General features: G+C 60.2%; 55 protein-coding genes and 1 pseudogene (2 of these 56 running past the window's edge). 27 read left to right on the top strand and 29 right to left on the bottom strand.

The genetic code is table 11. From position 1 onward, the window contains the following. From AC1DPR_RS15335 to AC1DPR_RS15305, 7 genes and pseudogenes are all read left to right on the top strand, one after another. Positions 1-1,064 carry the 3' portion of an acyltransferase family protein gene (locus AC1DPR_RS15335; RefSeq protein WP_210258301.1) on the top strand. It extends 16 nt beyond the left edge of the window, so 1,064 of the gene's 1,080 nt are visible here — the last part of the coding sequence; its start codon lies beyond the left edge, outside the window; its stop codon occupies positions 1,062-1,064. 3 nt (positions 1,065-1,067) lie between these two features. Further along, positions 1,068-1,862: an endo-1,3-1,4-beta-glycanase ExoK gene (exoK, locus tag AC1DPR_RS15330; protein WP_477816614.1), complete on the top strand. Its 795-nt coding sequence runs from the start codon at positions 1,068-1,070 to the stop codon at positions 1,860-1,862. Positions 1,863-1,900: 38 nt separating this feature from the next. Next, positions 1,901-3,049: pseudogene (locus AC1DPR_RS15325) on the top strand (glycosyltransferase family protein); the annotation flags it as partial. A 60-nt stretch (positions 3,050-3,109) separates the two neighbouring features. Further along, entirely contained in the window at positions 3,110-4,108 is a 999-nt protein-coding gene (locus AC1DPR_RS15320; protein ID WP_026371804.1) for a glycosyltransferase family 2 protein, read from the top strand. Further along, on the top strand, positions 4,105-5,031 hold the full coding sequence (locus AC1DPR_RS15315; protein ID WP_113471283.1) for a glycosyltransferase: 927 nt from the start codon (positions 4,105-4,107) through the stop codon (positions 5,029-5,031). The genes AC1DPR_RS15320 and AC1DPR_RS15315 overlap by 4 nt, the downstream gene beginning before the upstream one ends. Beyond that, the gene (locus AC1DPR_RS15310) at positions 5,028-6,035 is read left to right on the top strand and encodes a glycosyltransferase family 2 protein (RefSeq protein WP_113471282.1); all 1,008 of its coding nucleotides are present in this window, start codon (positions 5,028-5,030) and stop codon (positions 6,033-6,035) included. Before AC1DPR_RS15315 ends, AC1DPR_RS15310 begins: the two co-directional genes overlap by 4 nt. Before the next feature lie 4 nt (positions 6,036-6,039). Then, positions 6,040-8,391, top strand: coding sequence for a polysaccharide biosynthesis tyrosine autokinase (locus AC1DPR_RS15305; RefSeq protein ID WP_113471281.1), 2,352 nt, complete (start codon positions 6,040-6,042; stop codon positions 8,389-8,391). Here AC1DPR_RS15305 and AC1DPR_RS15300 read toward each other — a convergent pair whose 3' ends face one another. Then, entirely contained in the window at positions 8,392-9,129 is a 738-nt protein-coding gene (locus tag AC1DPR_RS15300) for a metallophosphoesterase (protein ID WP_018857328.1), read from the bottom strand. 158 nt (positions 9,130-9,287) lie between these two features. On the opposite strand from AC1DPR_RS15300, the gene AC1DPR_RS15295 reads away from it, so the two are divergent. Beyond that, complete coding sequence (locus tag AC1DPR_RS15295) at positions 9,288-10,388, top strand: monooxygenase (RefSeq protein WP_018857327.1); 1,101 nt, start codon at positions 9,288-9,290, stop codon at positions 10,386-10,388. A 6-nt stretch (positions 10,389-10,394) separates the two neighbouring features. Here the strand turns inward: AC1DPR_RS15295 and AC1DPR_RS15290 are convergent, their stop codons facing one another. The 4 genes from AC1DPR_RS15290 to AC1DPR_RS15275 all read right to left on the bottom strand — a co-directional run bounded on the left by AC1DPR_RS15290 (position 10,395) and on the right by AC1DPR_RS15275 (position 15,115). Then, positions 10,395-10,859, bottom strand: coding sequence for an RrF2 family transcriptional regulator (locus tag AC1DPR_RS15290; protein WP_018117230.1), 465 nt, complete (start codon positions 10,857-10,859; stop codon positions 10,395-10,397). Positions 10,860-10,943: 84 nt separating this feature from the next. Further along, entirely contained in the window at positions 10,944-12,185 is a 1,242-nt protein-coding gene (locus AC1DPR_RS15285) for an adenylate/guanylate cyclase domain-containing protein (protein WP_018117229.1), read from the bottom strand. 30 nt (positions 12,186-12,215) lie between these two features. After that, positions 12,216-13,835 (bottom strand): MDR family MFS transporter, encoded by a 1,620-nt coding sequence (locus AC1DPR_RS15280; RefSeq protein ID WP_018857326.1) that lies wholly within the window; start codon positions 13,833-13,835, stop codon positions 12,216-12,218. Between the two features lie 113 nt (positions 13,836-13,948). After that, on the bottom strand, positions 13,949-15,115 hold the full coding sequence (locus tag AC1DPR_RS15275; protein ID WP_477816613.1) for an HlyD family secretion protein: 1,167 nt from the start codon (positions 15,113-15,115) through the stop codon (positions 13,949-13,951). Positions 15,116-15,251: 136 nt separating this feature from the next. Between AC1DPR_RS15275 and AC1DPR_RS15270 the strand changes: the two genes are divergently transcribed. Beyond that, positions 15,252-16,154 (top strand): LysR family transcriptional regulator, encoded by a 903-nt coding sequence (locus AC1DPR_RS15270; RefSeq protein ID WP_025660030.1) that lies wholly within the window; start codon positions 15,252-15,254, stop codon positions 16,152-16,154. Between the two features lie 9 nt (positions 16,155-16,163). On the opposite strand, the gene AC1DPR_RS15265 is transcribed toward AC1DPR_RS15270, so the two are convergent. From AC1DPR_RS15265 to AC1DPR_RS15255, 3 genes are all read right to left on the bottom strand, one after another. Continuing rightward, complete coding sequence (locus AC1DPR_RS15265) at positions 16,164-16,421, bottom strand: hypothetical protein (RefSeq protein WP_245267954.1); 258 nt, start codon at positions 16,419-16,421, stop codon at positions 16,164-16,166. Between the two features lie 52 nt (positions 16,422-16,473). After that, positions 16,474-16,683: a hypothetical protein gene (locus AC1DPR_RS15260; protein ID WP_018857322.1), complete on the bottom strand. Its 210-nt coding sequence runs from the start codon at positions 16,681-16,683 to the stop codon at positions 16,474-16,476. A 73-nt stretch (positions 16,684-16,756) separates the two neighbouring features. After that, entirely contained in the window at positions 16,757-18,808 is a 2,052-nt protein-coding gene (locus AC1DPR_RS15255) for an NAD(+) synthase (RefSeq protein WP_018857321.1), read from the bottom strand. A 275-nt stretch (positions 18,809-19,083) separates the two neighbouring features. Here AC1DPR_RS15255 and AC1DPR_RS15250 point away from each other — a divergent pair, with 275 nt between their 5' ends. Then, entirely contained in the window at positions 19,084-20,181 is a 1,098-nt protein-coding gene (locus AC1DPR_RS15250) for a Rossmann-fold NAD(P)-binding domain-containing protein (RefSeq protein WP_477816612.1), read from the top strand. 362 nt (positions 20,182-20,543) lie between these two features. Further along, a complete protein-coding gene (locus tag AC1DPR_RS15245; protein ID WP_018857319.1) occupies positions 20,544-21,584 on the top strand; it encodes a porin in 1,041 nt (346 codons plus the stop codon). A gap of 165 nt (positions 21,585-21,749) precedes the next feature. Here AC1DPR_RS15245 and AC1DPR_RS15240 read toward each other — a convergent pair whose 3' ends face one another. Then, on the bottom strand, positions 21,750-22,244 hold the full coding sequence (locus AC1DPR_RS15240) for an RrF2 family transcriptional regulator (protein WP_018117220.1): 495 nt from the start codon (positions 22,242-22,244) through the stop codon (positions 21,750-21,752). Positions 22,245-22,528: 284 nt separating this feature from the next. Here AC1DPR_RS15240 and AC1DPR_RS15235 point away from each other — a divergent pair, with 284 nt between their 5' ends. Further along, entirely contained in the window at positions 22,529-23,155 is a 627-nt protein-coding gene (locus AC1DPR_RS15235) for a hypothetical protein (protein WP_018857318.1), read from the top strand. A gap of 52 nt (positions 23,156-23,207) precedes the next feature. Here the strand turns inward: AC1DPR_RS15235 and AC1DPR_RS15230 are convergent, their stop codons facing one another. Next, positions 23,208-24,236 (bottom strand): CorA family divalent cation transporter, encoded by a 1,029-nt coding sequence (locus AC1DPR_RS15230; RefSeq protein WP_025660036.1) that lies wholly within the window; start codon positions 24,234-24,236, stop codon positions 23,208-23,210. A gap of 242 nt (positions 24,237-24,478) precedes the next feature. Between AC1DPR_RS15230 and AC1DPR_RS15225 the strand changes: the two genes are divergently transcribed. From AC1DPR_RS15225 to AC1DPR_RS15215, 3 genes are all read left to right on the top strand, one after another. Continuing rightward, positions 24,479-25,384 (top strand): universal stress protein, encoded by a 906-nt coding sequence (locus AC1DPR_RS15225; protein ID WP_018857316.1) that lies wholly within the window; start codon positions 24,479-24,481, stop codon positions 25,382-25,384. Between the two features lie 104 nt (positions 25,385-25,488). Next, the gene (locus AC1DPR_RS15220) at positions 25,489-26,994 is read left to right on the top strand and encodes an acetyl-CoA hydrolase/transferase family protein (protein WP_113471280.1); all 1,506 of its coding nucleotides are present in this window, start codon (positions 25,489-25,491) and stop codon (positions 26,992-26,994) included. A gap of 332 nt (positions 26,995-27,326) precedes the next feature. Beyond that, positions 27,327-28,118 carry an SDR family NAD(P)-dependent oxidoreductase gene (locus tag AC1DPR_RS15215; RefSeq protein WP_018857314.1) on the top strand — a complete coding sequence of 264 codons (792 nt, stop codon included), beginning with the start codon at positions 27,327-27,329 and terminating at the stop codon, positions 28,116-28,118. 193 nt (positions 28,119-28,311) lie between these two features. On the opposite strand, the gene AC1DPR_RS15210 is transcribed toward AC1DPR_RS15215, so the two are convergent. The 3 genes from AC1DPR_RS15210 to AC1DPR_RS15200 all read right to left on the bottom strand — a co-directional run bounded on the left by AC1DPR_RS15210 (position 28,312) and on the right by AC1DPR_RS15200 (position 31,557). Beyond that, complete coding sequence (locus tag AC1DPR_RS15210) at positions 28,312-29,646, bottom strand: solute carrier family 23 protein (RefSeq protein ID WP_018857312.1); 1,335 nt, start codon at positions 29,644-29,646, stop codon at positions 28,312-28,314. Positions 29,647-29,970: 324 nt separating this feature from the next. Next, positions 29,971-30,939, bottom strand: coding sequence for a DMT family transporter (locus AC1DPR_RS15205; RefSeq protein WP_113471279.1), 969 nt, complete (start codon positions 30,937-30,939; stop codon positions 29,971-29,973). 354 nt (positions 30,940-31,293) lie between these two features. Further along, positions 31,294-31,557, bottom strand: a complete 264-nt coding sequence (locus AC1DPR_RS15200) for a hypothetical protein (RefSeq protein WP_409564072.1) — start codon at positions 31,555-31,557, stop codon at positions 31,294-31,296. A 474-nt stretch (positions 31,558-32,031) separates the two neighbouring features. Between AC1DPR_RS15200 and AC1DPR_RS15195 the strand changes: the two genes are divergently transcribed. Both AC1DPR_RS15195 and AC1DPR_RS15190 read left to right on the top strand, forming a co-directional pair. Beyond that, positions 32,032-32,769, top strand: coding sequence for a response regulator (locus tag AC1DPR_RS15195; RefSeq protein WP_018117210.1), 738 nt, complete (start codon positions 32,032-32,034; stop codon positions 32,767-32,769). Next, a complete protein-coding gene (locus AC1DPR_RS15190) occupies positions 32,769-34,103 on the top strand; it encodes a sensor histidine kinase (protein WP_113471278.1) in 1,335 nt (444 codons plus the stop codon). Before AC1DPR_RS15195 ends, AC1DPR_RS15190 begins: the two co-directional genes overlap by 1 nt. Positions 34,104-34,210: 107 nt before the next feature. On the opposite strand, the gene AC1DPR_RS15185 is transcribed toward AC1DPR_RS15190, so the two are convergent. From AC1DPR_RS15185 to AC1DPR_RS15160, 6 genes are all read right to left on the bottom strand, one after another. Then, complete coding sequence (locus AC1DPR_RS15185) at positions 34,211-34,627, bottom strand: organic hydroperoxide resistance protein (protein ID WP_018117208.1); 417 nt, start codon at positions 34,625-34,627, stop codon at positions 34,211-34,213. Positions 34,628-34,963: 336 nt separating this feature from the next. Beyond that, positions 34,964-36,016, bottom strand: a complete 1,053-nt coding sequence (locus AC1DPR_RS15180; RefSeq protein WP_018857309.1) for an alpha/beta fold hydrolase — start codon at positions 36,014-36,016, stop codon at positions 34,964-34,966. A gap of 364 nt (positions 36,017-36,380) precedes the next feature. After that, complete coding sequence (gene maiA, locus AC1DPR_RS15175; RefSeq protein ID WP_018857308.1) at positions 36,381-37,013, bottom strand: maleylacetoacetate isomerase; 633 nt, start codon at positions 37,011-37,013, stop codon at positions 36,381-36,383. An 11-nt stretch (positions 37,014-37,024) separates the two neighbouring features. Further along, positions 37,025-37,234, bottom strand: a complete 210-nt coding sequence (locus AC1DPR_RS15170; protein ID WP_018857307.1) for a hypothetical protein — start codon at positions 37,232-37,234, stop codon at positions 37,025-37,027. A 217-nt stretch (positions 37,235-37,451) separates the two neighbouring features. Continuing rightward, positions 37,452-38,192 carry a peptide-methionine (S)-S-oxide reductase MsrA gene (gene msrA / locus AC1DPR_RS15165; RefSeq protein ID WP_113471277.1) on the bottom strand — a complete coding sequence of 247 codons (741 nt, stop codon included), beginning with the start codon at positions 38,190-38,192 and terminating at the stop codon, positions 37,452-37,454. Positions 38,193-38,204: 12 nt separating this feature from the next. Further along, positions 38,205-39,971, bottom strand: coding sequence for a cytochrome c biogenesis protein DipZ (locus AC1DPR_RS15160; RefSeq protein WP_169682249.1), 1,767 nt, complete (start codon positions 39,969-39,971; stop codon positions 38,205-38,207). Between the two features lie 336 nt (positions 39,972-40,307). On the opposite strand from AC1DPR_RS15160, the gene AC1DPR_RS15155 reads away from it, so the two are divergent. The 3 genes from AC1DPR_RS15155 to AC1DPR_RS15145 all read left to right on the top strand — a co-directional run bounded on the left by AC1DPR_RS15155 (position 40,308) and on the right by AC1DPR_RS15145 (position 42,414). Continuing rightward, positions 40,308-41,240: a LysR family transcriptional regulator gene (locus AC1DPR_RS15155; protein ID WP_018117202.1), complete on the top strand. Its 933-nt coding sequence runs from the start codon at positions 40,308-40,310 to the stop codon at positions 41,238-41,240. A gap of 140 nt (positions 41,241-41,380) precedes the next feature. Then, the gene (locus AC1DPR_RS15150; protein WP_025660047.1) at positions 41,381-42,094 is read left to right on the top strand and encodes an SDR family NAD(P)-dependent oxidoreductase; all 714 of its coding nucleotides are present in this window, start codon (positions 41,381-41,383) and stop codon (positions 42,092-42,094) included. Positions 42,095-42,174: 80 nt separating this feature from the next. Beyond that, a complete protein-coding gene (locus AC1DPR_RS15145; protein ID WP_018117200.1) occupies positions 42,175-42,414 on the top strand; it encodes a tautomerase family protein in 240 nt (79 codons plus the stop codon). 94 nt (positions 42,415-42,508) lie between these two features. Here the strand turns inward: AC1DPR_RS15145 and fabI are convergent, their stop codons facing one another. From fabI to AC1DPR_RS15110, 7 genes are all read right to left on the bottom strand, one after another. Continuing rightward, the gene (fabI, locus tag AC1DPR_RS15140; protein WP_113471275.1) at positions 42,509-43,291 is read right to left on the bottom strand and encodes an enoyl-ACP reductase FabI; all 783 of its coding nucleotides are present in this window, start codon (positions 43,289-43,291) and stop codon (positions 42,509-42,511) included. Positions 43,292-43,329: 38 nt separating this feature from the next. After that, positions 43,330-44,502 (bottom strand): acetate/propionate family kinase, encoded by a 1,173-nt coding sequence (locus AC1DPR_RS15135; protein ID WP_113161538.1) that lies wholly within the window; start codon positions 44,500-44,502, stop codon positions 43,330-43,332. A 4-nt stretch (positions 44,503-44,506) separates the two neighbouring features. Next, on the bottom strand, positions 44,507-45,475 hold the full coding sequence (locus AC1DPR_RS15130) for a phosphate acetyltransferase (RefSeq protein WP_246734432.1): 969 nt from the start codon (positions 45,473-45,475) through the stop codon (positions 44,507-44,509). 31 nt (positions 45,476-45,506) lie between these two features. Continuing rightward, positions 45,507-47,756 carry a DUF3141 domain-containing protein gene (locus tag AC1DPR_RS15125; RefSeq protein WP_113471273.1) on the bottom strand — a complete coding sequence of 750 codons (2,250 nt, stop codon included), beginning with the start codon at positions 47,754-47,756 and terminating at the stop codon, positions 45,507-45,509. A gap of 380 nt (positions 47,757-48,136) precedes the next feature. Then, on the bottom strand, positions 48,137-48,469 hold the full coding sequence (locus tag AC1DPR_RS15120; protein ID WP_477816611.1) for a hypothetical protein: 333 nt from the start codon (positions 48,467-48,469) through the stop codon (positions 48,137-48,139). Positions 48,470-48,636: 167 nt separating this feature from the next. Then, a complete protein-coding gene (gene msrB, locus AC1DPR_RS15115; protein ID WP_113471271.1) occupies positions 48,637-49,134 on the bottom strand; it encodes a peptide-methionine (R)-S-oxide reductase MsrB in 498 nt (165 codons plus the stop codon). A gap of 107 nt (positions 49,135-49,241) precedes the next feature. Further along, positions 49,242-49,637 (bottom strand): organic hydroperoxide resistance protein, encoded by a 396-nt coding sequence (locus tag AC1DPR_RS15110; protein WP_018117194.1) that lies wholly within the window; start codon positions 49,635-49,637, stop codon positions 49,242-49,244. 152 nt (positions 49,638-49,789) lie between these two features. On the opposite strand from AC1DPR_RS15110, the gene AC1DPR_RS15105 reads away from it, so the two are divergent. Together AC1DPR_RS15105 and AC1DPR_RS15100 are read left to right on the top strand one after the other, a co-directional pair. Continuing rightward, positions 49,790-50,296: a MarR family transcriptional regulator gene (locus AC1DPR_RS15105; protein ID WP_113471269.1), complete on the top strand. Its 507-nt coding sequence runs from the start codon at positions 49,790-49,792 to the stop codon at positions 50,294-50,296. A gap of 202 nt (positions 50,297-50,498) precedes the next feature. Next, positions 50,499-50,972, top strand: coding sequence for a VOC family protein (locus tag AC1DPR_RS15100; RefSeq protein WP_018857296.1), 474 nt, complete (start codon positions 50,499-50,501; stop codon positions 50,970-50,972). A gap of 130 nt (positions 50,973-51,102) precedes the next feature. Here the strand turns inward: AC1DPR_RS15100 and AC1DPR_RS15095 are convergent, their stop codons facing one another. Further along, complete coding sequence (locus tag AC1DPR_RS15095; RefSeq protein ID WP_477816610.1) at positions 51,103-52,182, bottom strand: DUF3095 family protein; 1,080 nt, start codon at positions 52,180-52,182, stop codon at positions 51,103-51,105. Positions 52,183-52,961: 779 nt separating this feature from the next. Here AC1DPR_RS15095 and AC1DPR_RS15090 point away from each other — a divergent pair. The 4 genes from AC1DPR_RS15090 (at position 52,962) to AC1DPR_RS15075 (ending at position 54,032) form a co-directional block, all read left to right on the top strand. Continuing rightward, entirely contained in the window at positions 52,962-53,111 is a 150-nt protein-coding gene (locus tag AC1DPR_RS15090; RefSeq protein ID WP_167354905.1) for a hypothetical protein, read from the top strand. Between the two features lie 33 nt (positions 53,112-53,144). Next, positions 53,145-53,381 carry a 30S ribosomal protein S21 gene (rpsU, locus tag AC1DPR_RS15085; protein WP_477816609.1) on the top strand — a complete coding sequence of 79 codons (237 nt, stop codon included), beginning with the start codon at positions 53,145-53,147 and terminating at the stop codon, positions 53,379-53,381. A gap of 59 nt (positions 53,382-53,440) precedes the next feature. After that, complete coding sequence (locus AC1DPR_RS15080) at positions 53,441-53,635, top strand: hypothetical protein (protein ID WP_477816608.1); 195 nt, start codon at positions 53,441-53,443, stop codon at positions 53,633-53,635. Between the two features lie 139 nt (positions 53,636-53,774). Then, complete coding sequence (locus AC1DPR_RS15075; protein ID WP_018117187.1) at positions 53,775-54,032, top strand: DUF982 domain-containing protein; 258 nt, start codon at positions 53,775-53,777, stop codon at positions 54,030-54,032. Between the two features lie 134 nt (positions 54,033-54,166). Here AC1DPR_RS15075 and AC1DPR_RS15070 read toward each other — a convergent pair whose 3' ends face one another. Beyond that, the gene (locus tag AC1DPR_RS15070; protein WP_113471268.1) at positions 54,167-54,466 is read right to left on the bottom strand and encodes a DUF2934 domain-containing protein; all 300 of its coding nucleotides are present in this window, start codon (positions 54,464-54,466) and stop codon (positions 54,167-54,169) included. A 188-nt stretch (positions 54,467-54,654) separates the two neighbouring features. Here AC1DPR_RS15070 and AC1DPR_RS15065 point away from each other — a divergent pair, with 188 nt between their 5' ends. Then, entirely contained in the window at positions 54,655-54,915 is a 261-nt protein-coding gene (locus tag AC1DPR_RS15065) for a YMGG-like glycine zipper-containing protein (protein WP_018857290.1), read from the top strand. A gap of 28 nt (positions 54,916-54,943) precedes the next feature. Here AC1DPR_RS15065 and AC1DPR_RS15060 read toward each other — a convergent pair whose 3' ends face one another. Next, positions 54,944-55,378 carry the 3' portion of a 3-keto-5-aminohexanoate cleavage protein gene (locus AC1DPR_RS15060; RefSeq protein WP_477816607.1) on the bottom strand. 288 nt of this gene lie beyond the right edge of the window, so the window shows 435 of its 723 coding nt (coding positions 289-723); its start codon lies off the right edge, out of view — the gene reads right to left on this strand; it ends in the stop codon at positions 54,944-54,946.

Here is a 55,378-nt window from a genome sequence, read left to right as displayed (position 1 = left end):
TTTCGGGCATTGTGTTTGTTCACATACCGTTCGATGCCGCCAGCAGTCCCTACGACGGGACCTACGGCGCATTTGACTGGATTCGGGTTTTCCTGACGGAGGCGCTCTTTCGCGTCGGCGTTCCCTGCCTGAGCGCGATCTCGGGCTATCTGCTGTTTCGCGGCGGACAGGAAAACTTCAGCTACAGGAAAACCGTGCGCACGAAAGTGCAGACGGTGTTCCTGCCATTCCTGCTCTGGAACTGCGCGTTCATTGCAGCGATCATTCTGGCGACCAGTGTCGGCATCGGTGACGGCTATCTGCCTGATCCGCTGAACGCGTCCGGCCGCGATCTCATGACGCAAGTGCTGGCAGTGGAGAATTTTCCTGACAATGTGCCGCTCTACTTCCTCCGCGATCTCTTCGTCTGCATCCTGCTTTCACCGATCCTCGCGTGGCTGATCAGCCGTGCGCCGATTTTGACGTTGACCGCCTTGCTGGTGATCGCGCTGATTCCGGAGCTGTCGATCTACATCGTTCTCAAGCGCTCGATCCTCTTCAGCTTCAGTCTCGGCATCTTCATTGCCCTGCAGCAGTTCGACTTGAAGGCTCTCGATCGCTTTGCGCCGGTTGGCGTCTTTCTCTTGCTCGCCGCCTCGGCGCTCCTCGCAACGGCGATCTTCTTCACGGGCCCGTCCTTGCCGGACTGGGTGCAATTGTTTCGCAACGCGCTAGCAATCGTCGGCGCTCTTGGCTTCTGGCTGCTATCGGCGCCGCTGATCAAGACGCAACTCGGCCAACGGCTCGCGAAAACGGGAAGCCTGAGCTTCTGGATCTTCTGCGCCCACTATCCGCTACTCGTCTTTTTCTGGATCCTATGGGGCAAGTCGGACCTGAGCTTCTACCCGCTCTTCTTCGTTCTGTCTTTCGCGCTGCTGTTTCCGTTTCTCACGTTCTCGAACGGGCTCTGCCGGAAGAATTTTCCGCGGCTCTACGCAATCCTGACGGGTGGCAGAACCAAACGGTCCGCAAAACCGACGTCGCCGCACGACGTCTCCCCCGAACTTGCTACACAGCAAAGGTGACACATGACGACCCAAATCGCCCATGCGCGAAAACTTTGCCTCGGCCTGATCGCCATTACGGCAGCCTGCGCTTCAGCGCTGCCGGCTTCAGCACAGCAGGCATCCGGAAAGTCCTTCGTCGACGATTTCGAAAAGATCAACCATGGCTTCTGGTACGTTTCTGACGGCTGGAACAACGGCGCCCACCAGAATTGCACCTGGTCGAAGAACAACGCGAAGGCCGAGGACGGCGCCCTTCAGCTTTCGTTCGCCGACGGAAAATCGAACGACCGCAACTACTTGTGTGGTGAGATCCAGACGACCAAGCGTTACAGCTACGGCACCTACGAAGCCCGCATCAAGGCTGGAACAGGCTCGGGGCTGAACTCCRCTTTCTTCACCTATATCGGTCCAGCCGACAAGCAGAAGCACGATGAGATCGACTTCGAAGTGCTGGGCAAGAACACCGGCGAGGTGCAGGTGAACCAGTATGTGCAGGCCAAGGGTGGCAACGAGAAACTCGTTCCGGTTGGCAACAAAGCCGATGAGGGCTTCAATGACTATGCCTTTATCTGGGAAAAGGATCGACTGCGTTACTACCTGAACGGCAAGCTTGTTCAGGACGTTACTGATCCGTCGAAGATACCGTCCAACCCGCAGAAGATCTTCTTCAGCCTATGGGGTTCCGACACACTTTCGAACTGGATGGGGCGCTTCAACTACACGAAGCCAACCACTCTCAGCGTTGACCGCGTGGCCTTCACCGCGCTCGGCGACAAGTGCCAGTTCCCTGAATCGATCGCATGCACGCTCAACTGACCAGCGCGGGCCAAGCCCATACAGCAAAAGGAACGTCGATGCTCAAAGTGCTCTACCTCGTGCACGACCTGGCAGATCCGGCCGTCAGACGGCGGGTGCTGATGCTGCGCGAGGGCGGCGCCGAGGTCGTGCTTGCCGGTTTCCGCCGCGGCGAGAACCGGCTTGCGGAAGTGCATGGCGTCACGCCGATCGAGCTTGGACGCACGGCCGATGCCAAATTTGCGCAGCGCATGAGCGCCGTCGCAAAGGCGATGACCGGCCTCAAGGCTCTGTTGAAGAACGTAGAGAAGCCCGATCTCATCATCGGCCGCAATCTGGAGGCACTGGCCGTCGCGCACAAAGCCAACACGCTTTTCGGTGGCAGCGTTCCCGTTGTCTACGAATGCCTGGATATCCATCGCCTTCTGCTGCGCGACGACGTGGTCGGCAAGGCGATCCGCCGCGCAGAGGCGCATTTCGGCAGGAATGCCAAGCTCATTCTGACCAGCTCTCCGGCTTTCATCGAGAACTATTTCAATCCTCGCTCCGGCGTCAAAGCCGAGATGCTTCTGATCGAGAACAAGGTCATCGCCCTTGACGAAGCCGCTATCGAGCCGGCATTTGGCCGTCCCCTGAAGCAACCGGGCGAGCCGTGGAAGATCGGCTGGTTCGGTGCGCTTCGCTGCCGCAAGTCGCTCGGCCTTCTTGCCGAATTCTCGCGCCGCATGGAAGGCAAGGTCGAGATCGTTCTGCGTGGTCGCCCCGCCTACTCGGAGTTCGAGGATTTCGATGCCTTCGTGCGCGACGAGCCCTATCTTCGTTTCGAAGGCCCCTATCGCAATCCCGAGGATTTGCGGGCGATCTACGACGACGTCCATTTCTCCTGGGCGATCGATTTCTTCGAGGACGGCCTCAATTCGAGCTGGCTCCTGCCGAACCGGCTCTATGAGGGATGCCTGTATGGCGCCGTGCCGATTGCCCTCGAAGGCACGGAGACCGCGCGCTTCCTCCAGTCACGCGACATCGGCCTAGAGCTTTCCGAAGCCAACGTTTCGCAGCTCGCAGAGTTGTTCGAAACCATGACAGGCGAGCGGCACCGCGCATTGAGCGAGGCCGTCGCCGCCAAGGATCGCAAGATCTGGCTTGCCGACCGCAGCGATTGCGCGGCCCTCGTCGCAAGCCTTTCCCGCCTTGTCCCGGCAACCGCAGAGAGGGGCGGTGCCGGCGCAATCATTCCAACAAGCGTGTCTCCAGAAGGGTGGACAACCATGAAGCCTGATGTCGGTGCCAGCGTCTCCAGTCTCATCATCATTCCCTGCCTGAACGAAGAGAAGCATATCGAGGCGTTGCTCGCCAAATTGAGCCTCGAAATCGATCACATGGATGCCCGGATCGTCGTCGCCGACGGCGGCAGCACGGATGCGACACGCGACATCGTCGCTCGCATCAGCGCTGCCGATCCGCGGATCGTGCTCTTGCACAATCCCCGACGGATCCAGAGTGCGGCGGTCAATCTCGCGGTTCAGACCTTCGGCCGTGACTACGACTACCTGATCCGGATCGACGCACACGGCGATTACCCCGCCGATTACTGCCGACGCCTCGTTCAGGAGGCCGTGCTCACCCAGGCGGACTCCGTCGTGGTCGCCATGGAAACGGTCGGCTTCGGCGTCTTCCAGAAGGCAACTGCCTTTGCTCAGAATTCCAAACTCGGGAATGGCGGTTCCAAGCATCGCGAGGGCGCCAAGGGGCATTGGACCAATCACGGCCATCACGCGCTGATGCGCATCGCGGCCTTCGACGCGGTCGGCGGCTACGATGAAACCTTCAGCCACAACGAGGATGCGGAGCTCGACTACCGCCTGAAGCAGGCGGGCTTCGGCATCTGGATGACCGACAAGACGCGAATGACCTACTATCCGCGCTCGACCATTTCGACTTTGTTCCGCCAATATCTTGGCTATGGCAGAGGTCGCGCGAAGAACATCCTGAAGCATGGCAGCATGCCCAATCTTCGGCAGATGCTCCCGCTTCTCGTCGTTCCGGTCTTTATCGGCGCATTTCTTGCCGTTCTGAACTGGGCGGCCGTTATCCCATTCAGCCTCTGGGCCGTCGCATGCGTCGGCTACGGCTTCTGGATGGCCATCGGCCACAAGAATCCATACGGCCCGCTTGCCGCTGTTTCGGCAATGGTGATGCACTTCGCCTGGTCTGCCGGTTTCTGGATGGAGCTTCTGAGCTTCCGCGGCAGAAAGGTCTCTTCATGAACGACATGCCCCCCCTGCAGATCGATATCGGCATTTGCACTTACCGCCGCGCTTCGCTTGACCAAGCGCTGCTTTCGCTTGCGGTCCTCGCGGTGCCCGATGGAGCAACGCTGCGGATCATCGTCGCCGACAACGACAAGGTTCCGAGCGCCAAGGAACGGGTCGATGCGCTTCGTCCGACCATTCCGCATGAAATTGCCTATGTGCACTGCCCGGCATCGAACATTTCGATTGCCCGCAATGCATGCCTGGAAAATGCGACGGGCGATTTCCTTGCCTTCATCGACGATGATGAGGATGCCAGCGAGGAATGGCTGGTGGAATTGCTTGCCGTTGCCAGGAAGACCAAGGCGGATGCGGTGCTTGGCCCCGTCCGCAGCGTCTACTCGTCCACGGCGCCGAACTGGATGCGCGAGGGCGACTTCCACTCGACCCTGCCCGTATGGGTCTGCGGTGAAATCCGCACCGGTTACACCTGCAACGTCCTTCTTCGCCTCGATTCGCCCCATGTGGTCGGGCGCCGCTTCAACCTTGCACTTGGGCGCACCGGCGGCGAGGACACGGAGTTCTTCAGCCACATGCATGCCGATGGCGGCGGGATTGCCTTTGCACCCGAGGCCTATGTTTATGAACCGGTGACCGAAAGCCGCGCTGGCCTGTCCTGGCTTGCCAAGCGCCGCTTCCGCTTCGGCCAGACGCATGGGCGGCTGCTCCAGGAAAAGAACGCTGGCCCGCAGCGGCTAAAGCAGATCGGCCTGGCGGCAGCCAAGGCGGCCTTCTGCTACGGCGCGGCGCTTGCCTGCGTCTTTTCTCCGGTTCTGCGGTATCGCTACGCCCTTCGCGGCCTCATGCATACCGGCGTGGTGAGTGGCCTGCTCGGCGTTCGTGAGATTCGTCAGTATGGAACGGCGGAGGCTGCATGACGCAAACCCAGCCCGACGTCAGCTTCATCGTCGCTGCCTACAATGCCGAGGAGACACTCGCCAAGGCGATCGACAGCGCCCTTGCACAAGAGGGCGTGTCGGTTGAGGTGATCGTCGCCGATGACTGCTCAACGGACGAGACGAGAACCATTGCGCAAAGTTACGCGAACAGGGGCGTGAAGCTCCTGGCGCTTGGGCGCAATGGTGGGCCGGCGGCAGCGCGCAATGCCGCGTTGTCGGCTGCAACCGGCCGGTGGCTTGCAGTGCTCGACTCCGACGACACGGTCGAGCCGCAGCGTTTGCAGCGCATGATCAAGCGCGCAGAGAATGCCGGTGCCCAGATTGCCGTCGACAATCTCCGTGTCATTCGCGCCGACGGCACGCCGCCGGAGACGATGTTTATCCAGCAGTCGTTGGCCGAGACACCTGAGCTGACGCTTCCGATATTCATACGATCGAATGCCCTTTTTCAGACAACGCATAACTTTGGTTATCTCAAGCCGATCTTTCAGCGCGCCTTTATCGAACAGCATGGACTTCGCTTCAACGAAGCCCTCAAGGTCGGTGAGGACTATCTGTTTCTCGCCTCGGCCATGGCGCTTGGTGGGCGTTGCGTGATCGAGCCAATCCCTGGCTACGACTATCAGATTCGTGAGGGATCGATTTCACGCGTTCTTGCCCTTCATCACATCGATGCCATGATCGAGGGTGATAAGGCCTTCCTTCGAGATCACACGCTGGATGCGGAGGCGGCGGCCGCACAGGAGTTTCGCGAACAAAGCCTCCGCCGGGGCCGCGCATTCCTCATCCTCGTACAGAACATCAAAGACCGGTCGATCTCCGGAGCGATCAAGACGGCCTGGAGCAATCCGTCGGCGTTGGCCCATCTGAGGATGCCAATCGCCATTCGGATCAATCGCGCACTCGCGCCGCTTCGCCACTTGGTAAGCCCTCGGACCGACCTTACAGCCATCGATGGCGTGACCCGCTCCCGCAAAGGATAGAGCCATGAACCAACGGAACCTGACCTTGCACAGCACTCTGCCCAAAGCGGCCGACGATTCCGATTCTTTCATCGACATCGATCGCCTGATTGCCATCCTGATCCGGCGCGCCGGATCAATCGCGCTCTGCGTTGCCGCAACCGTGACGCTCGCCGTCATCTTTCTGCTCCTTGCGACCCCGCAATATACGTCGATGACGCAGATCCTGCTCGATGACGACATCGCGAAATACGCGCAGGATCCGACGCCGGCCGCCAGCTCGCAGCAGGTCGACATGCAGATCGCCAGCGCCGTCGAAATTCTCAAGTCGAACGAACTTGCGCTTCGCGTCGTCGATGCCGAGAAACTTCAGGACAATTCGACAATCCTTGACCCTTCGAAGTCGCCAGTTGAGCTAGTCAAGTCCGGCGTGAAGCTGATCGTCAGCGCCTTGGCGCCCGGCGGTCCGCCGGTAACGGAAGACGATGCGCGCAACGGCCGCCGCCAGAAGGCGGCCGCCCTGCTGCAGGAGGCCGTGGCGGTATCGCGGGTCAATCGCAGCTCCGTTCTCGCGGTTTCCTTCCGTTCGACCGACAAGCTTCTGGCACAACGGATCACCAAGGCGTACGCCACCGCCTACCTGAACGATCAGCTGAACGCCAACTTCGACGCCACGGAGAGCGCCTCGGTGTGGCTGCAGCAGCGCCTTGCGGATCTTCGCGAGCGGTCGCAGCAGGCTGCCCTCGATGTCGCGAAGTTCAAATCCGACAACGGCCTCACGTCGGCCAATGGCGAACTGATGTCGGAACAGCAGCTTGCCGACCTGAACAAGCAACTGATCGTCGCCCAGGCAGACAGTGCCAGCGCGTCGGCCCGCTACAGCCAGTTCAAATCGATCATCGACCTTGGTCCGGAGAGCGCTGTGAACAACGCCGCGATCTCGTCAGGCCAAGCGGATAATACCGTGATCAAGGATTTGCGCACGCGTTACGCCGCGGTGAACAAGCGCGAGCAGGAGGTTACAACCAACTTCGGGGAAGACCATCCGCAGGCCGTCGCTTTGCGTGCCGAAAAGCAGGACCTGACCCGCCAGATCTATCAGGAACTGCAGCAACTGACGGCCAGCTACCACAACGAATCCGAAGTCGCGCGCGTACGCGAGGCCTCGCTCCGCCAGAACATCGAACACCTGACTGGCAAGAATTCGGAGGCCGACAGGTCGCTCGTCCAACTCAACGATCTCGAGCAGCGCGCGACCGCCCTGAAGACCCTTTATGAATCCTACCTCGGCAAATACGAGGAAGCCTCGCAGCAACAGTCCTTCCCGATCGCCAAGGCTCGCGTCATCTCTGAAGCCGGCGTGCCGGCATCGCCGTCCAGCCCGAAAAAGACCATGACGCTTGGCCTCGCCATCGTTCTCGGCCTGATGGCCGGGGGTGGACTTACGGCGTTCCAGGAATTCCGTGAACGGTTCTTCCGTGTCGAAGGCGATGTCAGGACGATCCTTGGCCTCAAGTTCCTCGGCTACCTGCCGCTCATCGGCAAGGCGCCGCGGGAGGGTAAGATCTTCCGGCCGCGCACCAATCCGCCGGTCGAAGCCGCCGAAGCAGAGTCGGATGCAACCTTCGAACGCATCATGCGCGTCGTCCTCGAGGCGCCACGCTCGGTCTTCGCCGAAACGCTGCGCAACGCGAAGCTTGCAAGCGACGTCATGTTCCTGGGCAAGTCGGACCGCGTCATCGGAGTCGTCTCGGCGATGCCGGGAGAAGGCAAGTCGACCACGGCGGCCAATTTCGCAGCACTTCTCGCCTCCAGCGGCAAGCGCACGCTGCTGATTGACGCCGACCTGCGCAATCCGGGCCTGACCCGTATGCTGCGGAACCCACCGCAACAGGGTCTTGTCGAAGCAGTCCTCGGTGAGGTTCCGTGGGCGAGTGCCGTCAAGATCGATCCGATAACGAAGCTCGCGATCCTGCCGGTTCTGCCGAACGATCACCTTATGCACACGAGCGAACTGCTTGCTTCGCAGGGCATGTTCAATCTGATGGAAAATGCCCGCAAGATGTTCGACTACATCGTGGTCGACCTTGCACCGCTCGGCCCTGTTATCGACGCCAAGGCGTTTGCTCCGCAGGTAGACGGCTTCCTGTTTGTGACCGAATGGGGCTCGACACCGACATCAGTCGTGCGCGACCTTCTGAATTCCGAGCCGCAGATCAAGTCGAAGATTCTGGGTGTGATCCTCAACAAGACCGACATGACGGAACTCGGCAAGTTCACCAACTTCGGCGGCACTGAACGCTACCGCCACAAATATGTGAGCTACTACACCGAAGAGACGTCAAGGAAGCAGGAGCCCGCAGAAGCCGGCGCCTGATCACGTCTGGAAGAGATGCACGCGCCCTCTCCACAGTCTGGCAACCGTAAGTCTGCCGCTGTGGAAGGCGCCTGTATCAAGGTTGAGCCTCATCGGCAGGACCTCGGGCTCATCGTTCGGCGTATGGCCATGAACGATCACTTTCGGCAGCGGCCGGCTGCTCTCGAAAAAGCGATGGCGGATGAAAACGAGATCCTCGTCGCTTTGCGCATCGATCGGCAGCATCGGATCGATGCCGGCATGAACGAACAGAACATTCGGCGTGTCGACGAAGATCGGCAGGGATCGCAGGAAATCTATGTGCGGCTTCGGTATTGACTGCTTGATGTAGCCCACGAGCTTGGCGGCGTTCGGAAAAACCAGCGGCAGTTGTTCCGGATCGAGCCCGTAGGAGCGTAGCAGCGCATCCGACCCCATCCGCATCCAATCCGAGAAGGAAACCAGACCGTCGAGATAGTCGAGCATCGTGGTCTCGTGGTTCCCGGTCAGGCAGATGCGGTCGAAATTCGCCGCTGGAGGCATCATCAGGTGCGAGATCACCTGTGCCGATGAGGGGCCGCGATCAATGTAGTCACCGAGCGTGATGATAAGCTTGCGCCCCGGGATCACGGCAGCGTCGTCAATGATGGCCTGCTCCGCCTTCAGCAGCAGGTCGTACCTGCCATGAATGTCACCGATGGCGTAGATCGGAATGTCGCCGGGATCCAGTTTCAGCCGCTCATGGACTGTTGAAGGCATGTTGAACCTCTCATTGCGGACAGCGAAGCGTCGCACGCTTCGCATTAGTGCAATCAAGCGACAATAAAATTCAATCGCTCGTGCATTCGTAGAAAAACGCGCCTTATCATTGCACCCGCGATCCAGCAATCCTAGAGGCGCAACTGATAGGAGAAGCGATGGGAACCGTATCGCGGTTTCAAGACCGGACAAGACCAGCCGCGCACCGTATCGAAAGCGAGGAAGAGGCGATAGCCACCGCGCGCCGCCTTGCCGCGGACTTTGCGCTGCAGGCGAGCGAGCGTGACATCAACCGGGTGTTTCCTCGCGCGGAGCTCGACGCCCTTTTCCAGTCGGGACTGACGGCCGTGACCGTGCCGCCTGAGAACGAGGGGCTGGACGTCGGCAATGCGCTTCTCGGCGAGATCGTTGCCATAATCGCTGAAGGCGATTCTTCCATCGGGGAGTGCCTCGAACGCCATTTCACGGTGCTCGAGGAACTCCGGAGTGAACAGAATGAAGAGCGAAAGGCACTCTTCTTCGCTCACGTCCTTGCCGGCGATCATTTCGTCGCAGCAGCTTTTCCCGAAGCCGGTGCGGCTGTTCCCTCCGGCCTCCATTATCAATTAAGCGGCCGGAGCTTGCGTGCGCCCGGCATCCTCTTTGCCGATTGGATCGCTGTCGACGCGACTGACACGCAAGGGCAATCGGTTCGCTTCTACCTTCCCCGCGAAGCCGCGGGCCTGCAGATCATCGATGACTGGGATGGTTTCGGGCAACGGACGAATGGCGCCGGAACCGCTGTCGCCCAAGGTGTCACCGGGAACGCCGAAGAGACGGACAATCAACGGCAACGCCACTCGACCAGTTCGGCGCTGGCCGCCCTACTCCATGCAGGCACGGACCTCGGCATTGCCCGGGCCGCGCTCGCCAACCTCCGGGAGGCGCCGCTCTCAGCCAGCATCGGCAAGCTTGCCCTTTCCGTGCAGGCGACTGCAGCGCTCCTGGAAAGCGCCGGCAACAAACTCGATTTTTCCCAGGTCGGCCCATCGACCGGCGCGGTCGAACTCGCGTTCTTCTCCGCTTCAGCTGCCAAGATCATGGCAAGCAGGACGGCCCTGGAAGTCGCCAACGCACTGTTCGAGCTGTCGGGCTCCGGCGCGACAAGCATCGGCCGGAATCTCGATCGACATTGGAGAAATGCGCGAATTCGCGCGAATGATGCGGCCGACGACGATCTTTACCGGGCGGCAGCAGAGCATTATTTTGGCGGTAGCTGATGCTGCTTAGTTGGCAACCGAGATAGCGACTTCCTCGTCCGCATCGTCCAGCTTGCTGCCCGACGCGACGAACTGCTCAAGCGTCATATTGTCAAGAATGTCTGCGATCGCATCGCGGACCTCAGTCATGGAGCGCCGCACCTGACAGTTTTCGGGATCGGAACAGTCGTCGCAGGCTTCGTAAGCTGTACGGCTCGCACAGCGAATAGGCGCCAAAGGCCCGTCAAGCGTGCGGATGACGTGGCCAATGCGAATTTCAGACGCCGGACGCGACAGCGAGTACCCGCCACCGGGGCCCTTTTTCGACCGAAGAATGCCGACATTTCGCAATTCGAGAAGAATCGTATCCAGGAATTTCTTCGGAATGTTGTTGCGCGAAGCAACGTCATTGATGAAGGCGGTTTCCCCCGGCGCAAGCCGCGCCAAGTCAACCAGCGCCTTCAGCCCATACTTTCCCTTTTTCGTCAGCATTTCTTGTTGCCTTACGCCCCCGTACTCTCCATCCCCATTATTCAGCAAATAACGCCAAAACCGTGAACACACAACAAATAGCTATTATTTATATAGTTTATATTCGCCTTCTGCTCGCCCCGGGAACGACTCCGGAAGGCGAAAGAGCTCGACCTTCTCCGAGAAGCCCTTGAGCGCGTGCCAGCCCACCGAGACGGCCTCGGCCTGAGCCTCGCACCGGAATGCATCGGACATCAGGAGCGGGACGCGAAGATCTCCGCATGCCGTTTGGATGCGGCTGACCAGATTCACGTCGGGACCGATCAACGTGAAATCGAGGCGGCGACCGGATCCGATATTGCCGTAGCTGACTTCGCCATGGTGCAGGGCGATCCCGACGTTGAGAGCGATATCGCCGAACTCGAATTTATCGATCTCACGCAGAATGTCCTTGGCGGCGATCAATGCCGAAGCGCTACTGCGGGCCGGATCATAGCCAGGAAAGAACGCAAGGACGGCATCGCCCATAAATTTCAGAACTTCGCCGCCTTCGCGCGTGATGGCGGGAATGACCTTGTCGAAATAGGCGTTGAGCAACTCGAGCACGCTGTTGCTTGGCAGCCTGTTGGATATCTCCGTGAACCCGCGCAGATCGCAAAGCAGAAGAGCCGCCTCAATGGACTCGATCTCGCCCTGCCGGACTCGCCCGGCAAGGATGCGCTGCGCTGTGAGCGGACCGATATAGGTGTCGAGCAGGCTGAGTTCGACTTGACGCATCACCCGCAATTCGCAGGTGTTGCGCAACGCCGGGAGGATCCGCTCGAGAGCCTGGATTTCGGCAGGTGTAAAGCCGCCGGGCCGCCGGGTCCCGAAGGCAGCCGCGCTCACCGGCCCGTCGGCATTGCAAAGAGGCGCGATCATCAATTGCACGAGGCCACGGCCTGCAAAGATATCGATATCCTGCCAGCGGCCGTGCATGCTGTCACCCAGCCCGACAACCAGCGGCTCGCGGCTGTCCATGACCTTGCGCAAAGGACTGCTGGCAAAGGTCTGGCGCGCGCTGTGTTCGCGATCGTGGATCTCGACCGGATCGCCCGGAGCCCAGGCAAGCGTACGGCCAATCAGTTCCGGATGAAGCGTCATGAGATGAAGCGTCATGCGATCGATAGGCAGTCCGAGTGCCAGTAGGCGGCGGCCGAGGGTGGAGATCAGGCCGGGCTCATCGAGCGCATGGCATTCATCGCCGGAGAGCCACTCGATCAACGACAGCAGCGAGTTTGTATTGCCTGCTACGCGATCTGTCTTTGAGGGGCGGGTCTCGGTTTCGATTTGGAGGATGCGGTTCATGGCGTTTCTCCCTGGTGGCGGAGTGAGGCGCTAGTGAGCGCCGCCCCCGGACAGATGACCCGGCTTCTTCAGCAGCAGCGTTGCGAGCAGTGCGACGAGCAATGCAGCACCGAGCACGAAGAATGTGTCGCTGAAGGCCATGATGTTGGCCTGCTTGCGCAGCTTGAGCGCGATGGCGACGACGGCCTTGTTGGTGGCAACGGCCTGATCGCTGACACCGTGACTCATGAAGTAGGCGGTCAGTTTCGCTACACGATCCCGAGTGGCTTCTTCGAAGACCGAGATCGAATTCGTCAGGATATTCGAATGGAATTGCTCGCGCTTGCTCAGAAAGGTCTGCAGGCTTGCGATGCCGACGGCGCCTCCGAGGTTACGCATCATGTTGAAGAGCGCGGATGCGGAACCTGCATTTTCCTGTTCGATGCCCGCTGTTGCGACGGCCGAGAGCGGCGCGAAGACAAGCGCCTGCCCGACGGCGCGGATGACGTTTGGCCAGAAGAGCTGGTCACTCGCATAGTCGGCGGTCATGTAGACATTCATGAAATTCGAAGCGGCAAACAGCGCAAAACCGAAGGCGATCAGTAAGCGAACGTCAAAACGCTTCATCAGGCGGGGCACCAGCGGGATCAACAGCAGCTGCGGAATGCCCGTCCAGGCGAGGACCATGCCGATCTGCTCGGAATTGTAGCCCTGGATGCGCGACAGATAGATTGGAAGAACGAAGGCAGAGCCATAAAGGGCGATCCCAAGCAGGACGTTCGCCACAATCCCGAAGCCGAAGTTGCGACGGACGAGGAGCCTGAGGTTTAGCAGCGGATGGGCGGTCTTCAGCTCGATAATGAGGAACAGCGTCAACGACACGACAGCGATGATCGACAGGCGGACGATGAAATCCGATCCGAACCAGTCCTCCTTGTTCCCCTCTTCCAACACCGTCTGCAGGGCGGCAAGGCCGATTGCCATGGTGATGATGCCCGGCCAATCGCCCTTGGCGAGCAGACCGAGTTTCATCGGAGCGCGATCGAGCGACGCCCAGAGCATTCCCACCATGAGCAAACCGGGAACCAGATTGACGTAGAAGATGAACTCCCAGCCGTAGTTCTCGGTCAGATATCCGCCGATGGTAGGCCCGATGGCAGGAGCAAAGGTCGCCGAGAGGGCAAAGAGGGCCAGACCGATCGGCTGCTTGGGCTTCGGCAGAAGCGTGATGATGATGGTGAACGCCATGGGGATCAGCACGCCGCCCGCAAAGCCCTGAACGGCGCGCAGCACGATCATCTGCTGGAGGTTCGCCGCGAAAGCACAGGCGACGGAAAATAGCAGGAACAAAATGGCGTTGGTCAGGAGATACTTGCGGACGGAAAAGACCTGAGCAAGCCAACCGCTGAGAGGGATGACCACGATCTCCGCAATCAGGTAGGAGGTCGAAATCCAGCCACCGTCGTCCTTGCCCGCGCCGATCGCACCCTGGATATCCGCGAGCGAAGCGTTGACGATCTGGATATTGAGGACGGCCATGAACGCGCCGAGCGTCGAACCGACGACGGCGCTCCACATGCGAAAGGCGCTCATCGCAGCTGCGGGCTTCGGAGCCGCAGCGTCCACTGGACGCGGGCTGGAATTGTTGGCGACGATCTGAAGTGTAGCCATGACGTCTCTCCTTCCGGCTATGCGGAAACAATCTCATGACGAGGTTCGGCTGATAATTCGGGAAAGGAGGGAAGGATCATCCAGTCAGGCTGGATAATCCTTCCCGGTACCACCTACCTGACGGCCGCTTTGGTATCGATCTCAGGCTCGACGGACATTCCGGCGCGAAGCAAACCGCTCACTTTCTCGTCGTCGATGACGATCTTTACCGGGATGCGCTGGACGATCTTGGTGAAGTTGCCGGTCGCATTGTCAGGGGGTAGCAGTGAGAACTCCAGCCCGCTCGCTGGTGAAATACTGTCGACATGGCCCTTGATTTCCACGTCGGGGAAACTGTCCACCTTGACCTCGACAGGCTGCCCGGCGCGTACATGAGTGAGCTGTGTTTCCTTGAAGTTGGCGACGACATAGACGGAATGCAGCGGCACGACCGCCATCAACTGCGTCCCCGAGGTTACGAACTGTCCGACTCGAATGGTGCGGGCGCCGACGGTGCCGTCGACCGGAGCGATGATCTGTGTATAGGAAAGGTTAAGTTCAGCCTGATGCTGGGCGGCGGCGGCGCGCTCACGCTGCGCGACAGCCTGCTCGCGCTGTGTCTGAAGAACGGGCACCTTCTTTTCCGCGGCGACCAGCGCGGCCCGATCCCGTTCAAGTGCCGCCTGCGCCTGATCGCGAAGTGATTGGCTCTGTTCCGCCCGCGACTGCGTACCGGCACCATTGGTGATCAGCCGTTGCGAACGGGCCGCATCGGAGCGAGCAAAATCCAGCGTCGCCAGTGATGCATCGATCGTCGCCCTGGCCTGGCCGATGATCCACTGCTGCAGTTCGATCTGCGCATCGAGATTTGTGATGGCTGCAGTTGCGGCCTTGACGTCGGCCTTGACCTGGGACAATGCGGCCTGATGGTCGCGATCGTCGATCTTGGCGAGCACCTGCCCAGCCTTGACTGCATCGTTATCACCGACAAGGACTGCGGCGACATAGCCCGAGACCTTCGGTGCAACGGTCGTATAGTCGGCCTTCACATAGGCATCATCAGTGGATTCGATGAAACGGCCAACCGTCCAATAGTGATGGCCGTAGTCCGCCACAAAGGCGGCACCGGCAAGAAACGCGGCAGCCAAGATCGTCCGCTTAACGAGCTTGCGACCCTTCTTGCCTTTGGCTTCGACGGCAGAGGCAACGTCCGCTGCCGGTGCAGCCGGGGCTTCGGTGACCCTTGCAACCTCGGGCTCGCCGGCCGCCTCGAAGGCTTCCTTGCGGGGTAATTCGACCATTGTCCTTCTCCAGTGGTTTGCCTCGTCAGGCGAGGCTAAATTCGATGAGACAGACAATGCGTCGTTACGCGCGATCTGATAATCTGCTTAAATCTGGAAGGATCATCAACTCAGAGCGGATAATCTAGGGGGTGCAATGGATCGGCTGACGAGCCTCACAGTCTTTGGTCGCGTGGTGGAGTGCGGCGGCTTTTCAGCGGCCGCGCGCCGTCTCAACATGTCGGTGACGATGGTCGGCAACCACGTGCAGTCCCTCGAGGACAGGCTGGGCGTCAGGTTGCTCAACCGCACCACGCGCAAGGTCAGCCTCACGGAAACCGGCAAGTACTACTACGAACGCTCGGCTCAGATACTTGCCGATCTCGAGGAAGCCGACAGCACGGCCGGTGCAATGAGCTCGACACCGCGCGGCACGCTCAAGGTCTATACCAGCGCGGCCATCGTCCGCTTCCTGCTGCCCGTCGTCAGCGAGTATCTTGAGCTATATCCCTCGATCGCGCTCGACCTGAGTGTTGGGGAGAGGATGATCGATATGGTCGAGGAAGGTTACGACCTCGTGATCCGCACGGTGCCGCCACCGGATTCGAGCCTTGTTGTCAGGAAGTTGACGCCATGGCGCCATATCCTGGTCTGCTCGCCGAACTACCTTGAGAACCATCCGGCGCCACAGGTCCCGGCGGATTTGGCAAATCACAACTGCCTCCAATATACGTATTACCCCTACGGAGACGAATGGCGCTTCGAAGATGCAGATGGCGCCCAGATGAGTGTGAAGATTGGCGGCAACGTCGTATCCAACAGTGCCGAGACCCTGCGGCACCTCACGACGACGGGCCAGGGCATATTCCTGGCACCAAGTTTCGTTGTGTTTGATGACATCGCCTCCGGACGATTTGTCCGGGTCATGCGCGACTATCGCGCCGTCGAGTTCAGCATCAATGCCATCTATCCGAACCGCAACCACTTGCCGACGAAAGTTCGCCTGTTCATCGACCTCCTCGCGGAGCGCTTCGCGGAGCACCGGAAATGGATGACGTGAGGGCCTTGGTCAGTTCGTGTTCTGCGTCGGCGGCGGTGCGGTGCTGGGGCTGCTTGCCCCTGCCGGTGCTCTCGGTGCAGGGCTGGTGCCACCGCCCGTCCAAACGCTGAACGCCAAGAGGACCGCGGCAACCACGAAGGCGACAGCGCCCAGCAACGCCCAGGCGGACAGGCTGCGCCCTTCTCGGGACAGCGCCGTTTCCTGCGCTTCGTAAGCAGTTTGCCGATCGCTGGAATGATTGTCCGGCCTGTTGTCATTGGCGGTCATCATTGCACCTCTGGCAACGAAACGCCGGCGGCGTTCGCCAAGTTCCAAGAGATCAGATCAGAGGATCCCGTCCTTCGGCAACGGCGAGGTTCAGTTCGCGGGCGATGTCCTCCGCGTCCCTCTTGCTAAGGCCGACGAAATCCCTTCCGTCCGTTGCCGCCGGCAAGGACGTCAAGGTATCGACGATCGTCCACCTGCCACGCGGCTCCTGACGGATTTCGTAACGGGGAAGATCCTCGGATGGACAAGCTTCATCTGTCACGTTCTTACCGCTACCTCAGAGTGCTCCTGGGCCACATCTGGCGCGATGCATGGCTTTTGCAAGGCATCTCTGCCTACGCCTTTACATCCGGAACGTTCGCTTTCAATTCCTTGAGCCATATCCGGGCGTTGCCGTCCGACGGCGCGCGCCAATCTCCGCGGGGAGACAGGGAACCACCCGACGTCACCTTCGGGCCGTTCGGCGATGCCGACCGCTTGAACTGGCTGATCGTGAAGAACCGAAAGAGGAAGACCTCCATCCAGTGCTTGATGACAGGCAGATCGAAACTGCGGCGCTTGTCGGCGGGGAAATGCGGCGGCCAGACGCCGACCTCGGCGTCCCGCCAGGCATTGTAGGCAAGGAAGGCGATTTTCGACGGGCGAAGCCCGAAACGAGTCGTGTAGTAGAGTGCGAAGTCGTGCAGATCGTATGGGCCGATCTTGTCCTCCGTGCTCTGCATGACGCCATTTTCATCGGCAGGCACCAGTTCCGGCGAAATCAGCGTGCCAAGAACGCTTTCCAATGTCGCATTGGCTTCCTCGTTGAAATCCCCTGAGCGGATCACCCAGCGGATCAGGTGCTGGATCAAGGTCTTGGGCACCGATGCGTTGACGTTGTAGTGGCTCATCTGGTCGCCAACGCCGTAGGTCGACCAGCCGAGGCCGATTTCCGACAGGTCTCCGGTTCCCAGCACCAGCGCGTTTCGCTGGTTTGCCGCGCGGAACAGGAAGTCCGTGCGCAGGCCGGCCTGGACGTTTTCGAAGGTCGTATCGTAGAACGGCTCGCCGCCTGCGAAGGGATGCTTCAGATCCTTTAGCAACTGTAGCGCCAACGGCCTGATATCGACCTCCTCCGCCGTGACGCCCATGCTGCGCATCAAGGCCCAGGCGTTCGACTTGGTGGCGTCGCCCGTCGCAAATCCCGGCATGGTGAAGCAAAGAATATCCGAGCGCGGCCAGCCGAGCTGGTCGAAGGCACGCGCCGCGACGAGTAGCGCATGGGTGGAATCGAGCCCACCCGAAATGCCAATGCAAAGCCGCTTGATGCCGGTCGAGCGCAGCCGCTTCATCAGTCCCTGCACCTGGATGTTGAACGTCTCATAGCAATCCAGATCGAGGCGGCTTTCGTCAGCCGGCACGAAGGGGAAGCGCGCAACATGGCGTTTGAGGCCAATGTCGCCCTTCGGCTTCTTGAACTGGAACCCTACTCGCCGGAATTCGCGACCGGCGGTAAGAGTGAGCATCGCCGCATCATTGAACGTGCCCGTTCGCAGCCGCTCCAGCCGCAGTCTCTCGACATCGATGTCCGCAACGCACATTTGCGACGAAATTGGGAAGCGGTCGGTTTCGGCAAGCAGGCTGCCGAGCTCATAGATGCAGGCCTGGCCGTCCCAGGCGAGGTCCGTCGTCGATTCGCCGGGGCCGGCCGCCGAATAGACATAAGCCGACAAGCTGCGCGCCGATTGTGCCGAGCACAAAAGCTTGCGGGTCTCAGCCTTTCCGACCGTTATGTTGCTGGCCGAGAGATTTGCGAGAATCAATGCGCCGGCCAACGCGCCGAAATCGCTCGGCGGCGCCGGAGCCCAGAGGTCTTCGCAGATCTCGATATGGAAGATGAAATCATCCATGTCCTCGGCGGCGAAGACGAGATCCGTGCCGAATGGCACCACCTCGCCGGCGGCACGAATGCTCTCGCCTCGTACGTCTCGTCCCGACGCGAACCAGCGCTTCTCGTAGAATTCGCGATAGTTCGGGAGATGCATCTTCGGAACGACGCCGAGAATACGACCAGCGTGAATGGCGACCGCGCAGTTATAGAGCCGACCGCCACTCTGCAGCGGCGCGCCGACAAGAAGTACCGGCGTCAGGTCGCGACTTGCCCGGACGATATCGCCGATTGCAGCATCCACACCCCTGAGAAGCGCATCCTGCCCCAAAAGGTCGTCGATCGCGTAGCTGGAAATCCCGAGTTCGGGGAACACCATGAGGCCAACACCTTCGGCGTGTCCCTGCCGCGCCAGTTCCAACGTTGCCTGCGCGTTGAAATCGGGATCGCCGATCTCGCAATTCGGGGTGCAGGCCGCGACACGGACAAAACCTTGATCGTAAACCGAATAGAAATTCACCAATGCCTCCAGCAGTCACGCGCCTTATGACTGACCATTACATCCAAATGCCTCCGGGCAAAACCTGATCTCGCCCACCCGGCAATCTTATTCGACATCGCTCATGCAAGCGGTAAATAGTATCGTTTAAAATGAATGGCTTATCGACAGTTGTGACAATGTGAAAATCAACATCACTGCCCAGAATAAAATTACCAAACTGTCATAAAACTATGGAAGAGACAGCCTATATCGCTCGCGCGCACACTTCGATTTACCCTCTTCCAGAGCGATCAATGTCCAACTTTATCCGCGTCCGCGCCGGGCTGCTTCGGGAAACACATCCCGGTGAGCGTCGCGTTGCGTTGACGCCGGAGGACGTGCGGCGGCTTTCCAAGCGTGTGTCGGTTCGTTTCGAGCGCGGTTGCGGTGTCGGCGCGGGCCACGTTGATGAGGCCTATGTCGTCGCCGGCGGCGAACCGGCCGAGTTCGCTGATATGGTGCCCTCCTCGGACATATTCGTGAGCGTGCGGCAGCCGGCAACCACGCGGGTATTTCCAGCGACCGCGACCCTCGTTTTCCTTGGTTCGCACGCACCCCTGGCCACCCGTCTTCCCAGCGGAGCGCGACCGCTCCACCTCGACATCGCCCGCCTCTCCTGTGTGCAGGGGGTCAAGAGCGCCGACATCTCATCGAGACAAGCGGCAATCACCGGCCACGCCGCCGTCCTTGAGGCCGCCAGGCAGTTCGGCATTTCGCACCCAATGTTGATGGTGGACGGCAGCTTCGTGCGGCCGGTGAGAATGGCTGCCTTGGGCGGCGATGCTGCAAGCCTGCAGGCATTGGCGACCGCCCGTCGCCTCGGCGCACTGACTCATGGCTTTGGCCTTGCCAAGGATTCGCAGGACAAGATCGAACGGCTCGGGGCCAGATTTCTCGGCACGACCCTAGCTCCGATGCCCTTTCCCCGCGCATTGCCGGAGCAACAACTGGCACGGCTTCGCCGAGAGCTTTCGGATCCCCTCTCGAAGATGCAATTGATCACCACAAACGCCGTGATACCCGGTCAAACTGCCCCTCTCCTCCTCGACGAAGACATGCTTTCGCGGCTGAGTCCTGGAACGGTCATTGTCGACCTTGCCGCAGAAAACGGCGGAAATTGCGCACTGACGCGAGCCGACGAAGTCATCAACGTCTTCGGCGTGCGGATCATCGGCTCCACGACACTTGCGAGCCACGAGGCTGCCGAAGCGAGCCGGCATTTCAGTGAGGGTGTGAGAAACCTGCTGGAACACCTGATCAACACGGATGGTGTTCTTAGGCTCGATCCATCCGATCCCACCGCTGCCGCGCTGCTGAAAGAAGTGGCCAAAACGACGCGCGCGTCATCGTGATTCAGGCCCAGCGTTGACAAAAGGATGAGCCGCAGGGCGATGCAAATGCTGCGATGCAACAATATTATCCGGATGACATCCATATAAAAAACCCTTTGAATACCAAACTGTTACGGGTTGCATTAGCAACCCTCTTCTTGCGCAGAAAGTGACAGTTGCGATTGCGCAACACCCCGATTTCGCTTTGCAGCAAAACCCAATTTTTGACTGTATCTATTATTGCTACATTTAACGGGAAATGTAATTTGGCGCTGCGGACGTACCGCGTTTCCCGCAAGGGCTTGTACGAAACAATTTGGGGTAGGTAGAGCCGGTTTCGGCAGTGATGACCTGTGCCCAATCGACAAAAGATTGGACTGAGAATGAACATTAAGATGATCCTTATGAGCTCGGCGGCGGCCCTGGCTGCCTTTACGAGCGCCCAGGCTGCTGACGCCATCGTTGCTGCTGAGCCGGAACCAGTTGAATACGTCCGCGTTTGCGACGCTTACGGCAGCGGCTACTTCTACATCCCGGGCACCGAAACCTGCCTGAAGATCAGCGGTTACATCCGTTTCCAGGTTAACGCCGGCCCGAATGCCAGCGCAACCACTGGCAACGGTACCTATGTTGCGAATGACTCCGACTGGGATGCCTACACCCGTGGTCAGGTCCAGTTCACCGCCAAGAGCGACACCGAATACGGCCCGCTCACCGGTGTTATCGTCCTGCAGACGAATGCCGACAACTCTAAGTCGCAGGCATCTTTGCTTGACTCCGCTTACATCGACATCGCTGGCTTCCGCGCCGGTCTGTTCTACAGCTGGTGGGACGATGGTCTCTCGGGCGAAACGGACGACATCGGCAGCAAGGTCACGCTACACAACTCCATCCGTTATCAGTACGAAGCTGAAAACTTCTACGCTGGCATCAGCGTTGACGAGCTGGAAGACGGCTACTTCAGCGCTGGTGAAAACCCGAACAACGTCGGCGTAGCAGTCGGCATCGGCGGCAAGGCTGGCATCTTCAGCTACCAGATCACGGCCGGCTACGACACAGATAACGAAGAAGGTGCCGTTCGCGCCATGGGTACCGTTGCCGTCGGCCCGGGCACCCTCGGCCTCGCAGCGATCTACTCCAGCGGCCCGAACTCCTACTATCAGACCGCCGAATGGGTTGTCGCGGCTGAGTACGCCATCAAGGCGACCGACAAGCTGAAGATCACCCCGGCCGCTCAGTACTACGGCAACTACGGCATCGTCGCGGGCGACTTCGACGACAACAACGACGCCTGGAAGGTCGGTGTCACAGTTGATTATCAGATCGTCGACAACCTCTACGCCAAGGCAACCGTCAATTACTTCGACTCGGACAAGGCTGACGACGTCACGACGGGCTTCTTCCGCCTCCAGCGCGCATTCTAACTAAAAAAGCGGCGCCGCGTTTCCGCCTCTCTCCGTTGCTAAAGTCACGGGGAAAGGCAGCGCGGCGCCGCGCTTTAAGAGTTCTGATCAGATTGACCTCCGATCAGTTAGGAGGGGTGGCACGGGTTCCCTGCCCGGCCGCCCCTTTCCAGTTTAAGGATGAAATTATTCGGCGGGGTGGCGATCGCGCACGAGGCTAGCATCCGCCGAGTGCTGATGTCCGGCAGATTTCTCGGCCTCGAGTCGACGCAGCTCCGCCACACTGTCCTCGATGGTCACCGAACCAAGCATGTCGACGACAGCCTGCTCCGCTCGATCACACAGAAACTCCGAAAGGTCGCCGATATTCTCACCCACGAGTCCCTCATGCGGAATATCGTGCCGAGTCGCCCAGATCTTCTTGTCACCGGTCACGGCGGCATAGATCTGGCTGAGCAAAATCTGGTCACGTGGTCGTGCCAAACGAATGCCCCCCTTGCCGCCCTGGGAGGTAGCAAGAATTCCGTTCTCATTGAGCGGAAGCAACAGCTTGCGGACAAAGCTTGCGCTTGTATCGAGCCCTTGCGCAAGTGATTGGCTCGTGGTGCGGAGATTGGCCTCTTCATTGACGGCAACGCTGATGACAATCTGTAAAGCGGTCGAAAAGCGCGTGTCGATCATACTGAGCTGAGGCCTTGCGTCGGAAGCCGGAGAGCACAGATATTTACCGCTAAAACTCATTGTCAAGAACGCGTGGTTGAAATCACGCCAACTTGACTGAAACCTCGACAGGCGCGTGTACGACCACCGTACGATGTGTACTGCGAAATGAGCCAAAAGCCGGGCCGCGGGGGCCGCACCCTTCAGACTCCTCCCGAGGTCCCATCACGTGATTTCGATTTTACGCCGAGACTTACCTGCAATACGCTTCCTTCCGCTAGAAATTTCAACCGGGGAGAGACGCCATGAGACGCAGGTTTGCCTATATCGCGGCCGCTTTGGCCTTTTCAGCGGTCGGGGTCCATGCTCAGGACACCGCCATGAGTTTCTTCGTGACCAGTGTAAATCCAGGCAAGGGTGGCGATCTCGGTGGTCTCGCCGGTGCGGACGCCTATTGCAACACGCTTGCCACGGCCGCTGGCTCGACGGGCAAGACCTGGAAAGCCTATCTTTCCACCGACGCCGAAAATGCAAAGGACCGCATTGGCTCTGGGCCCTGGTATAACGCCAAAGGCGAAAAGATCGCCGACGACGTGGCCTCTCTGCACAGCGACAAGAACAACCTGACCAAGCAGACCGCGCTCAATGAGAAGGGCGAAATCATCAACGGCCGAGGCGACACGCCGAACCGGCACGACATGCTCACCGGTTCGAAAGCCGATGGCACTGCGGCGCCGGAGACATGCGGCAACTGGACGATGGGCGGCGCTGAAGGTGTCGCGATCGTCGGCCACAGCGACCGAACAGGCCTTGATGACTCCGCCCAAGCGAAGTCGTGGAACTCCTCGCACCCGACACGCGGCGGCTGCACCGTCAAAGCCTTCAATGGGACTGGTGGCGACGGCCTGTTCTACTGCTTCGCAGCGAATTGATCGCATAGAGGACAGCGCATTCAAGGCTCGTAGTCTGGGACGATGCCGTGCTCTAAAGCCAGCCGATACGCCGAAGCACCCAGAGCGTCGCAACGGATGTGATCGTCACGAATACGACAATGATGATGAAAGCCCAGGTGTCGTTGACCCCCGGAATGCCTCCGACATTCATTCCGAACAAGCCGGCCACGACACTCGGAGGCAGTAGCAACGCCGCCAGCGCCGCCAGCCGGTTGGAATTGCGCGCGATGCGCTCGCTGATCACCGTCGAAAGGTCGTCGTGCAGAATACCCGTACGGTCGCGGATGGCATCGAGGTACTCGATGAAGCGCATCAGCTTGTCGATCACCTCGCGCATCCGCAGCTTGTCGCGCTCCAGCAGCCATGGCGCATCATCATGCTCGATGCGGTTCAACGCATCGCGCTGCGGCGCCAGATAGCGGCGAAGCTGGACGGAACGCCGACGCAGCAGCTTGAGGCGTTCGCGCACTTGGCCTGCCTCGCCGTGAAAGATCATCTCGTCAAGCTCGTCCACCTCCTCGTCCATGGAGTCGAGCACTGGCTCCAGGTCGCGCACAAGCTTGTCGCCGATCAACGCCAGCAGGTCACCGGTGCGTAGCGGGCCCTTGCCTTTCTGGAGCGCCTGGCGAATGTCGCGAAGGGCGGTAATGTAGTGACCGCTGTCCCGCAGCGAAATCACCTTGTTCGCATCGACCCACATATGGAGCGGCACGAGATCGATGTCGGTCTGCTTTTCCGACGCTTCGTCCGGCGCAGTCGCACAGACGCCGCGAAGGATGATCAGCAGGCCATCGTTGACTGGCTCGACGCGAGGCCGTGTTTCCTCTTCGAGAAGAGCTTCGGTCACGAAGCTATCGAGACCGCTTTCCCGGTTGACCCAATTGGCCGCCGCCGCATGGTCGCGCTCGAGGTGCAGCCAGATGATCCCATCTTCCGGCTTCCACATTTGCGCCCGGGCAATGTCCAACTGCGTGCAGCCGCCACACCCGTCCAAGAGCAAGGCGAAGCGTAATCCCGGCTCCGCGCCATAGGTCAGCTTAGAGGTAACTGCCGTCTCCATCGCGCCCCGCATATAGCTAGAGGGAACCAAAAAATGCAGCCGACACAAAAGCTTGGCACCGGAGATTCTAGCAGGTCGCGATTAAGGCGCAAGACCGGCGGAATCGGCACCGGGATTCGGCAGCCACCGGCTTCGGTGCTTAAAATAGGTCGCCTTCCTCTGCCAAGGCGATTTCAACGCCGGTCAGATTAGCGTATTATTCCAGTGCAACCGTGCGGGCCGATCCATGAAGGAGGGCCAGATTGATCACGACAACCACCGACGACCGCAACTGGTCACAAGGCTTCAGCGCATCTCACGATGGTGCCGCTCCACGCAACGTTCGTGATCTCACCAGCCATGCCGATATTGTCGTGCTGCTGCCCGATCCAGCCTCGGCACAAACCTGCCTCGATCTGGCCGACGACGCGGCCGATGCCGTGCAGGACAACATTGCCGCCGTGCACATCGGTGCCGATCCACTGTCGATGCTCGTATCCGCCGAGGAAATCGAACTGCAAATGATGCGCGACCTGGAGGAAGGTTCGACGCACGAGCGGTACGAACACGTCAGGCAGCTGTTCGAGGAGTGGAAATTGCATGCGCCTCACCGGCAAGACCTGATGCTCGGCGATTGCCAGGGCGATCTGCGCCGCTGCGTCAGCACTGTCTGCCGGAATGCATCGCTTGTCGTAACGCCCTACAGAGGCAATCTCGACGCTCGTGATGCCTTTCACGATGTCCTCTTTCATGAAGGCAAGCTGGTGCTGGTCCCCCCAGCCAGTGGCTATCGGGGGCACCTGCTGGACCACGTCCTCGTTGGCTGGAAGCCGCATGACCACGCACGACGGACAATGGTCGCCGCAAGGCCCTGGCTTGCCGCCGCCAACCGCATCACGGTGCTCTGCGTCGATGACAAACCGAACAGGCACTACGAGAAGTCGGCCAGGGAAATCTGCCATCAGCTGGGGCTGGATGCCGAGATTGTCGTTACCTCGTCATCGGGCCGCTCGGTCGGCAACACCATCCTCGACTTTGGCACGTCGACGAACGCCACCTGCATTCTGATCGGTGCGTTCAAGCACGGTTATCTGCTCGAGCTGCTTCTCGGCCGCGTCACCTATCGCCTGCTGTCCCATGCCACTATTCCTCTACTTATGAGCCATTGATGGAGCCGACTAGACCGGCGCTTGATCGACGCCGCGCGCGACAAGGCGCGGAACGCTTCGTGCGGGTCAAACCGCCTGTTCACGCAGACAGCTAGGAGGCGAATATGTCCCGAATATTCAATGAAAATTTGCGTTCACGGATCATGACGGCCGAGGACGCGGCATCGCTGATAACCAGCGGCTCGACGGTGGGGATGAGCGGCTTTACCGGATCGGGTTATCCGAAATCAGTACCGCTTGCACTTGCGGCCAAGATCGAAGCAGAGCATGCGGGGGGCAATCCTTTCCATCTTCGTGTCTGGACTGGCGCCTCCACCGGTCCCGAACTCGACGGCGCGCTCGCCCGAGTGAACGGCATCGAGTTTCGACTGCCCTACAACTCTGATCCATACGCCCGCGAAAAGATCAACCGAGGCGAAATGGAATACTTCGATATGCATCTTTCTCAGGTCGCGCCCATGGCCTGGCAGGGCTTTCTCGGCCCCCTTGATACCGCGATTGTCGAAGTCTCCGGCATTCGCGCCGATGGCTCGCTTATTCCGTCCTCCTCGGTCGGCAACAACAAGACCTGGCTCGACCGCGCAGAGAAGGTCATACTCGAGGTCAATCGTTGGCAGAGTCCGGCGCTCGAAGGCATGCACGACATCTATTATAGCACGGCACTGCCGCCGCACCGGGTCCCGATACCGTTGGTTCGGCCGGATGACCGGATCGGCGAAACGGCGTTCCGCTGCGATCCCGACAAGATCGTCGCTATTGTCGAGACCGATGCGCCGGATCGCAACTTGCCCTTTACGCCGCCGGACGACGCCGCCAAGGCCATTGCCGGCCACCTGCTGGAATTCTTCGGTCACGAAGTTGCCAAGGGGCGTTTGCAGGCTTCGCTTCTGCCAATCCAGTCCGGCGTCGGCAATATCGCCAATGCCGTGCTGACTGGCTTGATCGACAGCCCTTTCGAGAACATGACGGCATTTACCGAGGTCATCCAGGACGGCATGCTCGACCTGCTCGATGCCGGTAAGCTCAGGATGGCTTCCGCGACCGCCTTCTCACTCAGCCCGGAGGCGGCACGTCGTCTTAACGAGAACATGCCAACCTATCGTGACAGGATGGTGCTGCGGCCGCAGGAGATCAGCAATCATCCCGAACTGATCCGCCGTCTTGGCTGTCTTGCGATGAATGGCCTGATCGAGGCTGATATCTACGGCAATGTTAACTCGACCCACATCATGGGCTCGCGCATCCAGAACGGTATCGGCGGCTCCGGGGATTTTGCGCGCAATGCCTATATCTCCATTTTCATGACTCCATCGACTGCCAAGGGCAGCAAGATTTCTGCGATTGTGCCGCAGGCAAGTCGTGTCGATCACATCAACCAGGACGTCCAGGTGCTGGTGACGGAACAGGGCCTTGCGGATCTGCGCGGGCTTTCGCCGAAGCAACGCGCGCGGACGATCATCGACAACTGTTCCCATCCCACCTACCGGCCCGCTCTTCTTGACTATTTCGAGCGCGCGCTTGCCGGCTCTTACGGTTTACAAACCCCAACCTTGCCGAAGGAAGCCTTGTCGTGGCACCAGCGCTTTATCGATACCGGCTCGATGTTGTGACGGAGCCAGGTTGCCATCCAAGCCATTGTTGTACGCTGGTGGCCGCTGTCTGCGCAAAGCCGTCAGTTGCCAATGATCGCCCCAAGCGGACGCGTTCCGTTCCGCGATGGGTGTTGCCGTTGAATCGGGTGTTGGCAGGAGAGAATTCGCCGGCCGCCCTTTATGAAGCGATCGACGCCGTAAGGTCTGATTTCTCCTCGGTCCGGAGGTTGCCGCATTCGTGCTGACTGACGATGTTGTGTGAAAGATCGCCGGATCCTCGGCGGTCAGACCGTTGCGAGACTGCAGAACTGACTATACGTTTCGTCATCCAACCTCGACGGGAGCGGAAAATGCAAATTGATCTTACTGGTAAGAGGGCGCTGGTCACAGGATCAACGGAAGGCATCGGCTACGCAATTGCCCGCCAGCTGTCAAGGGCTGGAGCGGATGTCGTTGTCAACGGCCGGTCCGAAGACAAAACCGCAAAGGCCGCCGCACGGCTCAAGAGCGAAGGTCCCGGTGGCAAAGTCAAGTCTGCTGCCGCCGACCTCTCAACCGCCGAGGGGTGTGCAGCGCTTGTCGCCCAAATTCCTCAGGTAGACATCCTGATTAACAACGCGGGCATCTTCCAGCCAATCGACTTTTTCGACGCCGAGGACGAGGTCTGGGATCGACACTGGCAGGTCAACGTCATGTCCACCGTCAGGCTCTCCCGCGCCTATCTCCCAGGCATGCAGAAGTTAAACTGGGGCCGCGTGATATTCCTGGCCTCCGAATCCGGTTTCAACATTCCGGTCGAGATGATCCACTATGGCGTCAGCAAGACCGCCGACATCGCGGTTGCCCGTGGTCTCGCCAAGCGCATGGCCGGCACGGGCATCACAGTGAACTCCGTCCTCCCTGGGCCCACGCTTTCCGAAGGCGTAGAAACGATGCTTGCCGAAGAGCAAGCTAGAACCGGACTGCCGCTGGAGGAGGTCGCTGCCGCCTTCGTCAAGCAGCATCGCAGCAGCTCGATCATTCAACGTGCCGCCACCGTCGAGGAAGTCGCCAACTTGGTGACCTATCTTGCGTCGCCGTTCGCTTCCGCGACCACGGGCGCGTCCGTTCGCGTGGACGGTGGGGTCATCGACACTCTCTGACAGCAGACTTTTGCCGGGTTCGACCGGCCTGGAGCCACTACTCGGGAAGAGCAGCTCTCACGCCGGTGAACCGCGACTCCATGGTCGTTGATCTCTGCGTGCCGCGCCTCCGATGGCTGCCTCGTGGCAACCGGCAGAGCGCAGAGCAGGACGCAAAGGCGCGGGAACTCGTCCCGCGCGATGGCGACGGGCGCTAAGCGTTCTGGTCTGACCCCTTGGGCAGGTTCGCCCATCCGAGTGCGTGGTAGAGGATAATCGCTCCGATCGTCGCGGTACCAATTCCGTCAAGCGTAAATCCCCCGACCGCGAGCTTGAAGTTGCCCGCACCCAGCACAAGCGCGACGCCAACCGTGATGAGGTTGCGCGGCTCGGCGAAGTCGACCTTGTTCTCGACCCATATGCGGCCTGCAGTCGCCGCGATGAGACCGAAAACGACGATCGAAAGCCCGCCGATAACAGGTCCGGGGATCGTCTGGATAAGGGCGCCGAATTTCGGCGAGAACCCGAGCAGGATGGCGACCGCGGCCGCAACGAGGAAGACGAGCGTGGAGAAGATGCGCGTTACCGCCATCACCCCCATGTTTTCGGCATAGGTCGTCATGCCGGTACCGCCGAAGGCACCCGAAACCATGGTCGCGATACCGTCGCCGATGAAGGCGCGGCCGAGATAGGGGTCGAGATTGCGCCCCGTCATTGCCCCGATTGCTTTGATGTGCCCAAGATTTTCGGCAATGAGGATAACGACGACTGGGGCGATCAGCGTGATCGCGGAGCCGGAAAAGACCGGCGCCGTGAAGTGAGGCCAACCGAACCAAGGGGCCGCCGCGACGCCGGAAAAATTGATCGGCGCGCCGTGGCCCAAACCGTTCGCGACAAAGAAATAGGCGAGATAGGCGAGCGCGCCGCCGAGAAGAATCGGCAGGCGGCGGGCAATGCCCGGCGCGTAGACCGCGACCAGGCCGACGGCGGCGAACGTCAGAATTGCGACCCAGCGCGAGAGCTGGTCGCCCTCAGGGTTGGCAGGGCCAATGCCCGAGGCGCTGGATATGGCGATCGGCGCGAGCACAAGCCCGATTGCGGCGACGATTGCGCCGGTGAGGACTGGTGGCATTAGCCGTTCAATCCAGCGATGACCGGCGAGCGCGACCGCGACGCCGATCAGCGCATAAATCGCCCCCGCGGCGATGATGCCACCGAGCGCCAGCGCGATGTTCGGGTTGGGTGCCCCGGCGACCGCCCCCGTTGCAGCAAGAACGGGACCGATGAAGGCGAAGGACGAGCCGAGATAGCTCGGCACGCGCCCGCCTACGGCGACAAAGAAAATCAACGTCGAAAGGCCGGAAAACAGAATCGAGACGTTGGGGTCGAAACCCATGATTATCGGAGCAAGCACCGTTGAGCCAAACATTGCCACGACATGCTGGAGGCCCAGCACCATCGTCTGCCCTGTGGGCAGCCGCTCGTCGGGCAGAATGCGCCCCTCCGTCTTCAGCCGCCAACGCGGAAAATAGCCATTTGTGTCGCGCATCGCTCGCCCCGTTCCGTTCGATTTCGCCAAGCGACCTTGAAGAATTTTGAGATGGGTCGGAGGCGCTAAATAGAGTTATCGGTCATCCGAATACTCAACCGTCGCTAGGCTTAGACTTCTTGTACCGGCTTACCCGATGCTTCGATACTGATATCGGCCGCCGCTGTCATGGGGTCGGAACACTTTCCCACAACATCGACCCGCTGAATGATTCAGGCGAGGAATAAGCTGTCGGACAATACCTGTCGGCCGAATGACCGCTTGCGGTGCATCCCGGCCGAAGCTGTCTTTTGGGCGAGCGTCGACCACCTGGCGGCAGAGCACTCATTCCGATGCCAGCACCGGATTGCCCGGTCGAAACTGTGTTTCGTAGAAGATCCGGACTGACAGGACTACCCCAGCAATAAGAATGGCGACTCCTGCGGTTTCTACAGCGCTCGGCCATCGCACATGGACTGCCAGCCCGCCGATGACACCAAACGCGGTTTCCGAAACGATCAATTGCGCGGCCAGTGCGACAGGCAAGTTTCTTGAGGCAATGTTCCAGGCCCACACGCCGCATACCGTTGCCAGTAGTGCGAACGATACGCCCCAAACATAGAGCGAGCCGGCGGAATGCCAGCCGAAGCCGAGCTTGGGAAGCTGGAAGAGACCCATTGCAGCTCCGGCCGGGTAGAAGGCAAGCATCAAGACGCCTCCACCGACGAGAATAAGAGCGGACCACACACCAGATGGCATGTCAGGCCGGGCGGCCAGTGCGGCCTGGTTGGAAATCGCGAACCAGACCCACAACGCGACCGCTGCAAGCGCCAATGGAACGCCGATCCAGAATGAACGGACAGAATCCAATCCTTCGGCCGTGAATACCGTACCATTGACCAACATTAGACCGACCAGGACCAACATGAGGGGCATCAGCAGAAACCGCCATGGCAATGATGCCTGCCGTTGATTGCCGATGACCATCAGAGCGATTGGAACCAGACCAAGAAAGGCGGGAGCAATTACTGGCCCCGCAAAAATGGCAGCTCCCGTTACCGTCAGGAAGTAACCGACATAGCCAATGAAGGAGAGCCAGATCGTGGAAAGCACGTTTCGGAGCGTGAGATATTGTACCGCCCCCTTATTCGAAAACAGAACGCACAAGCCGACCAATGCGGAGGCTACATGGCGGACAAGGGCAAAATCAAGGGTCGAATAGCCACCAATTATGAAGGGCACAACGAAGTTGAGCGAAAAGGCAAAAGCCGCGAAGAGTGCGGCAAGTACGCCTATGTAGAAGCCTTTTTCCATCGTCCTGCCCTCTGGTCTTCCAAACACCGGTACATCCTTGGCTGCTGCCCTGTCGACGATCTTCCAAAATCGGCGTTGATCAACCGAGCGTTTGCGCGCGCGTTGGACTTGCCCAACATCGCGTCGGATTAGAGCGGCCGAATGTATACGGCGTGTGTTTGTTGAGCGTCGATTTGTACCGGAATGTACCTTAGGTCGCGGGTGCCGAGGTGCCGACGCATTCCAGGACGAAGGGCAAATTGACTTATCTGGCGCGATCCGGACGTGATTGATCTTCTGCAGCCAGCCGGATTCGCCAAACGAACCTCAAAGTTTTCCCGAGGGTCGATCGGGGCATGGGCTCTCAGCCCTGCCTTACCTTCTGCTCCAGGCCAAGAACGGCCGATAGTGTCGCTGGACTATAAGCAGAGTTCGATCGGGCTGGATGACATAGATCTCCTCGACCTCACGCCCCGTCTGATCCGTGAACGTATGGGGGAACGAAGAGCCGATCGGCGCCTTTGTCAGCTTCGTTCGAGGCTGGCCGCCATAGGTTATGCTGCCGGGAATAGGCGCATATCCTTCCCCCGAATAGGAAACCGACGTGACCGCGCAACCCGCAACAAGAACTGCCATCATCGCCGCCGCTACTATTTGGATCATCCTCAGGCCCCCAGGTTATAGTCAGATTCTCGCACATGTAGTCACCGCCGATCAATGGTGTACCTTATTTCTCGATGTGTTTGTCGCAGAAAGCGATCGGACGCTTGAGGCTGCCTAAGGCCTGAGCGATCCAGATTGTTTGCTCTGCTGCTGCATAGGCGCAATGCGCCCCTCGCACCCAGAACCGCGGAAATGTTCGCCCTGGCGTGACCGCCATCTCAATGCGAACGGCGCGCCGCGAGCAGCTTGTCACCGGACAGCTGCCGGCCCAATGCCATCGGAATGAACAAAACGATTTCCATGACTTATCGGAGGAATTCAAGGTGTGGAAATTGTATCGCAATGTATCCAAAGATCCGTTGGATACAGAGACATGCAAGCCCGCAGGCCGTAAACATACGGCGGATACATCAGGGGCGTCGCTAGCAGTGCAATAATGGAGATCGCGCGATGGAGCACATCGACCACATCCTGATCGTCGATGACGATCGCGAAATCAGGGAGCTCGTGTCGAGCTACCTGAAGAAAAACGGCCTGCGTGTCACCGCCGTCGCCGACGGCCGGCAAATGCGCGCATTCCTCGACGCGAACTCGGTCGATCTCATCATCCTCGATGTCATGATGCCCGGCGACGATGGCCTCGTTCTGAGCCGCGAGTTGCGGGCCGGACGACACAAGGCCGTTCCGATCGTCATGCTGACAGCGCGCACCGACGAGATGGATCGCATCATCGGTCTCGAGATGGGCGCAGACGACTACCTGGCCAAACCATTTTCGGCACGCGAATTGTTGGCGCGCATCAAGGCCGTGCTCCGGCGTACCCGCATGCTGCCGCCCAATCTGCAGGTGTCGGAAGCCGGCCAACTGCTGAGCTTCGGCAAGTGGAAGCTCGATACGACAGCACGCCATCTTGTCGATTCCGACGGAACGGTCATCGCACTCAGCGGCGCCGAATATCGCCTTCTGCGCGTCTTTATCGACCACCCCCAACGGGTGCTGAACCGCGATCAGCTTCTCAACCTGACACAGGGCCGCGACGCCGAGCTTTTCGACCGCTCGATCGACCTTCTGGTCAGCCGTGTCCGCCAGCGGCTTGGCGACGATGCCCGCGAACCGACCTACATCAAGACCGTCCGCAGCGAAGGCTATGTCTTCTCCATGCCGATCGAGATCACCGAGGCCCGCTGATGGCGACGCACGCCCTTCTGAATGGATTTCGTCTGTGGCCGCGCACCCTCGGAGCGCGGCTATTTCTTATTCTGCTTGCGGGCCTGGCGGTCGCCCATGCCATGTCGTTCACCGTGCTGTTTTTCGAGCGCTACACGGCCGCCAGATCGGTGATGTTCAACACCCTCGAAAACGATGTTTCGACCTCGATCGCCATCCTCGATCGCCTCCCGCCAGACGAGCGCGCCGACTGGCTCGATCGCCTTGACCGGGGAAGCTACAGGTTTGTTCTGGGGCCGGGCCTGCCAGGAAAACCGGCGCTCGATGCACGCGGCACCGAATTTGCCGCCAAGGTACGGGCGGCGATCGGGCCGAAATTTCCGATCACGGTCGAAACCATCCCCGGTCCGAATTTCCGCCTTCAGGCGCATCTCGCCCTCAGCGATGGAACGCCCCTGACGATAGACGTCAATCCCGCGGGCATTATGCCCCTCGCCGACTGGCTGCCCTATGTACTCGCCGCGCAACTGGCTTTGTTGGTCCTCTGCAGCTGGTTTGCCGTGCGTCAGGCCATTCGTCCTCTCGTCAATCTCGCAAAAGCGGCTGACACACTTGATCCGAACGTGAAGGCCCTTCGCCTGAGTGAGACGGGACCAAGCGAAGTCGCCTATGCCGCAACCGCCTTCAACGCAATGCGCGAGCGCATCGCTCAATATCTAGAGGAGCGCGTCCAGATACTTGCAGCCATATCGCATGATCTGCAGACGCCGATCACGCGCATGAAGCTCCGGGCAGAAATGGCCGAGGATTTCGGCGATCGGGACAAGTTGATGCAGGATCTCGGCGAGATCGAACGTCTCGTCAAGGAAGGCGTCGCCTATGCTCGTAGCGCCCACGGCAATGTCGAAAAACCTTCGCGCATCGACTTGTCCTCGTTCATCGAGAGCCTTGTCTACGACTACCAGGACACCGGCAAGGCCGTTGCTATCAAGGAGATGAGCGGCGGCGCGATCATGACGCGGCCGCATGCCTTGAGGCGCGTTTTGACCAACCTCATCGACAATGCACTGAAGTTCGGCGGCAGCGCCGAGATCGAGGTGAAACGCCGCTCCGATGAGGGCATCGTGATCAGCGTGCTCGATCACGGCCCCGGCATTCCGGATGATCAGTTGGAAGCCGTCCTCAAGCCTTTCTTCCGGCTGGAACAGTCGCGCAATCGCGACACCGGCGGAACCGGACTTGGCCTTGCTATTGCCGTGCAGCTGGCCGCGGCAATCGGTGGGTCGCTGACGCTGCGCAACCGCGACGGCGGTGGCCTCGTGGCGGAAATCGCCATCAACAAAACCGCGGCTTAACCCGCCGCCGGGCACACTCTCCAATAAAATGAGCGGCAGCCGTGACGGCTGCCGCTCCTCAACATCACACACCCGATCTGACGGGGAGGACCGTTTTTCTTATCTCGTCAGACGAGGTTTATGGTGACGTTGATATTGCCGCGTGTTGCCTTGGAATACGGGCAGGTCTGGTGTGCCGCGTCGACAATGGCCCGCGCAGTTTCCTGATCAATGCCCGGCAGGCTGACGTTGAGGCGTGCCTGAAGAGAGTAGCCGCCGGTGCTGCTGCAAAGGTCCACCTCGGTATCAACCGCAAGGTTGGCCGGAAGCGCGACCTTCAGGCTGCCGGCGGCAAAGCCCATTGCGCCAATGAAGCAGGCCGACCAGCCGGCGGCAAAAAGCTGCTCGGGGTTCGTCCCCTGCCCCGTGCTGCCCGGCGAGGACAGCTTGACGTCAAGGCGACCGTCGGAGCTGTGCGATGCTCCATCGCGGCCGCCGGTCGTGTGTGTCTTACCAGTGTAGATGACTTTCTGGTTCTCACTCATACTGTTCTTCCTTTCGACGAAATGGACGCCGCCGAGGCCCGATTGCCTCGCTTGCGGTCGAACACAGATGGCGCTCCGCACGTGTCTGGAATGTTTCGCCGTCACGCTGAAATGTAACCAACTCCCCCACAGACGTGGGGCCGATACACTGCGATACGAACCACAGGCGAAAGGCCGATATCTCAACCAATTGCCGGACGCAGATTGCGACTGATGAGATCGCTTCACACGCGTACCCATGAAAAAACCCGGCGTGAACGCCGAAAACGCTCTCCGCCAGGTTCAGAATTCCAAAGGCCAAACCGGAAAAGCCGCGGCTATCCACCGGTAGAGCGATCAGAACCGGTCGACGTCGACCACGGCCTGTGCAAAGGCTTGAGGCGCTTCTTGCGGCAGATTGTGACCAATGCCGCCGGTGATCAGCCGATGCTCATACTTGCCCGAGAACTTCTTGGCATAGGCCTCCGGCTGCGGATGAGGCGCACCATTGGCGTCACCTTCTAACGTAATTGTCGGCACGCCGATAAACGGGAACTTGGCAAGCTGTGCTTCGAACTTGTCATACTTCCGCTCGCCCTTGGCCGCACTGATACGCCAGCGGTAGTTGTGAATGGTGATGTCGACGTGATCGGGATTTTCAAAGGCGGCGGCGCTGCGGTTGAAGGTTGCGTCGTCGAAATTCCACTTGGGGGACGCGAGTTGCCAGATGAGCTTGGCAAACTCGCTCCGGTATTGCTCATAGCCTTTGCGACCGCGTTCGGTCGCGAAGTAGAACTGATACCACCAGGCTAGCTCCGCCTTCGGCGGTAGCGGCGCCTTGTTGGCTTCCTGGCTGCCAATGAGGTAACCGCTGACGGAAACCAGGGCCTTGCAGCGCTGCGGCCAAAGCGCCGCGATGATGTCGGCCGTCCGAGCGCCCCAGTCGCAACCGGCGATCAGCGCCTTCTCGATCTTCAGGACATCCATGAACGCCACGATATCGGCAGCAATCGCAGCCTGCTGACCGTTGCGCATCGTCTTGTCGGAGAGGAAACGCGTAGTGCCGTAGCCACGCAGATAAGGCACGATGACGCGATAGCCGGCGGCGGCCAGCAGTGGCGCGACGTCGACATAGGTGTGGATGTCATAGGGCCAGCCATGCAGGAGAATGACCGGAGGCGCGTCGCTCGCTCCAAGTTCGGCGTAGCCGACGTTAAGCATGCCTGCATCGATCTGCTTGATTGTGCCGAACGACGTGTTGGTGCCTGGCGCGATGGCAGGAATGCGGGCAGCAGCCGGCGTCGCCGCCTGGGCAAGGCTCGTCCCGATGCCCCCTAATTGTGCGGCTGCGACGGTCAGTGCCGCCACGCCCATGAACCGCCGCCGTTGTTGATTGACTTCCTCTGCCATCGCTACTCTCCAGACTTTGTTAAAGACACCGATATTAAGCATGATCGATGTGTATCGTTTGTGTGTCCGCTGGCTGGAATTGAAACCCAATGTAGATACGTTTGTTGAGAGATACATTGGTATACATTGCACTGCTTTTGTCCGCTCCCAGCACAACCTACAACAACTCACGCGCGCGAAAATCAGCAAGGCCGGGCCAACGCGTGACCCGACCTCGAGGGCTGAAGCACCCAGCGGTTGAATATCCTAGATTCCCTGTGCGGACGACCCGATGTGGCGACAATCAAGCGGCGCGGCATTCGGCCGCACTGCGAGCCATCAAGGCTAAGAATCCGGCAGCGGTACTGGTTGAACAGCAAGGATCTCAGCTTCGGGGCGCCGGACCATTGTCGGCAAAGGCGGGGATCTCTCGAAGCCTGGCGACAACCGCTGCAATTCGGGGCCACTGGTCGAGCGGAAGCCCAGTCCGCTCCGCATTGATCGCCTGTGGGAAGAGGCAGATGTCGGCCATCGACGGCGCATCGCCGGCTACATACTGACCTGTCTGCCGCCGCGCGAGCAATTCTTCCACTGCCGTCAGGCCGACACGGATCCAGTGGCGGCTCCATTCCGCGATGTCCTCGGCCTTGACGCCGATCGTTCCCAGGTGCGCGGCCACCCGGGGCGGAAGAAGCGGATGGATATCCGCGGCGATCGCCAGGGCGACGGTCCGCGCAAAGGCGCGATCTTCAAGCTTGCCGGGCAGGAGTGGAGGTTCGGGGTAACGCTCGTCGAGATATTCGATGATGGCGAGAGACTGCGTCAGCAATACGCCTTCATCCGTCAGCAAAGCCGGAACGAGCCCCTGCGGATTGAGTTGCAGATACTCCGGCTTCCGGTTGAGTGCATCCGGCCCAAGAATTCCGATCGCCTCGCGCTCGACGTCCAGACCCTTCAGCGCAAGTGCGATCCTGACACGGGACGCAGCCGACGAGATCTTGTCCTGGAAGAGTTTCATTGTTGATTTCCTCAATAGTTCGCGTGTTGGAGCAATAGGTTATCAGACGTCACGAAGGAAGCCTTTGCAATCTGCGCGGGCTCCTGCGAGCCGGCATCCGCCGCCGGCGACAACAGCGAGAACAGTGCCGCGATCGGGGGCGGCTCGCCCGGAGCGCTATCCCAGGCGCATGGCACAGCTGCCAACGCAAGCACGGCATAAGTGATGACCAGTATGCGCATTTTTTCTTTCTCCTCGATTGCTCGGTCTGTTCGGGCCAGCGGCCGAAAAACTCAGATTGCTCGTCAGCGGGTTGAATTCAGCGTGACGGCAGCGCGTATCGTGAATGTGTTCGAATGTGCTGAGAACTGTACCTCTGTGTAAGGCTCGGGATCGGGCGGAACCCGATCCGATCTGTATTGACCATTCCTGGCCACGCGCCGCGTCGCGCGGCTAGCGTCAGCGTGACTGGTCCGCGACGAGCACTGGTCGCTCGCGATACTGCTCCGGGAAAAGCCGCTTCAGAGCTTCGATCTTCGGCTGCTCGTAGATGTAGACATAGGGCTGGCTGGGATTGTTGTAGACGTAGTCCTGATGATAGGCCTCGGCGCGATAGAACGTTTTCCCAACTTCGATCGACGTCGCAATCGGGCGACCGAACGCGCCTTCCTTGCCGAGTTGCGCGATGTAGTCGGAGGCGACCTTGGCCTGCTCGTCGTTCAGCGGAAAGATCGCCGACCTATATTGCTTGCCGACGTCAGGCCCTTGCTGATCCACCTGTGTCGGATCGTGAACCACAGAGAAGAAGATCTGCAGCAACTGGCCGTAGGTGACTTGCTTCGGATTGTAGACGATCTCCACGGCTTCAGCATGACCGGTCTGCCCTGTCTCGGTCATCTCGTAGGTTGCGGTCGAGGCACTTCCGCCGGCATACCCCGCCGTGGCACTCACGACGCCGGCAACGTGCTGAAACGCACCTTGGACGCCCCAGAAGCAACCGCCGGCAAGCACCAGCGATTGCTTTCCGGGCGTCGCTGCCACGTCATGCAGAGCCGGAGGAACGTGCTTGGCTTCCTCGGGCTTCGAACCGCCATTCAAACTCAGCGCCACGCCGCCGCCACCGATCACCGCCAGCGCCACAAGGCCGAGGCGTGCAATGGCGCGGAATGAGGCCGAAGGGTCTTTCCGTCGATTTTTCATTGTTCTGCCCTTTCATCCGAAGGTAAAGACGAATGCCTCGACACCAGGATCGAGGAAGCGGATCTCGAACGTCCGTTCCCGAACCTCTCCCGATTGTCGCACCAGTTGATAGAGCCGGGTTTCCGAAACGGTACCGTTTCCCTCAGCGTCGATATCCGAACCGTGGTCCGCGCCGGGGGCCACGCCATCCACCTTCACCTGAAAGCGGATCTTCTTGCCGTCAGCGCCTGGCCCAAGCACGAGGTGCAAATCCCGTGCGCTGAACCGATAGGTGATGCCGCCGCCGGCCTGATCCAGCGAGGCCTGCTCACCGCCCACGGTCCACTTGCCTGTCAGACCCCATTCGTTGAGATCGGGCTTTCCCACCGTATAGTCGCGCGCAGCGTCTGCTCCGACGCCTTCCGGTGAGATGAAGTTGGCGGCGCGGAGGTAGCCGATATAGGATTCGCCGGATTGCAGCTGCGCGAAGTCGGGCGCCGCCTCGGCGCCCTTGGCATCGAGCGTGACGGTAGCTGCGTCGACCTTCTTGCTTCCAGCGGCTTCCGCCAGCAAGTCCTGGATCACCCGTTCGGACTGTTCGTAGTCTCCCTCGCCGAACTGGGTGTGCCGGATCTGGCCCTTGGCATCGATGAAGTAGTGGGCGGGCCAGTAGTTGTTGGCGAATGACCGCCAGATCTTGAAGTCGTTGTCGATCGCAACGGGATAGCCAATCTGGAACTTGTCGATCGCCTGACGGACGTTATCAACACGCTTCTCGAAGGCAAATTCGGGCGAATGGACTCCGATCACGACGAGGCCCTGATCCCGGTACTTCTCTGCCCAGGCCCGAACGTAGGGGATCGTCCGGATGCAGTTGATGCAGGAGTAGGTCCAGAAATCGACCAGAACGACCTTGCCGCGCAATTCTTCAGCCGTAAGCGGCTTCGAATTCAACCATTCCACGGCACCGTCAAGCGACACGAAGCGGCCGAGCACAGGCAGATCGCTTTGGTATCCCTTGCGCGCATCGTTCGCGGCGAGCTGCATCGCACTGCCCGACGGCTTTCCGGCCGTATCGCTTGCGTTATGCAGCCTGTCGAGCAACGACTGCTCGATGCGGGTACTACTCGCATAGGAAAGGCGCGACAACAGGCCGGTATCGAGCCCGAGCGCAATTGCCGTGACACCGGCCAGCACGGCGACGCCAAGCGCCTGCCGCAGACGTTCCCCAATGCCGAGCGATCGCTTCATCGCGGCAAAGACCTTCTCCCCGGCAAGGACAGCCATTGCTAGCGAGGTAGCAGCACCCGCAGCGTAGGCCGTCAGCAGGAGCGTCGTCTGAACGTTTGCCCCTTGCAGTGCGGCGCCAGTCAGGACGAGCCCGAGGATCGGACCGGCGCAGGGCGCCCAGAGAAGGCCGGTTGCGACGCCGAGAAGGAAGGACGTGCCCACGCTCCCCTTCTTGCCGCTCGCCTGCTGTGACAGGCGGCTGCCCAGGGCCACCGCGGGCCGCGTTACCACCGCGGCGATACGCGGCGAAAGCAGCGTCACGCCAAAGCCGGCGATCAGGGCGACGGCAGCGTATCGACCAATTTCGTTGGCATGCACAGCCCAGCTTCCGCCGACCGCAGCAAGCGTTGCCACGCCGGCAAAGGTCACGATCATACCGAGTAACATCGGCAGGATGCTTCGTGTAAACGGCTGACCTGCCCGCGACAGGACGAATGGCAGGACCGGGAGAATGCAAGGGCTGACGATGGTCAGCGCCCCTGCGAGATAAGCAATCAGGAATAGGATCATGTCGTCATCCCCTGCAGTTGACCGATGCTCACACACTGGTCGTTGATGGTGCCTGCATAGGACCGGTCCGAAGTATCCCGGATGTGTCGCATTCCCCCCGAATTGTATCAGAATGCAAGCGACCTCAGCAGCCGCCGATCAACGGCGAAAGCCGCCCAACTTGGCCCGCGCCAATTGCCAAATGGCGGTAGTCACTTCCCGCTGCCAATCTCCTTGCGCCACTTGGATTGGTATACTTACCAGAAGCCAGTTGCTCCCGGCCCATGCGTATTTACTTCCCCCCGACTTCGGGTGAATACTCGCCGCCGAACAATCACTATTCCGCGAGGCGGCAGAATGGATCGCATCGACGCAATGAAGGTGTTTGTGACGGCAATTGACGAGGGCAGTCTCGCCGGAGCCGCCCGTAATCTCAAACGATCGCCAACGGCAGTCAGCCGCGCTCTGAGCTTCCTGGAGGCGCATGTCGGTGTCGAACTGCTCCACCGGACGACCCGGACGCTGAAGCTGAGCGAGGCAGGTCAACGGTATGCGGCGGCCTGTCGGCGTGTGCTGGTGGATCTCGAGGAAGCCGACATGCTTGCCGGCGGCGAGCGCGCGGCACCGCGCGGAACGCTGACAATTTCGGCGCCGCCGATCCTGGGAGAAGAGGTGTTGCGCCCCATAGTGGACGACTTCCTCGAACTTCACCCGACGGTCTCTGTCCGGTTTCTTATGCTGGATCGGTTGGTGAACCTGGTTGATGAGGGCGTCGACCTTACCGTGCGCATTGGTCACCTGCCGGACTCCTCGCATGTCTCCACCCGTCTCGGTGGCGACGTGCGACGCGTCGTCGTCGCCTCCCCTCGCTATCTGGCCAACCATCCTCGTATCGTCGAACCCGCCGACCTGGCGAAACATCAGATTGTCGCGTTCAGCAACTTCGGCCTGGATTCCTGGAGCTTCACGCCGGCGAAGGGCTCGTCCATTCCGCGCACGGTTCACTTCACACCGCGCTGCATCGTCAACAGCGTTCGTGCAGCAGCGGCATCCGCTGCTGCAGGCGGCGGCTTGACGAGGCTCTACTCCTACCATGTGGCATCTTATGTGCGCGATGAACGCCTGAAGATCGTGCTCGCCGACGCCGAACACCCGCCACTTCCGGTGCACCTGCTCGCGCCGCAGGGCCGGATGTCTGTGCCGAAGGTTCGCGCCTTTGTCGATTTCGCGACACCTCGCCTCCGTTCCGAATTCGCGAATATGGCAGCGGCAGCAGGCACTCTCGCCTGATTATGCCGACATTCGGTTGATTGTTGTCCGAACAGCGACAATTCTCTCAAATGTCGAATGGATCTAAATAAATTGCACCAACGCCGAGGGCGGAGGGCGGCCTCACCTGAAACGGCCGCGGCAATTGAAAGGATCACATCATGAGCACGCAACAGAAGGTCGCCATCATCACCGGCGCATCGCAAGGCATCGGCGCAGAATTGGTGCGGGCCTACCGCGACCGGAACTATCGCGTCGTCGCCACCTCCCGGTCGATCAAGCCCAGCGTCGATGCGGACATTATTGACGTCGCAGGCGATATCGGCAAACCGGAGACCGCGGAGCGGATCGTGCGCGAAACGCTCGAGCGCTTCGGCCGCATCGACACACTGGTGAACAATGCAGGCGTTTTCCTGGCCAAGCCGTTCGTCGAAATGACCCAGGAAGACTACGACCATAACCTCGGTGTCAATGTGGCTGGTTTCTTCCACATCACCCAGCGTGCCGCCACGGAGATGCTGAAGCAAGGTTCGGGGCACATCGTCAACATTACCACCAGCCTCGTCGACCAGCCAATCGCTGGCGTGCCCTCTGTGCTTGCTTCCCTGACCAAGGGCGGTCTGAACGCGGCCACCCGGTCGCTGGCGATGGAGTTCTCGAAGAGCGGCATTCGTGTAAACGCGGTTTCTCCAGGGATTATCAAGACGCCGATGCATGCGGTTGAAAAGCACTCGGCACTGGCCGGGCTTAATCCGGTCGGCCGCATGGGCGACATTCGCGATGTCGTCGACGCCGTTCTCTATCTGGAGACCGCGGGCTTCATCACCGGCGAGATTCTCCATGTCGACGGCGGCTCGAACGCGGGCCGCTGGTAGCCAGCACTATGGAGCGGCTGCGCTGCAACAGCGCGACTGCCGTCAATGACGCAACCAACCCTCTTTCATTGGAGACGGAAATGCCTATCGTCACTGTACAGGTTACCCGCGAAGGAACCACGCCTGATCGCAATTCGGTCACGGCCGAAGAGAAGGCCGCAATCATCGAGGGCGTCAGCCAGGTTCTGCTCGACGTCCTCAACAAGCCGCTTGAATCGACCTATGTGGTGATCGAAGAAGTCGATCTCGACAATTGGGGCTGGGGCGGTCTGCCGACCGTGCAATACCGCAAACAGCGCGCCGCGGCAGCCAAATCCTGACGCTCTCCGAAACCGAACCCGTCGCTCGCACTCTGAGCGTCGGGTTCGGCTTGTTTTAGCGACGATACTTCCGATGGCGCCACCCCTTGTCGGATCAATCTATGATGTGATAGCCGCCATCGATGTAGATGGTATCGCCCGTCATCAATCGCGCCGCGTCATGCGCCAAGAAGGCAGTCGCCATGCCGACATCGTCAATCGATACGAGGCTGCGCGCCGGGGCCGTTTCCTGGGCCTTGTTCAGGAGTTCGTCGAACTCGGGAATGCCCGAGGCTGCCCGCGTTGCCAGCGGGCCCGGCGAGATCGCATGCACGCGGATGCCTTTGGGTCCGAGTTCCGCGGCAATGTACCGAACGGCGCTTTCCAGCGCCGCCTTGGCGACCCCCATGACGTTGTAGTTCTTCACGACCATCTGGCTGCCGTAGTAGGTCATCGTGAACAGGCTGCCGCCGCGTTTCATCAGCGGTTCGGCAAGATGCGCCATGCGAATGAACGACCAGCAGGAAATGTCCATCGTCTTCAAAAACCCCTCCTGCGGCACATCCACGACGCGTCCCTGCAGCGTATCCTTCGGCGAAAAGGCGATCGAATGCACGAGAAAATCGAGTTCGCCCCATTGTTCCGCGACGCGGTCGAACACCGCCTCCAATTGTCCCGGGACCGCGACGTCGAGCGGCATGAAGATCGGCGCTTCCAGCTCCTCGGCCAGTGGCTCGACATGAGGCCTGGCCTTGTCGTTGAGATAGGTCACTGCAAGCTCCGCGCCAAAGGCGCGAAATGACCTGGCGCAACCCCAGGCAATCGACTGGTCATTGGCAATGCCGACCACCAGTCCGCGCTTTCCTTCGAGAAGCTTGGCCTTTACCTCGGGAATCATGTCAGCCCTCTCTTCAGCTCAATAGGTGTGGCAGGCGCCTATGCAGCGATAAGCGCGAACGTATGCCGTGCGATCATCAGTTCCTCGTCGGTCGGCACCACATAAAGAGCGACCTTGCTGTCGTCGCTCGAGACGAGCAACTCACTGGCCTCGTTTCGTGCTGGGTCGAGCGAGGCTCCAAGCCAGCCAAGTTTTTTGGCAATCCGGGCGCGCATCACCGCTGAATTTTCACCGACACCCGCCGTAAACACGAAGGCGTCCAGCCCGCCGAGGGCCGCAACCAGCGCGCCGGCATTGAGGCCGATGCGATGCACGAAATGGTCGAGCGCGAGCCTCGCGCCGGCGTCGTCGCTGGCAAGCAGGTCGCGCACGTCGTTGCTGATGCCGGAAAGCCCCTTGAAGCCCGACTCCTTGTAGAGGAGATCCTGCAACTGCGGTGCCGTCATTCCATGCTGCTGGAGCAGGTAGAGAAGTACACCAGGATCGATCTGCCCGCATCGCGTGCCCATCGGCAACCCGTCGAGCGCCGTGAATCCGAGCGTGCTCTCGACGCTTAGCCCCTTATACAGCGCGCACATGGATGCGCCGCTCCCGAGATGCGCGACGATGACCCGTCCGTTGCCAACGTCAGGCGCGATCTCGGCCAGGCGTCCGGCCACATATTCGTAGGACAGCCCGTGAAAACCATAGCGCCGGATACCCTCGTCGAAATAGTGCGCCGGAATGGCATAGTGGTCCGTCATTGGGTCATGGCCGCGATGAAAGGCGGTGTCGAAGCAGGCGACCTGTGCAAGCTGCGGCTGGCGTTCCAGCAACACACGGATCGGCGCGAGGTTGTTGGGCTGGTGCAAGGGCGCCAGCGGCGTGTATTGCTCCAATTCGCGGAGCAACTCCTCATTGATGCGCGCTGGACGTGAATGGTTCGGACCGCCATGAACAACCCGGTGGCCGACAGCAACCAACCGGCCCTGCTGCCTCTGACGCAACCACTCCCCCACCAGCCGCATCGCCGCCGGCAGATCGGGAACGGCTTCGGGTGGATGATTTTCGTTCGCCAGCCGCTCGCCGCCGGCGCTCTTGACGGTCAGGTGCGGCGCGGTGCCGATCCCCTCCATCTGCCCCTTGATCAGCCGCTCCAACGAGTCCGCGACCGAAAATACCTCGAACTTCAGGCTGGACGAACCGGCATTCACGACGAGGATGGTGTCCATGGCCTCAAGCACCCTGTATCGGTGCCGTGCGGCGGCGCGCATCGGCAAGCAAGACGCCGACGGCGCAAGAGGCAAGACGGGCCCGCACCGAATCTGCCCGCGATGTCAGGATGATCGGCACGCGCGCACCGAGCACGATGCCAGCTGCATCTGCCCTTGCCAGGAAGGTGAGGTTCTTCGCCAACATGTTGCCGGCTTCCAGATTGGGAACGACGAGGATTTCGGCGTGGCCGGCAACCGGAGAGTGGATACCCTTTATCCTCGCCGCTTCCGGGTCGATTGCATTGTCGAAAGCAAGCGGTCCGTCGAGAATACCGCCGGTAATCTGTCCGCGCTCGGCCATCTTGCAGAGCGCGGCGGCGTCGATTGTCGAAGGGATCTTCGACGTGACCGTCTCGACGGCCGAAAGGATCGCCACCCGCGGCGTGCCAAGGCCGATCTGCGTGAAAAGGTCGATGGCGTTCTGGATAATGTCCCGCTTGGCGTCGAGATCCGGCGCGATGTTGATGGCTGCGTCGGTGATGAAGAGCGTTTCCGCATGATGCGGGACGTCCATGACGAAGACATGGCTGATCCGCCGCGCTGTCCTCAGTCCTGTGGCTGATGAGGTCACGGCCCGCATGAGCTCGTCCGTGTGCAGACTGCCCTTCATCAGCAGTTCAGCACCGCCTTCGCGGATGATTTCCACTGCCTTTGCCGCGGCCGCGTCGCTGTGCGGCGTGTCGATCAGTTCGAACGGCGAGATATCGAGGCCGTGCGATTTTGCGACCGCACGCACCTTTTCCACCGGCCCGACAAGGATCGGATGCATCAGCCCGACCTCGGCTGCTTCGACAGCGCCGCGCAGCGACGTCTCATCGCAAGGATGGACGACGACCGTTCGCATCCGCGGAACCTGCTTTGCTTTAGCGATCAGCCGCTCGTATTTCTCATGACTCTCGGCTTCTTCCCTGGCGTTGTTCAGATCCGGCATCTGCGTCTGCTCCATGTTGAAAAGACCGGGTTCAAGCCCCGCGTCTGACAGCCTTGACCGGGGTGGGCTTCATCGGCGGCGTTACGGGCTCGGCGACGGTCTCGCTGCCAACGTCGAAGAGCCCGATGATCCTCTGCCACCGCTTCTCGGCTTCTTCCGAAAGCGGACCCCGCGCATTCAGAACCTGCCGAAGCGAATCCAATGCTTGGCGGCGAACGCCCTCCTCCGCCGGCAGCAGGCGGGGGATCGCGTTCACGGCGTCTTCCTCATCGATCAGCAGCATGAAGAACTGATCGCGGATTAACGCCTTGAATTCGCTGAGCGTCATTGCCGGCATTCCGTCCTCGGCGCGCCGCATCCGGCGGATGGCGGCAAAGCCACGCTCATCGGCTGCGCCACTCGCCATCGCGACGTAAAGCAGGCTGCGCGCCATGCCCTCCCGAAGCCCGCCGTTGCCGATTTGCGCCTTGAGTTCCTCGATCCTCGCCTTGAGCATCTGGACATGCATGCCGGTCTTGGCCGCGCGCCGATGTGGCGTTGCATCGGACGGATCGATACCGACAGCCGCCTGCAGCAGCGGAGACCCATAAATGGTGAGAAAGGTCGCCTCACTCAGCGCCTCCATCCCCTCGCGCCAGGCGTCCAGCCCCGCTACCATCTGGCGCGAGACGGCCTGCTCCATGGCCAGAAACGGATTGTCCGCAGGAACCGGACGACGTTCGTCCGCCACCTCGACAGCGAGATCCGCAATCGGCGCCATCCAGGGATTAACGTCGGAGAAGAGCTCATATTGCAGCCGCAGCGGGTGCGTTGCCCGCAATTGTTCCGCCGCCCAGTCGGGCACCATGGCGCGGACGAAAGGCTGGAGGAACGTCTTGTAGAGCGACAGGTTGATGTCCGAGACCTTTGCGACGGTCGCAAAGCGGCGATCGTCCTCGGCGTCATTGCAACCGAGCTCACGGATATCGTCGAGCGTTCTTGCCTCGCATCGCATGATCCAATCGCCCTCGACCAGGTCTCCGCCGATGGTCTCGTCTGTCCTTGCTTCGAAGGTCGCTTCGTAGAGACCGGGCGGCAGCGCATCGATCAGGTCGATATTGCTGGAGAACTCGCCGTGCTCCTTGCGGGCAACGCTCGCGGACACGAAGATCCCGAGATGGCCGATCGTTTCATGTACCGTGTAGACGATCGTCTGCCCGTGCGAACGTATCTCGTTCACATCGTCGTAGAGGTCCAGCACCCAGCCGAGCGCCTGCGCGGGCGGCGTGATGTTGTCCCCTTTCGAGCAGAAGACGACGATCGGCGCGCGAATATTGCGTAGGTCGATCGCCTCGCCATTCGATGTCTTTATGCGGCCCGCCGCCAGATTATTGCCGACGAAGAGCTCGTCCACGATGAATTGGATCTCTTCGGCATTCAGGCTGACGTGCCCGCCCCACCACTCTTCGAAGCCGAGATAGCGCGGCGCCTCGGTGTCGATCTTGGAGTAGAGGTTGTACTGCTTGGTCCAGAGCGTGTTGGCCGGGTTCTGGTTCTCGAAATTCTGCACCAGCCATACGCCGTCGAACTGCCCGTGTCCGAGGTCGCTGGTAAGCGCCGTCAGCCAGCTGCCGCCGAGCAACCCACCCGAGTAGCGCATCGGGTATTTGCCGCGTTCGCCGGCCCAATAGGACAGCGGCGCGCCGGCAATGATGACCGAGCCGAACAGTTCCGGGCGCATGGCGGCCAGCATCATGACGGCCCATCCGGCCTGGCAATTTCCAATCACACAGGGCTTGGCGTCCGCCTGAGGATGCAGGGAAATCACCTTTACAAGAAAAGCAGCCTCGGCCTGCGCGATGTCTTCGATCGTCTGCCCCGGCACTGGCTGTGGGAGGAAGCCGATGAAATAGCAAGGATGCCCAGCCTTGAGCGCGACACCGATCTCGCTGTCCGCCTTGAAGCCGCCGATGCCGGGCCCGTGTCCGGCTCTCGGATCGACGACAACGAACGGCCGGCGCGTGTCGTCAACCTCGATCCCCTTGGGCGGGACGATCCGAACCAGCGCGTAGTTGACGGGTCTCGGGAGGGAACGTCCATCAATGACGATCTCCGGCGTGAAGCTCAGTACATGCGGCGCCGTCGCTTCGGCGTGAGCCCGATATTGGTTGCCGCGCTTTCGCATGACATCCCAGAACAGCACGCTGCGCTGCGTGGCATCCATGGCATAGTCGAAAAAGAAGCCCGCAGGACCGAAGTGAGTGGCGAAATCAGCTGTCGGAAGATACGAAGGGTACCGCATGCCAAATCTCCTCGTTCACCCTCTCGGCGAGAGGTCAAAGACTTATGCTCGGAGTGTATTCGCGATCTGCGTCTGCTCTGTGAATAGTTAACCGCACCGTCATTCATGCGCTTTGTTCGCACATGCAGCATAAGTCCATTCGGTCCACGGCACCAACGTATTTTACGGTAGCATACGGAATTCGACGCAGGTCGGGCGACACCGCGATGGAGCGACGTGCAAAACGACCGCAGCGCGTCACGAAGATTATTTGCTGCCCCAACGTCAGGTCACAAGCATTTTATAGGTTGGCAGCATGGCTACAGCGTCACCCAGCCTGAGGAACCGTCGCGCTCAATTACCTCGAGGGACCGGCGTCCGGTCAACGGTCGTGGTTAACCTCAGCGCCTGGGTTGGCTCGGTTGCAGATCCTGAAAGCCGATCTCAGGACATCCTCGCATGTTGGCAAAGGTGATATCGCGGCGCTCACCCCATTCGGTCAGCCCTCTCAGCGTCACGACGTTCTCGTCGCGATAGACCAGGTCAGTCCGACGGATACCTGCTCGCCGTGCCCTGTTTTGCGCTTGGCTGACGTTGCAGGTGCCTTCCGATGGCGACACTTGCCAGGTGGTCGTCCCTCTGCCGTCGGATTGCCAGCCGCCTGACTGAGCTGAGGCCACCGACGGCGCTAAAGCGACGAGGATCATCAAGGTCTTGTGGAAGGCGGCTTTCATGATCCTTGCCCCGGTTGCACTGCGCTTGAGCACTCAGGGCCAAGATAGACGGACCTGCGCATAGCGCAATCACCAGTGGGCGGACCCGCGCTCCATTTGCTCGCAAATGAAGCTGAAGTCGTGCGCCAGCGTTAATAACCGCCTAACGCTGGCGCCGATCGTCTGAGTTATCGAACCCGCAACCACCGCGCAAGCTCGCCCTCGGGACGACCGCGTCCAAGCTTGTCAGGGAGCGGCTGCCCTTTCGGCGTGAACTCGAGCGACCCTGAATTTATGCAGAAGCGCTCGCCTGTCGGAGGCGGGCCGTCGAGAAAGACGTGCCCTTGATGCGCGCCGCAGCGTGCGCAAACGATCTCTGTTCTGACCATGCCGTAGCGGGTATCGCGAATGCGCCGCAGGTGATCCTTGACGGCAGGCGCAGTGAAGCTCGGCCAGCCTGTCCCGCTTTCGAATTTGGAAACGGCCTTGAACAGGGGAAGACCGCAGAGGCGGCAAGTATAGAGCCCCTCGCGTCGCTCGTGGAGGAAGACGCCACAAAACGGCGCCTCCTCGCCATGCTCCAAGAGCAGATGACGGTCGTCCTCACTGAGATCCGCCACAAGCTGCTGCATCTGTTCTTGTGTGGGAGGGGTGAGATCGAACTGCAATTCGACGACATCACGCATTCCTGTTTCTCCTTGGGTGCTCCGGCGGATTGCCGGAACGTCACATGAGTTTACCTCAGCAGGGCCGGCGCCGATGTAGCGCTGCGCCGGGCGCGTTCTTCATCCGTTCAGATGAGATTGAGCGCCACGTCGATATTGCCGCGCGTTGCCTTGGAGTACGGGCAGATCTCGTGCGCTGCGTGGATCAGTTCCTCTGCGACATCTCGGTCGATGCCCTGCAGGCTGACGTTGAGCCGCGCGCGCAGAAAATAGGATCCGCCGTCGGCGTTCAGATCGATTTCCGTGTCGATCTCGGGCTCGACGGGCAGCTTGATCTTTCTCTGGGCTGCAGCGAGCTCGATGGCGCCAATGAAACAAGCAGACCATGCGGCGCCAAAAAGGCGTTCGGCAGCCGGGTGCGGCTGCGACAGGCGAAGATCCAGCTCGCCATCGCTGCTGCGTGTGAAACCGTCGCGACCACCCTTGTTATGGGTCTTGCCGGTAAAGAGGAGCTTCTCAGTCATCGTAAAATCCTTTCGGGTTAGCTTTCATTCGCATCCGCTTTAATCGAATACGATCTACATATGTTGCTCGAAAGGTGTCGTCAATACCATTGCGATTTAATCGGATACGATTTATATAGAGAGAAGCGAAAAGCAACCGAGTAGGATCTCCCATGTCCGCATCCAAAACCGCCAAAACCCTGGAGATAGAGGCGCCCGTTTCCGGCGAGGCCGACAGCAAGAACAACAAGCTTTCGAACTTCCTATGCTTCGCGGTCTATTCCGCAAACCTGGCCTTCGGCCGTGCGTACAAGCCGATCCTGGACCAGCTGAACCTGACCTACACTCAATACATCGCGCTGGTTGCCCTCTCCGATAAAGACGACCAGACGGTCGGAACACTGGGCGAAAAGCTATTCCTGGAATCGAACACGCTGACCCCCATGCTCAAGAAACTTGAATCTCTGGGCTATATCCGCCGCAAACGCGATCCCGCTGATGAGCGGCAGGTACGATTGAGCCTGACGGCGGCTGGACGCGACCTTGTCGCTGCGGATCCCGGCGCGCCACTGGTCGATGCGACCGGCCTCGGAGAGGACTTCCCAGTCGTGCAGAAATCCGTGGTACGCCTGCGCAACAACCTCCTGAAGGCAACGCAGGACGGATCGGCAAAGGATTGATCTCTACTGCGCCCGTGAGCGTCGATGTATTCGGCGCTCCGCCGCCTCAGGTGCAGATGCCACCAAGGAGAACTTCCATCCCGGCGATTGGCATGGCGCTTGGCAACTGCGCGCGTGAAATCGCCTGCATAGGGTGGAGAAAGACGGGTTGCCCCTTATCTGAGGAAGGAGATCCGAAACGGAGACCGAAAGGACCCGCGCAATGGCAAAGAACACGATCTGCCTGTGGTACGACAAAGATGGTGAGGCTGCCGCCCGGTTTTACGCCGAAACTTTTCCCGATAGCGCAGTGGACGCCGTCATTCGCGCACCTGGAGACTATCCAGACGGCAAGCAGGGAGATGTATTGGTTGTCGAATTCACGGTTGCGGGCATTCCGTGCATAGCCTTGAATGGCGGTCCAGTATTCAAGCAGACCGAAGCCTTCTCATTTCAGATCGCAACGGAGGATCAGGCGGAGACCGACCGCTATTGGAACGCCATTGTCGGCAATGGCGGTCAAGAGAGCGAGTGTGGCTGGTGCAAGGACAAGTGGGGTGTGTCCTGGCAGATCATACCGCGCATCCTGACCGACGCGCTTGCGGCAGGCGGTGATCAGGCAAAGCGTGCTTTTGATGCGATGATGACCATGAAGAAGATTGACGTTGCGGTGATCGAAGCCGCCCGGCGTGGTTGAGGTGCCAGCGCGGCGCGCCACATCCTCTCTCCGCCCGAACGTCCATCTAGCGCGCAGCCACGGTTAGGGGCTGCAGTGGCAGTACGCCGGCAATTCTCCTGAATGGGACGCGCGTCGGGCAGCGTTTACCCTAGCGAGCTGACACCATCGGAAGCTCGTTTGCCTCCATCATCTCGGCCGCCTTGGCGTATCCGCCACCCATGCCGTCCAGAAAGTGCAGATGCGAATCTGGTTTGCCCGAAGGCACGAAGCAGGTCATGAGCGCGTGAGATTGGCGATGCAGTCCGAAGTTGACCTCACCCCGCGCCTTTGCTGCAACCAGGATGGCTTCGACCGCTTCAATCTGTTCGCGTGTGCAATCCAACGTTAGACGCAGGCCATCGTCATATTTGCGGAAGTCTGAGTTGGAGGCGACCGCCAACCAGGTTTCGAGGTTGACCGACCTCGCCCTGTCCTTGGTGATGGCGGTGTCCCGCGACAGGGGATGGGCTTGCCGCGTGCCGGCGTCGAGAACGGAAAGCACGCACTTCGCCAATGCCGCGAAGGCTTCGGGGCTCCGGCCCTCGGATGGCTCGACCAGTAGCGACAGGATCTCGCCCCTCTGGCTCGGAAACGGCTCCCAATCGCAGCTCAGGCCGGTCAGATCGGGCTCGGTTGTGTAGCTGCCTGGCTTCACCAGATATCGGCCGTTCTTGATTTGCCGCTCTGCCCACTTGAGACCGCCGCCGGCAAACATCGCGTAAGTCGCGTCTTCAGAGGCGGCGTAGCGCGCGACGCGCACGTCGCGTCCGTTGGCACGTATCTCGCCCACGGACAGGTGGCCGGCCCGGAGAGCAAGGTTGAGATTGGTCTTGGCAAAGGCGACAACCTGCCGCAACGCTGATGTCGCGGTCATGATCCCCTGCGGTGGCAGCGCGAATGCCGCACCGTCTCCGCGAAACACAAAGGGGAAATCAAAGTCGCCCCAAGCATTCCCAACCGCGGCAATCACCGATGCGCCGGCATAGTTGACGTCTTCATAGCGCCCGGACTTGATCGCGGACGTCGAACCGACGACGTCTGTTATGCCGACCAGCCAATCGTCGGGCAGCGCCTCATAGATAGACGGGTCAAGCACTCGCGAAAACTCACTATAGGCCTGGGGCGCGTTTGGGTGTTGGCCGCCCATCGCGCGTTCATCGGTTTGCACGGCATCGACGGCTGGCTGCATGAACCTTTTCCCTTGCCTCATAGCAAATCTTTCTGTTGATTTACTTCGTACACGAATAACTCGGATGCGCTTTAAGTACACGAACAGGATCGCAAGGTCAATACATTTGCGATTTAATCGTATGCGATATATGCGTCGCGGAAAATTGCGAAGATCACTCGGCGCCAGTAGGACCGAGACAGTCGCCGCGGCTTTCTTCGAAAATTCGGACCTGGGACATCCTGACCCGCAGCGGAAAGAGCATCATCCGAATTGGGGTCGGCTACGAACGGCGGATCACCATTCGAGCCCGGCATTCCCCGAAAGGTTCATAGCGGACATCCGCGAAACTGGTGACAGCTCCCAAAGTTCATGTGGATTACCGTATGTGATAAATTCCCTATTTCCATACTTCAGGTAGCATGTGCTTGGATGATTACATTTCCTAGTCATCAAGAGGTCACTGCAAAACTCACATCGTCTGTTTTGCGGTGACCTCGCCAAAATCCCAGCCAAAATCTCAGCGGACCGACGCTTAGAGACGCCCTCTCAGAGTTTGGCCGCAATGTCGCCCGCAACATAGAGCAAGCAGCGTCGACGGCGTAGGCGACGGGCGTATGACGCAACGAAGCCTTGCAACGCATCGCTCGCGTTCCCATCTTATGGTGGTCACCCGAAAAATTCGAACCTGACATGGTCGACGCATCGTGCGTCCCATCTCACTGCGTTTCCTCCGGTCTGCGTGATGGAAACAAAGGTCGCCATGTCGAGCATGCCGCCAGTGCGGCAAAGGACTTCAATTGAACAAACCCATTACCGCCGCCGCCCCAGCGGCGAGTCCGCGCGAGCGCGATGACGCCGCTCGCCGCCCGGACAAGAACTGGAAACCTTACCCCTGCCTTCTCACCCGTCGTGAGCTGCAGGAGCTGATCGCCGAGCAGCTTGGCTGAGAGGCACTCAATCGCAACAACAAGGAGAAAAAGATGCAGGTCATTGTCAGAGACAACAACGTCGAACAGGCCATGCGCGCATTGAAAAAGAAGATGCAGCGCGAGGGTGTTTTCCGCGAAATGAAGGAACGCCGGGCTTACGAGAAGCCATCGGAGCGACGCGTGCGCGAACGAGCACAGGCGATCGCCAGACAACGCAAGGCCAACCGCAAGAAGTTGCAGCGCGAAGGTCTCCTGGCCTCGCCCAAGCTCCGCTCATCCGGCCGATAACTTTATAAGATGACCGCCGGGAGTCCTCGGCGGCATTCCACCCCAAGAAAGGGTCGATTATGGAAGAACTGCATAGCTTGACTGTTTCGGACGAACGACTCGAAGACTGCCGGGAGGTGATCGAGCCGGATCTTCAGGATCTGATCCGAACGACGATAGCATCCGGCTTTACCGCTGAAGAGGTTCTGATCGCAATCAGCGAACTTGTGGCGGAGGACTTCGCCGTATCGGCAAGACTGCCAAATGTCCACTGACTCGCGTCGAGTTGGCTGCCGAAACAGCCTCGCATCAATATGTTGTCGAGGCATCGTCTTGAGGGCGGGATAGGTGTTGAACGGCTCCCGCGAACACCTACATCCCGCTTATCGTTTGTTGGCAGAGAGGAGGTTCATCATGAACACGATCAGCCATGCAACCGAACCAAGGTGGGCCGCACCGGTGGCTATCCGGATTGGAACGCGCCCCTCTGAACATATTCATGGTCCGGCTGAAGCTGTTGACTATCTGGAGCACAGGTGGCCACTCCAAAGCAGCATGCACGTTGAGGCGGCGAAGCGTCGGTGCGTGGAAGCCATGAACCACCTTGCACACCTGGAAGCCGCCAGAGATGCCTTTGTCGCAGCCGCGGTCGAGGCCAAGGTTTTGGCGTGACTTGCTCCGAGGCGAAGGCCGCTGATGATCACGGTCGTCTTCGCCGCCCAGTTGCGCAAAGTCCAACAGCTGCGCCCGACATCCGAACGCCCTGTGTCAAACCACGTTGGCCCGGGCGGGGAAGGCGCTGACGATTAGTGTGTCGTGACGGACTTTGGAGAACGCGTGCGACGGGGCTTGTCTCCGGGCGCAGCCGTTATCGCGATCGCGGCCGCCTTTGTCTTCTTCGCCGCAGGCTTGTCGGCAGCGGGTTTCGGCGCGGCGCGCGGCTTGGCGGATTTGGCCTTGGCCGTCGGCTTGCTTGCATTGTCTGCCTGCTGGCCGAATTCCTTGAACGCCTGTAGCCAGTGTTTCATATCCTGGCCGTGCGGGCGCCCCTCCTGCTCCCAGATTTCATAAGCACGACGACGGATTTTCTCTTCACGCTCGTTCATGATGGGACCCTGCTTTTGGTTGAAACCCAATCTTAATTGGAGCAAGCGGTCCAATAGGCAATGGAGATACCAGCGGTCGATTGATCGAACGAAGCAGGCTTGGCGGCGAACTAAAAGCAACAATTGTCTTTTCCGAAATCGCTCTATCTACCCTCGCGCGAATTAAATCGAACAGGAAGGAAAGCGAGATGAAACGCACGTCGATTTTGCTGCTTCTGGCAGGGGCCACGATTGCCGGATGCACGCCCACCGAGCAAGGCGCGGGAATTGGTGCAGCCTCCGGCGCGGTCATCGGTGGCGTGGCGACCGGCAACGTGCGCGGTGCCGCCGTGGGCGCAGCGATCGGCGGTGCCACTGGCGCGGTCATTGGCAACGTCGCTGGGCGGCCTGGTCAGTGCTACTTCCGTGACCGTTACGGTCGGCGATACATCGCCAGCTGCCCGCGTTGAGCGGGCGCTCGCGGCACGGGCTCGAGGATCAGCTCTCGCTGCTAAAGATCTCGACGGCCGCCGCGACAAGCTCGGCATTGTTCGCGGCGATCATCCCGCTGGGAAGGAGCTTTCCATCTTCCAGGCCGACGCGGGTGGAATAGCGTCGTTCCTTCGCCAGCCGGACAAACGGCCAGACGGTCGCGTCGAAGCCATGCATCAGGACGGACCGCTGCACATTCCCACGCTGTAGCGTGCCGACGATCCCCTCCGCGACATCGAAAGCGCCCCTCAGGTCCTGTTCGTTGTCAAGTTCGATGAGGATGCGCAAAACGCGCTCATGGGCTTCAAGTCCGATGTACCGCTCCGCATCCGCGACTGACGCCAACCCGACTTCAATCCCAACTCCCTTATCGCGGAGCAATGCCATGACGGCGGGGGCATCGTCCTCCGAGAGGTTCACCGACGCATAGTCGGGCAGGAC

Source organism: Rhizobium sp. 01T417 (genome assembly GCF_056398905.1).
The sequence above is the reverse complement of the archived record's forward strand: the minus strand, read 5'-3'. Positions and strand labels throughout refer to the sequence as shown.

Excerpts from the sequence above, each read along its gene's own strand:
- AC1DPR_RS15320 (WP_026371804.1), top strand. The coding sequence starts at position 3,110 with ATGAAGCCTGATGTCGGTGCCAGCGTCTCCAGTCTCATCATCATTCCC.
- AC1DPR_RS15315 (WP_113471283.1), top strand. The coding sequence starts at position 4,105 with ATGAACGACATGCCCCCCCTGCAGATCGATATCGGCATTTGCACTTAC.
- AC1DPR_RS15310 (WP_113471282.1), top strand. The coding sequence starts at position 5,028 with ATGACGCAAACCCAGCCCGACGTCAGCTTCATCGTCGCTGCCTACAAT.
- AC1DPR_RS15305 (WP_113471281.1), top strand. The coding sequence starts at position 6,040 with ATGAACCAACGGAACCTGACCTTGCACAGCACTCTGCCCAAAGCGGCC.
- AC1DPR_RS15300 (WP_018857328.1), bottom strand. The coding sequence starts at position 9,129 with ATGCCTTCAACAGTCCATGAGCGGCTGAAACTGGATCCCGGCGACATT.
- AC1DPR_RS15295 (WP_018857327.1), top strand. The coding sequence starts at position 9,288 with ATGGGAACCGTATCGCGGTTTCAAGACCGGACAAGACCAGCCGCGCAC.
- AC1DPR_RS15290 (WP_018117230.1), bottom strand. The coding sequence starts at position 10,859 with ATGCTGACGAAAAAGGGAAAGTATGGGCTGAAGGCGCTGGTTGACTTG.
- AC1DPR_RS15285 (WP_018117229.1), bottom strand. The coding sequence starts at position 12,185 with ATGAACCGCATCCTCCAAATCGAAACCGAGACCCGCCCCTCAAAGACA.
- AC1DPR_RS15280 (WP_018857326.1), bottom strand. The coding sequence starts at position 13,835 with ATGGCTACACTTCAGATCGTCGCCAACAATTCCAGCCCGCGTCCAGTG.
- AC1DPR_RS15275 (WP_477816613.1), bottom strand. The coding sequence starts at position 15,115 with ATGGTCGAATTACCCCGCAAGGAAGCCTTCGAGGCGGCCGGCGAGCCC.
- AC1DPR_RS15270 (WP_025660030.1), top strand. The coding sequence starts at position 15,252 with ATGGATCGGCTGACGAGCCTCACAGTCTTTGGTCGCGTGGTGGAGTGC.
- AC1DPR_RS15265 (WP_245267954.1), bottom strand. The coding sequence starts at position 16,421 with ATGACCGCCAATGACAACAGGCCGGACAATCATTCCAGCGATCGGCAA.
- AC1DPR_RS15250 (WP_477816612.1), top strand. The coding sequence starts at position 19,084 with ATGTCCAACTTTATCCGCGTCCGCGCCGGGCTGCTTCGGGAAACACAT.
- AC1DPR_RS15245 (WP_018857319.1), top strand. The coding sequence starts at position 20,544 with ATGAACATTAAGATGATCCTTATGAGCTCGGCGGCGGCCCTGGCTGCC.
- AC1DPR_RS15240 (WP_018117220.1), bottom strand. The coding sequence starts at position 22,244 with ATGATCGACACGCGCTTTTCGACCGCTTTACAGATTGTCATCAGCGTT.
- AC1DPR_RS15235 (WP_018857318.1), top strand. The coding sequence starts at position 22,529 with ATGAGACGCAGGTTTGCCTATATCGCGGCCGCTTTGGCCTTTTCAGCG.
- AC1DPR_RS15230 (WP_025660036.1), bottom strand. The coding sequence starts at position 24,236 with ATGGAGACGGCAGTTACCTCTAAGCTGACCTATGGCGCGGAGCCGGGA.
- AC1DPR_RS15220 (WP_113471280.1), top strand. The coding sequence starts at position 25,489 with ATGTCCCGAATATTCAATGAAAATTTGCGTTCACGGATCATGACGGCC.
- AC1DPR_RS15215 (WP_018857314.1), top strand. The coding sequence starts at position 27,327 with ATGCAAATTGATCTTACTGGTAAGAGGGCGCTGGTCACAGGATCAACG.
- AC1DPR_RS15210 (WP_018857312.1), bottom strand. The coding sequence starts at position 29,646 with ATGCGCGACACAAATGGCTATTTTCCGCGTTGGCGGCTGAAGACGGAG.
- AC1DPR_RS15205 (WP_113471279.1), bottom strand. The coding sequence starts at position 30,939 with ATGGAAAAAGGCTTCTACATAGGCGTACTTGCCGCACTCTTCGCGGCT.
- AC1DPR_RS15200 (WP_409564072.1), bottom strand. The coding sequence starts at position 31,557 with ATGATGGCAGTTCTTGTTGCGGGTTGCGCGGTCACGTCGGTTTCCTAT.
- AC1DPR_RS15195 (WP_018117210.1), top strand. The coding sequence starts at position 32,032 with ATGGAGCACATCGACCACATCCTGATCGTCGATGACGATCGCGAAATC.
- AC1DPR_RS15190 (WP_113471278.1), top strand. The coding sequence starts at position 32,769 with ATGGCGACGCACGCCCTTCTGAATGGATTTCGTCTGTGGCCGCGCACC.
- AC1DPR_RS15185 (WP_018117208.1), bottom strand. The coding sequence starts at position 34,627 with ATGAGTGAGAACCAGAAAGTCATCTACACTGGTAAGACACACACGACC.
- AC1DPR_RS15180 (WP_018857309.1), bottom strand. The coding sequence starts at position 36,016 with ATGGCAGAGGAAGTCAATCAACAACGGCGGCGGTTCATGGGCGTGGCG.
- maiA (WP_018857308.1), bottom strand. The coding sequence starts at position 37,013 with ATGAAACTCTTCCAGGACAAGATCTCGTCGGCTGCGTCCCGTGTCAGG.
- AC1DPR_RS15170 (WP_018857307.1), bottom strand. The coding sequence starts at position 37,234 with ATGCGCATACTGGTCATCACTTATGCCGTGCTTGCGTTGGCAGCTGTG.
- msrA (WP_113471277.1), bottom strand. The coding sequence starts at position 38,192 with ATGAAAAATCGACGGAAAGACCCTTCGGCCTCATTCCGCGCCATTGCA.
- AC1DPR_RS15160 (WP_169682249.1), bottom strand. The coding sequence starts at position 39,971 with ATGATCCTATTCCTGATTGCTTATCTCGCAGGGGCGCTGACCATCGTC.
- AC1DPR_RS15155 (WP_018117202.1), top strand. The coding sequence starts at position 40,308 with ATGGATCGCATCGACGCAATGAAGGTGTTTGTGACGGCAATTGACGAG.
- AC1DPR_RS15150 (WP_025660047.1), top strand. The coding sequence starts at position 41,381 with ATGAGCACGCAACAGAAGGTCGCCATCATCACCGGCGCATCGCAAGGC.
- AC1DPR_RS15145 (WP_018117200.1), top strand. The coding sequence starts at position 42,175 with ATGCCTATCGTCACTGTACAGGTTACCCGCGAAGGAACCACGCCTGAT.
- fabI (WP_113471275.1), bottom strand. The coding sequence starts at position 43,291 with ATGATTCCCGAGGTAAAGGCCAAGCTTCTCGAAGGAAAGCGCGGACTG.
- AC1DPR_RS15135 (WP_113161538.1), bottom strand. The coding sequence starts at position 44,502 with ATGGACACCATCCTCGTCGTGAATGCCGGTTCGTCCAGCCTGAAGTTC.
- AC1DPR_RS15130 (WP_246734432.1), bottom strand. The coding sequence starts at position 45,475 with ATGCCGGATCTGAACAACGCCAGGGAAGAAGCCGAGAGTCATGAGAAA.
- AC1DPR_RS15125 (WP_113471273.1), bottom strand. The coding sequence starts at position 47,756 with ATGCGGTACCCTTCGTATCTTCCGACAGCTGATTTCGCCACTCACTTC.
- AC1DPR_RS15120 (WP_477816611.1), bottom strand. The coding sequence starts at position 48,469 with ATGAAAGCCGCCTTCCACAAGACCTTGATGATCCTCGTCGCTTTAGCG.
- msrB (WP_113471271.1), bottom strand. The coding sequence starts at position 49,134 with ATGCGTGATGTCGTCGAATTGCAGTTCGATCTCACCCCTCCCACACAA.
- AC1DPR_RS15110 (WP_018117194.1), bottom strand. The coding sequence starts at position 49,637 with ATGACTGAGAAGCTCCTCTTTACCGGCAAGACCCATAACAAGGGTGGT.
- AC1DPR_RS15105 (WP_113471269.1), top strand. The coding sequence starts at position 49,790 with ATGTCCGCATCCAAAACCGCCAAAACCCTGGAGATAGAGGCGCCCGTT.
- AC1DPR_RS15100 (WP_018857296.1), top strand. The coding sequence starts at position 50,499 with ATGGCAAAGAACACGATCTGCCTGTGGTACGACAAAGATGGTGAGGCT.
- AC1DPR_RS15095 (WP_477816610.1), bottom strand. The coding sequence starts at position 52,182 with ATGCAGCCAGCCGTCGATGCCGTGCAAACCGATGAACGCGCGATGGGC.
- rpsU (WP_477816609.1), top strand. The coding sequence starts at position 53,145 with ATGCAGGTCATTGTCAGAGACAACAACGTCGAACAGGCCATGCGCGCA.
- AC1DPR_RS15080 (WP_477816608.1), top strand. The coding sequence starts at position 53,441 with ATGGAAGAACTGCATAGCTTGACTGTTTCGGACGAACGACTCGAAGAC.
- AC1DPR_RS15075 (WP_018117187.1), top strand. The coding sequence starts at position 53,775 with ATGAACACGATCAGCCATGCAACCGAACCAAGGTGGGCCGCACCGGTG.
- AC1DPR_RS15070 (WP_113471268.1), bottom strand. The coding sequence starts at position 54,466 with ATGAACGAGCGTGAAGAGAAAATCCGTCGTCGTGCTTATGAAATCTGG.
- AC1DPR_RS15065 (WP_018857290.1), top strand. The coding sequence starts at position 54,655 with ATGAAACGCACGTCGATTTTGCTGCTTCTGGCAGGGGCCACGATTGCC.